Here is a 40,953-nt window from a genome sequence, read left to right as displayed (position 1 = left end):
TAAGCACTTTACCAATACTAACTGAGGCTATAATAGCAATATCTCTAACACCGCAGCCTCTAACTGTCATGAGCCGTATAAGCTCTTCCACTTTAGAGTGACAGCCGTTATAAGTTAATGCATGGTCGCCAATAAACTGACGTTTGCAGTCCTTACATTGATAATTCTGCTTGCCATAGCTTTTTTTGCCATTTTTCTTTAAACTGGGACTGTGACAGTCGGGGCAGCTGATATCTATTTGTGTCTTCATAACCTCAAATATATCATCTTGCTTTGGCTGTCACCCTCCTTTATTTCTTCAGCATACTTTCTGACACACCACCAATTTAGCTTTATATAAGTACAGCACACCCTTTTTAGGCTTGATTTAATAAAGCTAAGCGAACGACTTTGAGAGCTTGCGAACAACGGAGTTGAGTGTTCTTTATTACATCATGCATGACATAATTTATGTATGTCACTTGCTTTCAATATTAATAGTGTCAACTACAATCCAGCCTTTAAACTGGCTTCAATAAATTGATCCAAATCACCATCCAGTACAGCACCCGTATTAAAGGTTTCAACGCCCGTGCGTAAGTCTTTGATACGTGAATCATCCAGTACATAAGAGCGAATTTGACTGCCCCAGCCGACGTCAGATTTATTGTCTTCGACCGCTTGCTGTGATTCCATGCGTTTTTGCATCTCAAGCTCATATAACTTGGCACGCAGCATTTTCATTGCCGTGGCTTTGTTACCATGTTGGCTACGCTCGTTTTGGCAGGTCACCACCACGCCTGTCGGTTCATGAGTAATACGTACCGCAGAATCAGTGGTATTGACGTGCTGACCACCTGCACCTGATGAGCGGTAAGTGTCCGTGCGTAAGTCAGCCGGATTGATATCAATCTCGACATTATCATCGACTTCAGGTGAGACAAATACGGCAGCAAATGACGTATGGCGACCGTTATTACTATCAAATGGGGATTTACGTACGAGGCGATGGACGCCGATTTCGGTACGCAACCAACCAAAAGCATAATCGCCTTTAATCTCAATCGTCGCTGATTTAATGCCAGCAACACCGCCAGATGATACTTCAATCACATCAACTTTAAAGTTATGCGCTTCTGCCCAGCGTGTATACATGCGCAGCAGCATTTCTGCCCAGTCTTGCGCTTCTGTGCCGCCACTGCCCGATTGAATATCTAAATAGCAGTTGTTCGGATCCATCTCACCGCTAAACATGCGGCGGAACTCTAAATCAGCCACGCGCTTCTCAGCATTGTCGAGCTCGGCTTGCACATCAGCAAGCAGTGATTCGTCTTCTGCTTCTTCGGCTAACTCTAGCATCGCAGACGCATCTTCTAAGGTGGTCTCAAGCGACACTACGACGTCGATAACACCGTCAAGCTGGCTTTTTTCTTTATTAATTTTGGTCGCACGCTCTGGATCGTTCCATAGCTCAGGATTTTCTAGCTCTAGGTTGACTTCTTCCAAGCGTTCTTGCTTACCATCGAAGTCAAAGATACCTCCGCAAGTCCTGCCCACGCTCTGATAAATCTTTGATTTGTTCTTGATACGGATTAATTTCCATAAAGGTTCCTGTGTTTTTAAGATAAATAGCCAACGAATCTGGTGCTATTTTAAATGAGATTGAGGTTAAATGGTTGATTATTTCTTATTGCTCATCATTAAAACAGCCTAAATTGACCAATCTTCAACTGCCCAGCGATGGGCTAACGCATGCGCCTGTAGCGCCTCATCGGGTGACACGCAGATAGCCACATCTGCCCATTCGAGCAGCGGAATATCATTCTTGGAATCTGAATAGGCATAAGTCTTATCAAAGGTAATACCAGCCAATTGCTGTTTATTGAGCCACTTATCTAAATGGTAAATCTTCCCTTCTTTAAAATTTGGCTTATCAGTTAACTTGCCCGTATAGCGCTCATTTTGTATCTCAAGTGGGGTCGATAACACATTGGCATCTGCTACACCAAAGCGCTTGGCAATCGCCGAAACCACAAAGTCATTGGTTGCCGAAATAATCACCACATTATGACCTTTTTCGATATGCTGACACAGCACTTCCATCGCTTTTGGGCGAATATGTGGCTCAATTTCACTTTTAATATAGTCTTCTCGCAGCGCATGGAGCTTGTCCATTGGTAAGCTACTCAAGAACTGCGCCACAAATTCATTATATTCCGTCGCATCAAGCGTGCCTTCGATATAATCTTGATAAAACTTCTGATTGGCCGTGCGATACTCAGCTTCATCGACGAGGTTTTGCTTGACGATATACTCGCCCCATAGATAGTCGCTATCGACATCGAGTAAAGTATGGTCTAAATCAAATAACGCCAGTTCTTTTTGCGAGTTCTGTGCTTGTGTCGCTTGCATAGTGGAGCCTTATTATTGTGGTGTAAAATTATAATCTTTGATGTTGATAGTTTCTGAATAGACTTTAATATAAATACTTTTCGAGAACACTACTGTTCACCGAACAAAACTATGGTAAATTATTTGCTTTAGCGTGCCTTTAATCTACTTAATAATAAAAATAGAGAATTTCATGAAAGCGTCTAATGATAAAACCGCTTCGCTTAATAGACCACGACGCCCTGCTCGCTCAATCAGAGAAATCAGACGACGTCAATTAGGTAAGAGCTATCAGTCGCCTTTAGACCGCATACTGTATGCGCTCTTAAATGCACTACTGTACGGTTTTGGCGGCCTACTTATCGACCTTGCCATCGTGGTCATTCGCTCAATAGCCGGTATGGGCAATGGCGATATATTTTGGCTATTTACCCCATTTATGTTAGTGCTTGGCGCGTTAATAGGTTTCATCGTTGGTAAAAGCGCTGGTGCTGAGAGCGTCAATGCTTTAAACATCGACAAAACAGGCAACAACACTTATCTTAGTGACCACTCTATACGCCATGATATATTTCGCGGACTTATCATCGGTATTATTATCTTTGCAATTATTTGGCTGATTATGATGCTTATGGTATAAAACTCGGTGCATTTATCACCATGACGTACAACTATAAAGCGCTATAAAAGACATAAAGAGGATAGGCTATTATCATACTATCCTATTGTTTTGATAAAACCCTTCTTACTGCGCTAACAATTAATCAGGCATCGCTATCTCTGTTAAGCCTGTTTTAAACTGCTGACAACGCTCCGCATAATGCATGGCTGATAGCTTTAACATCGCTGCTTGCTCGTCGGTTAATGTCTTAACCACTTTTGCAGGGGCACCCATCACCAGCGAATTATCTGGAATCTCTTTGCCTTCTGTAACCAAGGCTTTGGCACCAATGATACAGTTTTTACCGATTTTGGCGTTATTTAAAACCACAGCACCAATTCCAATCAAGCTATTATCACCGACTTCACAGCCATGCAGCATCGCTAAATGACCAATCGTCACATAGTTGCCGATTTTAACCTCAATCCCTGCGTCGGTATGAATCACGCTGTTTTCTTGGACGTTACTATAATCACCGATATGGATACGCTCGTTATCGCCACGCAGCACCGCGCCAAACCAAATACTGGCTTGATGACCCAAATATACATCACCCATGACTTGCGCGGAATCTGCCACCCAACCATTAAAAGGTACTGCAAATTCAGGCACCTTATCTAAATATTGATAAATCATAATCTATCCTTAGTCGTTATTTTTTATAAAAATATGTTGTAAAGCCCGATAATCGTAAAGCTTAGGCCGTGTTGAACATTCAAAAATAAAAGCTCTGTTCTGTATAGTCGATACTCGATAAAAACAGATACATTAGGTGATAACGTACGACTGCTATAAATTTTTCTAGCTTGCTGTGCTTACGCCGACAGAGGCTATGAAAAATTCATTCCAGCCCTACTGTGTCGTTTTTACATGGAACTGACTATAGTATAATGCCGCCAATAAACCCTATTTAGGCTCGCCGCCATGATCAGCAAAAAACATTCAGCGATTATATTGTTATCCAGTAGCATCATTGTCGCTACCCCTGCTCATGCAGCCAATAGCTCTGGTATTGAACAAGCAGGAGACATTCTATCCTTTGCCATACCTGCCGTTGCTTACGGTAGCACTTATTATATGGATGATAAAGAGGGTCGACAGCAATTTTACTACTCATTTGCTACCAATGTTGCCGCTACTTATGCCTTAAAGACGATGATTGATAAAGAACGACCTGATGGCAGCGATGATAAATCTTTTCCCTCTGGTCATACCTCAAGGGCTTTTCAAGGTGCTAGCTTTATTCATAAACGCTATGGTTTAGAATATAGCATTCCTGCTTATATTAGTGCAGGCTTTGTTGCCTATAGTCGTGTCGAAGCCGATGAACATGATACGGTTGATGTATTGGCTGGTGCAGCTCTAGGGGTTGCCAGTAGCATGTATTTAACAAAAAGCTATTATGATGATCAACTGCATATCGCCACTAACCTATCTCCAGATTACTACGGCTTATCGGTTCATTATAATTTTTAAAGCTGTTACTGATTTTTATTCGTTCTATAGTTTTTATTCGTTTAGAAATGCTATTAATAACTGAGGCAAATTTTTAATAAATAACAGGTATTATGAATAAATAAGCAAGCTTTAGGTTGTATATGCATTTTATTAGCCTATCTCTAGTTAAGATGCTAGCCCTTAACGCAAAACTCTAGTATAATGCGCAAAATCTGTGCCAAAGCGAGCGGACATGATGCAAGTTACCTATTCACTATCTAGTGGGTTTTGTAGTTTCCATCAATAATGTCTTCTCGCTTTTTTGTGGAAAAATTTTGGCTCTGGCTCTTTTTTTATTGTTATTTAGCAGCAGTTAAATAGAGATAAAAGGCTATTTTAGCGCAAAATTTTCATCATTAAAATCATGGCACTCACTAATAACAGCGGAGGCAACAACCCTTGAATTCATCGACAGAAATACAAGCAATTTTGGCACTAGCAGACGGTACGATTTTTCATGGTTTGAGTATCGGCAGTCTCGGTCATCGTGTCGGTGAGGTGGTTTTTAATACAGCCATGACAGGGTATCAAGAGATTCTCACCGACCCAAGTTACGCACGTCAGCTCGTCACCCTCACCTATCCGCACATCGGTAATACCGGTACCAACGCTGAAGATACTGAATCTGGCAACGGTCATAAAGTCTGGGCTGACGGTCTTATCATCCGCGATGCGACGATGGTCACCTCAAACTTCCGTAACTCAGAATCACTGAGCGATTACCTACAAAATCATAACACGGTCGCTATCGCTGATATCGATACACGTCAGCTGACTCGCTTGCTACGTGATAAAGGGGCGCAAAACGGTTGTATCATGACTGCTTCTAATGGTGAAACGATTAGCAGCGACGATGAGCAACAAGCGATTAAACTGGCGCAAGAATTCGCTGGCATAGAAGGCATGGACTTAGCAAAAGAATGCTGTACACCGACGACGTTTGAGTGGACAGCCGGTAGCTGGGATTTATCAGATACGCTGCTTAACCGTGATATACCTGGCAGCCATGATAGCGGTACGGGCGGCTTCTTTAAACAGCTTGGCAGCCATGTTGAAGCAAAATACAATGTAGTCGCTTATGACTTTGGCAGCAAAACCAACATTCTACGTATGCTAGTAGACCGTGGTTGCCATGTGACAGTGGTACCAGCGCAAACGCCTATTGCTGACGTTATCAAAATGAATCCAGACGGTATCTTCTTATCAAATGGTCCTGGCGACCCTGCTGCTTGTGACTATGCTATCGATGCGGTACGTCATATCATTGAAGAAACGGATATTCCAACCTTTGGTATCTGCTTAGGTCATCAGCTGATTGGTCTTGCCAGCGGCGCAAACACCATCAAAATGAAAACTGGTCATCATGGTGCCAACCATCCAGTACAAGATTTAGCTGCTGGTACGGTTATGATTACCAGTCAAAATCATGGTTTTGCGGTTGATGAAGACACCTTGCCAGACAACGTTAAGTCGACCCATCGCTCGTTGTTTGACGGTACTAACCAAGGTATTGAGCTGACCAATAAGCCTGTCTTTAGCTTCCAAGGTCACCCTGAAGCCAGCCCTGGTCCGCATGATGCCGCGCCACTGTTTGATAAATTTGCAGAGTTGATGGCAGCGGCTAAATAACTTTTAACTATAAGCCATTAGCAAACAGCATATATTCGTTATACAGCTTAGATCACGAACGATGGTTTAAGCTGATCCACGCAAAATAACATTGTTTTATTAAGATATAGCTTTTTAAAATATAGCACTGTTCAAACACAGTTTTATCCGAATTATCAATCAATTAAAACATCATACTAACGAAGGTAGCCCTAACTATGCCAAAACGTACCGACATAAAAAGCATTCTTATCATTGGCGCAGGCCCTATCGTCATCGGTCAAGCGTGTGAATTTGATTATTCAGGTGCCCAAGCCTGTAAAGCGCTAAAAGAAGAAGGTTATCGCGTCATCTTGGTCAACTCAAACCCAGCGACCATCATGACCGACCCTGTCATGGCTGATGCGACATACATCGAGCCGATTACTTGGCAGACGGTTGAGCAAATCATTGCCAAAGAACGTCCTGACGCAATCTTGCCCACCATGGGCGGACAGACGGCGCTAAACTGTGCGCTCGAATTGGACAAGCACGGCGTATTAACCAAATACAACTGCGAGCTGATTGGTGCGACCAAAGATTCAATCGAGATGGCAGAAGACCGCAACTTATTTGATAAAGCCATGAAGCGTATCGGCCTTGAATGTCCGCGCGCTGAAACCGCTGAAACCATGGAAGAAGCGTTTATTACCCAAGAAAAAATGGGCTATCCGTGTATCATTCGTCCGTCATTTACCATGGGCGGTTCCGGCGGCGGTATCGCGTATAACCGTGATGAATTTATCGAAATTTGTGAGCGCGGTTTTGACTTATCGCCAAACCATCAACTCCTTATCGATGAATCATTAATCGGTTGGAAGGAGTATGAAATGGAAGTGGTTCGTGACAAAAACGACAACTGCATCATCATCTGTGCGATTGAGAACTTTGATCCAATGGGCGTGCATACCGGCGACTCTATCACCGTCGCGCCAGCACAAACTTTGACCGACAAAGAATACCAAATCATGCGTAATGCTTCATTAGCAGTACTGCGTGAAATCGGTGTTGAAACAGGCGGCTCAAACGTCCAGTTTGGTATCAACCCTGAGACCGGTCGTATGGTCGTTATCGAGATGAACCCACGCGTTTCACGCTCATCAGCATTGGCATCAAAAGCCACTGGCTTCCCGATTGCCAAAATCGCTGCCAAACTGGCCATTGGGTATACGTTAGATGAATTGCAAAATGACATTACTGGTGGCAAAACGCCAGCCAGCTTCGAGCCTGCGCTTGATTATGTCGTCACTAAAATACCTCGTTTTAACTTTGAAAAATTTCCACAAGCCGATAGTGCATTATCAACACAAATGAAGTCGGTTGGTGAAGTGATGGCGATTGGTCGTAACTTCCAAGAATCCATGCAAAAAGCACTGCGTGGTATGGAAACCGGCAATGATGGTTTTGATGAGCAAATCGACTTATCAAAAGTAAGCATTGAAAAAGCCCGTAGCGAGATTACCAATCGCTTGACCATTCCAACCCCTGAACGCATTTATTATATTGCTGATGCTTTCCGTATTGGTATGAGCGTCGATGAGGTGTTTAACTTAACCAAAATCGACCCATGGTTCTTGGTGCAAATCGAAGATATCGTTAACACTGAAGCAACGGTTAAAGCACTAGGCTTTGGCGGTTTGAACGAGAAAAACTTACGTAGCTTTAAGCGTAAAGGCTTATCTGACCTACGTTTGGCGAAGTTGCTTGGTGTGTCACAAAAGCAGCTACGTAAAAAACGCTGGGACTTAAACGTTTATCCAGTCTATAAGCGTGTCGACACCTGCGCGGCAGAATTTGCCACCAGTACCGCTTATATGTACTCAACGTATGATAGTGAATGTGAAGCCAACCCAACGGATAACAAAAAAATCATGGTTATCGGTGGTGGTCCTAACCGTATCGGTCAAGGTATCGAGTTTGACTATTGCTGTGTCCACGCGGCACTTGCGATGCGCGAAGACGGTTATGAGACCATCATGGTCAACTGTAACCCTGAAACCGTTTCAACCGATTATGACACCTCTGACCGTCTATATTTTGAGCCAATTACGCTTGAAGACGTATTAGAAATTGTGCGTATCGAAAATCCTGATGGGGTGATTGTGCAGTTTGGTGGTCAAACACCATTGAAACTGGCGCGCGCTTTAGAATCTGCTGGGGTCAAAATAATCGGTACTAGCCCTGATGCGATTGACCGCGCAGAAGATCGCGAACGCTTCCAACATATGATTCAACAATTAAACCTTATTCAACCAACCAATGCCTTGGCCACGAGCTTAGAAGACGGCTTGATAAAAGCAAAAGACGTGGGTTATCCATTGGTCGTACGCCCCTCTTATGTACTCGGTGGTCGCGCGATGGAAATTGTCTACAACGAAGACGAGTTAAGACATTATCTGCGCACCGCTGTACAAGCATCAAACGAAGCGCCAGTATTGTTAGATCGTTTCTTAGACGATGCGATCGAAGTCGATGTGGACTGTGTTAGCGACGGTACAGACGTGGTAATTGGCGGTATCATGCAGCATATCGAACAAGCAGGCGTACACTCTGGTGACTCAGCATGCTCATTGCCACCCTACTCGTTGTCTGATGAATTGTGTGACGTCATGCGCGCGCAAACGATTGCCATGGCAAAAGAGCTTGGTGTTGTCGGTCTAATGAACGTGCAATTTGCTGTAAAAGGTGAAACCGTTTATATCCTTGAAGTCAACCCACGCGCTGCACGTACCGTACCGTTTGTGTCTAAATGCATCGGTACATCACTAGCGCAAATCGCCGCGCGTTGTATGGCGGGCACCTCGCTAAAAGATCAAGGCTTTACCACTGAAATCGTACCTGCATTCTATGCGGTCAAAGAAGCGGTATTCCCATTTGCCAAATTCCCAGGTGTTGACCCAATCTTAAGCCCTGAGATGAAATCAACCGGTGAAGTCATGGGCGTTGGTAAAACTTTTGGCGAAGCTTTTTACAAGGCCGTCATCGGTAGTAATGAGCGTCTGCCAGGTTTGCCAACCGAAGGCGAAAACAAAACCATCTTTATCTCAGTACGTGATAGCGATAAAGAGCAAGTGGCGCCTATCGCCCGTCAGCTTATCGACTTTGGCTTTAATATCGTTGCTACTACTGGTACCCAAAAAGTATTGGCAGAAAATGGTATCGAATGTAAGCAAATCAATAAAGTTACCGAAGGTCGCCCACACATCGTTGATGCCTTAAAAAATGGCAAAATCGACATGATTATCAACACCACCGAAGGCAAGCAGGCACAAGAGGATTCTTTCTCTATTCGCCGTAGCGCGCTACAAGGCAAGGTATTCTATGTCACCACCCTAGGCGCGGCGGATGCGGTTTGTAAATCTTACGCGATTGACTTGCCATTTGACGTTTATAAGCTGCAAGATTTGCATGAACAAGCGAAGACTATCGTTTAACTCTATTGACTTGGCTGCATAATTTCAGTAGATTAAGCCTAATCGCTAGGCTAAATTAAAAGCCAATGCGAAACTTGTTATTGATTTTGATATGATAATAATGCTTTAAAAAAACGACACTTTTAAAGAAATAGACCTAAAAAGCATAGTGGCTGAACTGCGACTATGCTTTTTATTACGTAAGGTTAAGTGCACCTCAGCTTAAGCGTCGTACGCTCAAGCATGACTCTACCTTTGCCTATTACGCAGTCTAAACCTTACTCTTTTTATACTTCATACTCATTGCTACAACGCTGACACCATCTCACTATTCGCTAAGAGTAGGAGGTGGTGTGGTGTTATTGGTTTAAGGAAAAAATATGCAACGTTACCCCATGACTCCACAAGGACATGCTGCTTTAGAAACTGAACTCAAACAGTTAAAAAGTGTCGACCGTCCTCGTATCACAGCCGCTATCGCTGAAGCTCGCGAACACGGCGACTTAAAAGAAAATGCTGAATACCATGCTGCCCGTGAACAGCAAGGGTTTTGTGAAGCACGTATCCGCGATATCGAAGCCAAATTAGGCGGTGCTCAAGTCATCGATACTGCGACTTTGCCAAAAGACGGTCGTATCATATTCGGCGTGAGCGTCGTTATCGAAAATATGGACACCGAAGAAGAGAAACAATATAAAATCGTTGGCGACGATGAAGCTGACTTTAAAGCGGGTAAAATCTCTGTCAACTCACCGATTGCCCGTGGTTTAATTGGCAAATTCGAAGGCGATGAAGTACGTATCGAAACCCCAAAAGGCGTGGTCGAATACGAAATTATGAAAGTCATATACGATTAATTTAATTGGATTTTTTAGCTTTTATAGTCAGTAAAATAGTAATTCTTTTAAGAAGTAAATAAAGTAAAGCACACAAAAAATCATTGTTTATAGGACGGCAGTTACACAATGCAGCTGTTCTATTTAATCCGTTTTAGCGCATAATTGTTGAGTTGAAATGGCTAAATAATTAGGCGCATGGCGCATGCTTAGCTATTCATTAAAATAATGACGGATAAATCGGTAATTTTATAGTTTGATAGCATGCTTTGATAAACAGCTTGTATCGTTTGGCTATTTATTACTGTTATCACTATCCCCTCGACCCTCGTTATTTGGCCTGCTCTGTAGTGTCATTTAACGGGGGTTTTGTTTATCTAATACCAAACCCAAAAAGTAAGATTGGCTGTGTCAGACTCGTTTAGTCTACAAGGCGTAGTACTTGAACTCGTTTTCCTTGCCATTCTAATTTTTGTGAATGGTATAAGTATACTTATACCTGCTTTACTGACGGTACCTTTAAAGGACTTTATTATGACCACTACTATGAATCGCTCAACTGGTTTGCAAAAAACAGCCACATTCACGGCAGTATCGGCGATTTTGGCCGGTACAGTACTGGCTCTGTCATCAGCAAATGCCGCTACTGAAGTAGCCATTAATCCGTCTGCTGGCGATAGTACCACCGTGGTTGAACAGTACTCTGACGGCAAAAACACCACTATTAATGCGACGTCTAACGGTATTACCATGCAAGACGGTATGCCTTTTTCGATCACTCAAGTCAGCAATGTGCCGCGTTATGTCGTTCGTCAAGGTACTAACGACAATACAGTCATCTCTCAAGGTAGCACCACTGTCACGAGCGTACCTGTAACAAATAAGGCGACCAATCAAACCAACAGAGTCGATGTGATAGCCGTGCCGACGGCGAGTACAGTAACGCAAGTATTGCCTGTCACGCCTGCTAGCCAATTGCCCGTTATTAATGCTAATGTATCGACGACAACTACTATAGACACCATACAACTCACACCCACCTTTAATATGCCTGATATCGTCAACGCTCAAACCAAAGTGATGAAAATCCTTAAAAACAGCGATGGACGTGAGGTAGCAGTTCCTGCCAACCATATCGCGCCTGGTGATATTATTGAATATCATACGACTTATACCAATACCACCGCGCAGCCTGTGACTGATATTAATGCCATGGTTTCGTTGCCAAATGGCGTGAGATTAGTATCGTTGAATAGCCCGCTACCAACGCTTGCAACCACTGGCGGCGATACATACCAAACCATTCAGCAAGTAGGTAATACAGTGGTTGTCAAAGAGAACTACTCTGGCCTTAAGTGGAACTTGGTTGACCTGAGTCCAAATGCTGCACAGACTGTGGTCATACGCGCCAAAGTGCAATAAATACAGCATAAAATCTTAAAAATCAATAAAAGGTCTTGCGCGCTATTTTTCTAGTGAGCAAGGCCTTTTTTATACGTGCACTTTATTCCTTAACAACCAACCTTTTGCTATAGTGCTTTTAATCCAAAACAAATATCTGGTTGTTGTTTGCATGTATAAACCTTCTTTTCTTTATTCATTGATTTTTATCATTTACGGCTGTCTCTTGAGTTCTACATCTTGGGCTGAAGCCACCGAACCAAAATTTGACGATAGCTTTTATATGTCGAAAATTTGTACTGCATATATGAGTAAAGACGGTCATGAATATTGTGATGATGGTTATATCCTTAAAAGCGAAACGTTAAATGATGGCACCATAATAGAAACTGTAATTATGGATGACATGGGTGGTTACGGCTGGAACCATACTTCGCTCAAAAGAGTCGATAAAGATACTTATCATGTCTATATCGGCTGTGGTAGTTCATGCGGAGCTAATATACTATTTGGTCGTGGGGATAAAAAACAAAATTTTGATCTATACTTTGATTTTGATCTAAAAAGTCGGTGTAGTGTTGAATATGACAATGATCAAAAACTCTGGATTGCCCGTCATTTTTTCTCGGATAAAGAGATGGCTTTACCTTCAACTCATAGCAATAGTGAATCTGCGATTTATCCCAAGTACAATGTTGAGTTTGATAAAAAAGGACGTCTAATTGTCAAAAAACACTTCTCAGAAGAAGTGGTTCAAACCTTGCCTAACCCCTGCTCCTTTAATTAAAAACCTCATAAATAGCACGACAACAGTTGTCGCATAAAATCAATATTTCTCTAATAATTACAGTGACTTGCAAGCCATTTTTCTAAAATAATAGCTTATAAATGAATTGGTAATCTGCGCTTATGGCAACCATAAATTACGAACGACTACAAGGGAAACTCAACATCCCGCTAATATTCATAGTGAGCATGAGCGAGCAGCGCTATCAGCATTTTTGGTAAGGCTACTTTATGATCGTTAACATCAAAGAGGGCAGAAACCAATAACCTAATCCTATCTTTTTATCTTGATGGTTGAGTTTTGACCGCTTTTAACTGACAATAGCAACTTGATATTATTAACTGGTCATCAATGCCACTATGAAAGTTATGCGCTTACTGTCGTCTTTAAAGCATGATGAATCCGAGCGCGGCATTTTTCATCTTGGCCGCGCATTGGTCAAAAATGATCATACTTCAATTATTGTCTCTAGTGCTGATGAAGACAATGAATTGGTCATACGCCTGAAGCGTGATGGCAATAACTACCACCAGTTATATATGAATAAAAAATCCTGGTTGTCTTTATTGCAAGTCGCGGCATTGCGCCGTCTGATTGAAAAATACAATCCTGACATCATTCATGTGCACTCGCGCACGCCTGCATGGATACTACACTTGGCACTACGCCGCGCACGTGTCAAACGTATGCCAAAACTGATCTCGACCATGTATGGCTTTTACCCCATCAATAAATACTCGCAAGCCCTGCTCGATGTCGATACGATTATCACAGTCTCTGATAGTGTGACCAACTATCTAAAAAAAGGACTGCGCCGCGAAGAGCTTGAGCCTAAAGTGATTAAGCGCATCTACCGTGGCATCGATACCCGCCGCTATCCTTATCGGCACAATCCTTCTGTTTATTGGCTGCGGCATACCTTTGCTGAATACCCTGAGCTTGAGCATAAAAAGTGGCTGGTATTTCCAACCATTATTGGCAATGAATACGGTCAAGAATGGTTGATTGATATTTTGGGTAACTTGCAAGAGCAATTCCCTAATATCCACGTCATTATTATGGATGAGGATTATAGAGATGGTGATGTGGCGCATGAAGACTTCCGTCAACGCACCAATACACTGGGCTTGGCTGAGCGTATTACCTATGTGGGCAGCAAACGCAACGACATGCGCGAGTGGTTGTCAGCAGCCAATATCGTGATGGCACTTGCCAACGAACCCGAACCTATCGGCATCAATGCCCTGCAAGCCATTCACTTGGGAACGCCAGTAATTGGTTGGGACCAAGCGGCGTTTAGTGAAATTCTACAACCGCTCTACCCGCAAGGATTGGTAAAAAAATACAATGCCAAAGCGCTATGTAAATCAGTGAGAAATCAGCTAGAAAGCGTGACACGCCCTGAGATAACCACTCAATTTACTATGCGTGAGATGATTGAAGAAACGCTTGCTGTGTACCAAGGTTTGTATGATTTGTCATTAGCAGAAGAACAAACAGCCACGGATGTTCTAGCGGAAAAAAGAATCAAAAAGAGCCTTAAACCAACCATCCAACCTTTTGATAAGCCTTCTGATCGTCTGGTTCATAAAGAACCTATTAAACCGATTGTTCTTAGTAAAAAAAAGACGGTTGACAAAGATAAGCCTACGCCAGCGACTAAAACTTTAGAGCCCAAACCTATTGAGGCTAAAAAATCACTGCTGAAACATGGCGACTCGTTAGTAACAAAAGATAAAAATCTTGAAGAATAGCTTTCAATATTACTTTTCACTGACTATATAAAAAAGCCTAACGTCCAACGCTAGACTTTTTTATTAACTTAGTTTCATATGCCATTTTAAAATAAACGGTTATTTTTTAGGCTAAAACAGCTTAACTAATATCAGAACACCAGTATTTAGTTACAACATATTCTTCAATACCATATTTTGAGCCTTCACGACCAAAGCCCGACTGTTTTACCCCGCCAAAAGGCGCTACTTCTGTAGAGATTAAACCTGTGTTATGGCCGACAATGCCGTACTCAAGACCTTCCGTCACGCGCCATGAGCGGGCATAATCGTTACTATAGAAGTAAGCGGCAAGACCATAGATAGTGTCATTGGCTTTACGAATCACTTCTTCTTCGTCTGAGAAGATAAATATCGTTGCGATAGGGCCAAATATTTCTTCGCTGGCAATCTCCATGTCGGTACTCAAATCCGTAATGACCGTCGGGTTAAAACTCAGTGCCGAGGCAGGATTTGTATCGCCACCAGTGACAATTTTTGCGCCTTTATCAAGTGCATCGTTTAATAGTGCTTGAACCTTTTCTAGGCCATCTTTATTGATAAGCGGTCCAATATCGACACCTTCCTCCATGCCATTACCGACTTTGAGCTCAGTTACTTTTTTGACAAAAATTTCTAAAAATTTATCTTTGATGCTATCTTGGACATAGACTCGGTTGGCACAGACACAGGTTTGACCCGCATTACGGTACTTAGAAGCGATTAAGCCTTCAGCCGCCTTTTCCAAATCAGCGTCATCAAAGACAATAAATGGTGCGTTACCACCAAGCTCTAATGACAGTTTTTTGACAGTTGGTGCACATTGCGCCATTAATGTACGCCCCACTTCCGTCGAGCCAGTAAAGGAGAGTTTTTGGATTCGGACGTCACTGGTTAAAATATCACCGATGACTGATGATTTCCCAGTCACGACCTGAATGACACCTGCTGGAATGCCGGCTTGCTCTGCTAATACACCCAATGCCAAGGCAGAAAATGGTGTTTCGGAGGCAGGCTTGATAATCATAGTACAGCCTGATGCGAGTGCAGGCGCAGCTTTACGTGTAATCATCGCTGCTGGAAAGTTCCAAGGAGTAATCGCCGCACAAACACCAATTGGCTGCTTTAAAATGACATGGCGCAGTTGCGATTTATTAGCAGGAATGGTGTCGCCATAAACGCGTTTGCCTTCCTCGCTAAACCAACGAATAAAGCTATTGGCATAGCCAATTTCGCCGCGTGACTCAGTCAAAGGCTTTCCTTGTTCAGCAGTCATAATAATCGCTAAATCTTCTTTATTGGCATCGATGAGGTCTGCCCACTTTTGTAGCAGCTCGCTACGCTCTTGTGCCGTTTTTGCCGCCCAAGCTGTCTGCGCATCATGAGAATACGCAACCGCTTCATTGACATCCTCTTTGCTCAGGCTTGGTACAGTACCAATAACCTCCCCAGTAAAGGGATTGCTGACCTCGATAGTGGCACTGTTGTTGCCATTATCATTATCACTGGCTTCGTGCCAGCCATCCTTAATAAAACACTGCTGTTTGAGTAAACTTGGGTTCGATAGTTTTAATGTATTTTTAGACATAAAACGCTCCTTGGCGTTGATCTTATTTATAGTTATTGGTGAAATATTGGTAAAGCAATTATCAATCACAACCATTATTATAGGAAGCATCAGACGCCATTCGCAACCCTCACTAACACTTCTCTCACCATTTTAAAATGAGGACACGCCCTAGTGACACTCCAGATAAACTCGACCTAAAAACTATGAAAACGCTTGAATGCCAGTCTGTGCACGGCCTAAGATAAGCGCATGAATATCATGTGTACCTTCATAAGTGTTCACCGCTTCTAAATTCATCACATGGCGAATGACGTGATATTCGTCAGAGATACCATTACCACCATGCATATCACGGGCCACGCGAGCAATATCAAGCGCCTTACCACAGTTATTACGCTTAATCAGCGAAATCATCTCAGGTGTGGCTTGGTTATCATCCATTAAACGACCGACACGCAGCGCAGCTTGGAGACCTAAGCTAATCTCTGTTTGCATATCGGCAAGTTTTAACTGCACCAACTGTGTTGCCGCGAGCGGACGGTCAAACTGAATACGCTCAAGGGTATATTGACGAGCTGCTTTCCAGCAGAATTCAGCCGCACCCATCGAACCCCAGGCGATACCATAACGGGCTTTATTTAGACAGCCAAACGGGCCTTTTAGACCGCGTATATCTGGGAAAGCATTGGTTTCAGGTACGAACACTTTATCCATCACAATCTCACCAGTAACGGATGCACGTAGCGAGAACTTACCTTCAATCTTTGGCGCTGACAGCCCTTTCATACCTTTGTCTAAGATAAAACCTCGTATCTTACCTTCGTCATCTTTCGCCCATATGACAAACACATCAGCAATCGGACTATTGGTAATCCACATTTTATTACCCGTCAGCTCATAGCCGCCATCGACTGCGCGCGCACGCGTCAACATCGATGAGGGGTCTGAACCTGAGTCTGGCTCGGTCAAACCAAAACAGCCAACATATTCGCCAGTCGCAAGTTTAGGGAGATATTTTTCTTTCTGTTCTTCAGTGCCATACGCCCAAATCGGATGCATGACCAAGCTTGACTGCACACTCATCGCTGAGCGATAACCTGAATCTACCGCTTCTATTTCCTTAGCAACCAAACCATAAGCAACGCTAGATAGACCCGCGCAGCCATAGCCATCAATCGTCATGCCAAGCAAACCCATCTCACCCATCTGCCGCATGATATTGCGATCAAAATGCTCATGACGGTTGGCACTGATAATGTTCGGCATCAACTCTTTTTGAAAAAACTGACGGGCGCTATCCGCTACCATACGCTCTTCTTCGGTGAGCTGGTCACGTAGTAAAAAAGGATCTTCCCAATCAAAACGTACGCTGGTAGAATTTGCCATATGTTTCTCCTTGATTTGTTAGACTACTCTCTATACTAGAAGTTTCTGCTATTATTTCGATACAGACACGCCCTAGTATAGAGAGTAAAAGGCTGTCCGCAAAATTAGAACCGTTAATGATAACGTCATATCCTAACTCGTACAGTATTAGTATTTACTACAACTAAATAATGATGGTAATGAGCGACTCAATCAGTTAATGATTACCACTGATGTTACCACTTTTCATAAATGAATCTCTATGACGCCCACTCACAAAACAATATTAGAAAATGAGAGTCAAATAAAAAAGGCGTACCAGCAATATTGTCAAAGCAAAATAAATAATGATTAAAAATAACAGGAAACCAAAATGAAACTCGCAGAAGCCCTACTGACCCGTAGCGACATGCAAAAAAAGCTCGCCCAGCTCAAAGGGCGTATTCGCAGCAACGTTAAAGTTCAAGAAGGCGATACGCCAAGCGAAGATCCAAATGCGCTGATGATCGATGCTAGCCAAATCATTACTGAGTTGGCCGTTTTGATTGAGCGTATTCATCGTACCAATGCCATCGCTAAGACAGATAAAGATCAATCGATGCTGATGTTATTGGTCGAGCGTGATACGTTAAAGATGCGCCATAAGCTTTTGAATGAAGCGATTGAGGCAACTGACACTGAGAGTGACCGTTACAGCCATCGTGAAATTAAATGGAATATTATGGTCTCAGTTGCAGGGTTACAAAAACAAGCCGACGACATCGCAATGAAACTTCGCAAAATTAACATTGTTATTCAAGCCAATAACTGGCAAATTGACCTTGTGGAATAACGATAAACCCATAATGTTAGTATTTTCTATGTACTTACTCTAAGTGCATAGACGACCCCTTTGGGGCCGACTGGGCGAGTGTCAGACCCCAAACTTACACAGCAGGGGGTTGAAAATATACTGTAGTGTCGACTACGCGTTGCGGGCAGACGCTTTTTTTACACCTCATGCCCCTACACGTCACTGGTCACAAAGCACTATTTAAACCTTACCACCAGACACTGACAGTCGGTTTCAATTTTATTTTTAATATCGTCTACCATACGCATTCCTGCAAAGCCAGCTTTCGAAAGATAAATGGCTGCGTTGGTTATCCGTGAGCGTAAGAACCCCTTCGTTACAAAACCTACATTAGCATACCGTTACTCAATTATCTCTAAGCCGTGATATTATAAGCGTACAATATGCGCGTTAATTATAAGTTAAGATAAAACCAGTCGTCCTCTATATCAATGCTTGAGGCACGCTGCTTTTTCTATCATTAATAATTATCGCGTTTTTTGATTTTTATATTTCTACTTTATTATATATTTCTACTTTCTATGTTTTATAGTTGAGCGATACTATGCCCCAATCTCGTACCAATCTAAACCCTAAGCCCACACTTGACGCTCCTTACCTCGTCGGTCTATTACTGCGCTATAGTACCTTTGGCGCTGCTATATTGATATTTTTGGCAGGGCTGCTATTGATGAAGTGGTGGTTGATTATCACGGGTGGTATTGGAGTCGCACTTGGTATTTATGACTTAATTCAATCAAAGCATGCGATCTTAAAAAACTACCCCGTTGCTGGACATATTCGCTACGTGCTGGAAGACTTCCGTCCTGAAATTCGTCAATATTTGTTAGAAAACGACAAAGAACAGGTACCATTTTCACGCCAGCAGCGCGCGCTGGTCTATCAACGTGCCAAAAATGTCAGTGACACCAATGCCTTTGGTACGCTAGATAATTTATATGCGCATGGCAAAGAATGGTTTTTACAATCGGCCGTCAGTCAGCCTTTAGAGAATAAAGACTTTCGTATCATGGTTGGTGGCGAGCAGTGTCAGCAGCCGCATGATATGTCGGTATTTAATATCTCAGCAATGAGCTTTGGTAGTTTATCTGCCAATGCCATTATGGCACTTAACCAAGGTGCTAAATTAGGCGGCTTTACTCATGATACCGGTGAAGGGGCTATCAGTCCTTACCACCGCAAGTTTGGTGGCGATTTGATTTGGGAGCTGGGTACGGGTTATTTTGGTTGCCGCGACGAACACGGTAATTTTGACCCGCAGTCTTTTGCCGAAAAAGCCGTCGATCCGCAAGTGAAAATGATTGAGATTAAACTCTCACAAGGCGCTAAACCTGGTCAAGGCGGTGTGCTACCGTCAGAAAAAATAACGGTAGAGATTGCGGAAACGCGTCAAGTGCCACTCGGGCAGGATTGCGTTTCGCCCTCTTCGCATACCGCTTTTAGTACGCCGCGTGAGTTGGTCGCTTTTTGGCAGCAGCTGCGTGAATTATCAGAGGGTAAACCGGTTGGTTTTAAACTCTGTATCGGTCAACCTTGGCAGTTTATGGCGATTGTCAAAGCCATGATAGAGACTGATAACTACCCTGACTTTATTGTTATTGATGGCGCGGAAGGCGGTACTGGTGCAGCGCCAGTTGAGTTTATGGATAACGTCGGCATGCCGATGGTCGAAGGATTTATGTTGGTTCACAACACCTTAGTCGGTGCAGGCATTCGTGACAAGATTAAGCTTGGCGTCAGCGGTAAAATCGTTTCTGGTTTTGATATCGCTCGTATGATTGCCTTAGGTGCTGACTGGTGTAACTCGGCACGTGGCTTTATGTTTGCAGTTGGCTGTATTCAGTCGCGCTCATGTCATACCAATACTTGCCCAACTGGGGTTGCTACCCAAGACCCTTATCGTCAAAAAGCCTTAGATGTACCCAGTAAGGCAGAACGGGTTGCAAGTTTTCATAAAAACACGCTCAAATCACTGGCCAGTATCGTCGGAGCAGCTGGGTTATTACACCCTAGTCAATTGCAGCCGTATCATATTGCTCGTCGTCTAGACGATGGACAAATAAAACTTCTCTCCAAATTCTTCTATTTTGCCGATAATGAAGCACTACTCAATAGTAACGCCCGCGCAGACGTATTCAATCAAATGTGGGTCATGGCAAACCCTGATAGTTTCTTAGCCAACAACGATGCCTTAATTGCTTATAATAAAGACTCGCGTGATAAAGGCAAAGAAACCAGTGCGCCAACGGAGCAAGGTCTGGGGAGTTTCGCAAATATTACTGACGGTGGACGATTAATCGGTAATGTTAATAACACTTTTCGCGAGATTCCCTCTATAGACGACTAAGTATGAATGAGTCATTCAAACAGAGAAGCTCCAACGCCATAACAAAGACAAGCCATCGATGCTAAATTCTATGATGCTAAGCTCTATTTTCACATTACCTTCTTCTTTACTGACAGTAGCGCTGCTCGCTTTAAGCATCAGCGCCTGCCAGCCAGCAGATGACTTAAACAAAGATGCGATTATCAGTGATACAGAAAACTGGTCTTGCCAATCGCATGCCTCACCATTTACTTATAGCGCGTGCAGTATTAAGGCTCAGGCGCTGATGGGTGATCGTTACTCGTTGCAACTATTTTGGCAACCAGCCGATAGTACGAAGCCGTTCCTAACTTTTGATAAGTTATTGACGACCATGCCCAAAGATCAGACGCTAAATTTTGCCATGAATGCTGGCATGTATAACGAGAGTTACGCGCCTATTGGTTATACCATCATCGAAGGCGAAGAGATTCGTGCGTTAAATCTCAAAGAAGGTGGCGGCAATTTTCATCTATTGCCCAATGGGGTAATGTGGTGGGATAAATCTGGCGACGTCAAAATCACCGAAAGCGACGCCTTAAATGAGCAGCTTAAAAATGGTAAAGCGCAGCCTTGGTATGCAACTCAATCAGGACCTATGCTGGTTATTAATAACGAGATTCATCCGCAGTTTAATCCTGATAGCACCTCTATTAAACCGCGCAATGGTACCGGTGTTTGTAGTGATGGCAGCGTACAGTTTGTCAATAGTGAAGAGCCTGTGACCTTTTATCAGTTTGCCGAGCTTTTTAAGGATGACTTAAACTGTCCAAATGCTTTATTTTTAGATGGCGGGATTGCTTCAGCATTATATGCGCCTAGTATTGATAAACATGATAAAAAAGAGATGGGTGTGATGATTGGGCTGGTTGATTTGAATCAATAGCATCACTCTCAATCTATCTTAATATTACCCTAAACCCTTTACCCACATCCCTTTTACCAATTCGTGCTGTAACTCGTAAAACATATAGCAGCTTATTACAACCTCTTGGTTACGGCACTTAGCGCCGATACTATTGGATCAAGATATTTATAACGTGCTTGGTGCATGAGTGTTGATGTTTCTATGCTCACAGTTTGTTCTCGTTCCATAACTGTGAATAATGCTTGCGCTGCTTGCTTACCAGACGTTGCTGCTTGCTCCATGGTGGGTATTTTCCAGCGTCCAGTAACCGAGACAATCTCGCCTGCCACCACAACATTATTCCACTGCGTAGTGGTTTCAATCAGCTCATCATCAGCATTGCGCACATAGATTTGCGCCAAATCCACCCAGCGCTTTCCATTATCTTGCAAGATACCCATCTCAGCGGTCTCAATATCAGTATACGGCTGCCAATTATCGGTATACAGCAAATTAACCGGATCAATCACGCCGCCTTGCGCGATAGCTTGACGCTGCTCTGCATCGGTAATACCCAGCTGGTATAGAATCTCTTCTTTGGCCTCTGCAGGTGTACACTCCATAAAACGCTTGCCAAATAGCGACCCTCTATTAAACGGTGAGCTACAAGTTGCCGATAGATTATAGTCAAAGCTATCAGGGAACTCGACGTCTTGCCAAAAGCCGCCACGGTGCTGGATTTGAAAGACAATATTCCACGGCGCATCAAAGCATAAGTTATAAGACTTACCCAAGAACGGCTCAAAAACAGCGGGTATTTCGGCTAAAGGAAACTGGCTGCCAAAGGACCATTCATCGTTAAAAGGCTTCTTAACCTGTGGTAATAGTCCCATTTTCCATAATACTTCGTGCGGCAGCGCCATCACGGCAGCATCATAGTGCTGTTGTGGCAAACCGTCTGTGGTGCCATTATCACCACCAATATCGACACTAATCTGTCCATCATCATGATGGTGCATATTGAGTACACGCGCTTGAGTGACGATGGTTACCCCGCGCGCTTTTAGCTTCTCTACTAGCGCCTCGATTACCTCGGAAGTCGGACGATTAAAGCAATACGATTTAGACGTCTCGCCTTCTGGCAGTACGGGTGCTTCGGTCATCGGTAAAAACATCAATACAAAGCTGTCCATAATATCGACGGCTTTACTGTGCATTCTGGCACCAGTCAAGATGCCAAACCAATTGGTAATAAATTGCTTAGTATGGGCATCAAAATCATCAATACCGATGACCTCACCTGCTGTTTTAAACGCCATCGCGGCGCGCTCTTCATCACTGGCATTGACATGATGAACAATGCGTTGTACCAGTTGTAGCATGTTCTTTTTATTTAAGTCAAAGGTTTCAATCATCGCCTCAATCGTCTGCAAATCTATCGCCGCACGTCTATCGATTGCGACGCGTTTGCCTTTTTGTTCATCTTTTTGTCCACTATTATCATTGTGATTATCACTGTCTTCAACGTTACCGTGACCACTTTGATAAAACTGATAATCTTCAACCGCTGTCAGCATATGCAACAGACCAGCGCGATCAAAGATATTAAATAAAGAGAAATAGGTAGAGCTTAGCGCGCGAATGGAATGCTCTTCAAAGCGTTGCTCATCAGAATTAAAGTAGCCAATCATTTTGCCACCACATGTGGCGCTTGATTCTACAATGGTAATATCGATATTTGGGTCTTCGGACAGCTCAAACGCCGCACTTAACCCTGAAATACCACCACCAGCGACGAGTACTTTTTTCTTAGAATGCCTATTTTCAGCGAGCGTTTTAATGGGTGTTTTAACGGGCGGATTATTATTGTTAGAGGTCATTATTTGGGGATTTGAGTCAGCCATGGTGTTTCCTTGTTATTATGCTAATTTTTATAATGTTTTTTTTATGATTAATTTAGAGTCTATTAAATATTCCAGTTTCAAATATGTTTAATCTCAAGTGCACTATAAAAGAATAAGGCAAAGTTATGTCATAACTTTGCCTTATGTGTTCATCTATTGTTGTATATCGTTTTAACTTTATTAGCCAGCTTTCAGCTCTAGACTCATTTTAGGACCAAACGGTTCATAATGCACGCTATCGACACCATGATCCAATGCCATCAAGCCATCAATCATACTGTCCATAAACATCATCGAGCCACAAACATAGATATCAGCAGGCTTAGGTAGATTGGCCAGCCATGCCTCATCAAGGATTTGCCCTTCGTCAAAATAGAAAATATGTTTTTCTACGTTTTCTGCTTTTTCTAACAGCTTATCAACTTGCTCATTAAAGGCATGATGCTGTTCATTTTGACAGGCATAAACCCAAGTGATAGGGCGCTTTGGATTGGCAGTCACTTGCGTCTCTAGCATGGCTAGAATAGGTGTCACCCCTACGCCCGCACTCATCAATACCAGTGGAATGTCGTTTTGTTTTACCAAGTCCTGATTTAACACAAAGTCACCAGCAGGCGCAGATAGTGAAATAGTATCACCAACGGTTAGGTTGTCATGTAAATGGTTAGAGACTAAACCGTTGTGCTCATTGCGGTTGTCGCGTCTTACCGCGAACTGAATACCTTTTTCGGTACTGGCTGAGTATAAAGAATAATGACGCAGTGCAGTATGGCTACTATCTTTTGGATCTGTTTTTACGGTGATATATTGACCAGCGGTTAAATTCAATTTGCTTAGATCAACTGAACTACCCTCTGCTGGAACGACGGTAAAAGCAGCAATATCAGTCGCGGCTTCATATTTTTCGGTAATGGTAAATGGCGCAAAACCTTGCCACATCTCTGCTTCATACATGCCGTGTTCTATCTGGATAAATACCGAGGCAATCTCGTCATATGCTTCAGTCCAAGCATCAATGATATCGTCGTTAGCAGCTTCGCCTAGCACTTCCTTTATCGCACCAATTAGATGGTGACCAACGATGGGATAGTGCTCAGGTAGGATTTGTAACGCTCTATGTTTGTGGCTAATCTGCGTGACTTGTGGCAATAAAGTCGCCAATTTATCCAAATGCTTAGCGGCTGCTAGTACCGTCGTCGCTAATGCGGTTTGTTGACGGCCCAATTTTTGATTGGTTTCGTTGAATATGTCCAACAATTCAGGATGCTCGTTGAACATGTTTTTATAAAATACGGTGGTAATTGCCGTTCCATGCTCCTCGAGTACGGGAACGGTTGATTTTACGATTTCTAATGTTTTTGGTGAAGCCATGTTATCTCTCTCAGTGGATTACTATAAGGATTAATTAAAAGGATTAAAAATGAAAGGTTTACACTAGCAACAATGACTGGGTTTAAACAGCTGTCGAACTCTCGTGGTCAAACACTGTAATCAAACTTTTTTAGCCCATCCAATCGGAATATCACTATAAGATTCATTTAGGATGAATGTTATCATATTTAACGGGGCATACCAATGCCCTATCGTTATAAATTTGATTTATTTAGACCAAAAAAGGCAGCGGCCATGAAAACATCGCCGCTGCCTTAACAGAACATTCAATCAGCTTGACTGATAAATTAGTTTGAATATAAATGCATCATTATAAAATTACCGCGCCATATAATTGGTCATCTCTTCCACACCGTGCAGCGTCATGGGATACATTTTATTATCGAATAAATTTTTAATCTCAATGATGGTTTGAGTATATTGCCAATAGGCAGGATTTTCAGGGTTGAGCCAAGCAACTTTATCAAAATGTGCTAATACCCTTTTTAACCAGACAATACCTGCTTCGTTATTCATATACTCCACACTGCCGCCGACCGTCATCAGCTCATAAGGCGACATCGAGGCATCGCCGACAAATATGACCCGATACTCGCGGCCATACTTATTAAGTAGCTCAAAGGTTGGCATCGGCGCGCTATGGCGACGGTCATTGTCTTTCCACACATAATCATACAGACAATTATGAAAGTAAAAGAACTCTAAGGTTTTAAATTCATTTTTAGCGGCAGAAAATAGCTTTTCTAACGCTTCGACATGGATATCCATACTACCGCCGACATCAAATAGCATCAGCACTTTGACACGGTTACGGCGCTCAGCCTGCATATGAATATCAAGCACACCTTTTTTAGCGGTGCGTTTAATGGTTTCATGAATATCAAGCTCATCAGCGCTACCTGTGCGTGCAAACTGACGAAGATTGCGCAATGCCATTTGAATTTGACGCGTACCAAGTTGACTGTCGTCATCGAGGTTGCGGTATTTACGCTGCTCCCAAACTTTGGCGGCGCTGCGTTTACGCGACTCACCGCCGACCCGTACACCTTCTGGATGATCGCCATAGGCCCCAAACGGTGACGTACCACCCGTACCGACCCACTTACTGCCGCCCTGATGACGCTCTTTTTGTTCTTTGAGGCGTTCTTCTAAGGCTTTCATCAACTCTTCAAGCGAGCCGTACTTTTTAAGCAATCGACGCTGCTCATCGGTCAGATTTTTGGGATCTAATTTTAAATCGAGCCACTCTTTAGGGACATCAGTCAGCTTGGATAATAATTCATCCATATCGAGACTGTCGACACCTTCAAAATAATCTGCCATGGCGCGGTCGAACTTATCAAAATGGCGCTCGTCTTTGACCATGCACAGTCGAATCAGCCGATACATGTCTTCGCGGCTGGCAAAGGTAGGCAGCTCTGGACTCTCAGGGTGTGGCTGCATCATCAGGCCTTGATCTAACGCGGCATTGAGGTCGAGCAACTCACGCGTACTGACGGGCACGCCGTAAGTACGCAAGGTGTAGAACAGTTTAATAAACATAGGGTACGCACCACTTATTGGCTAATATGGTTATAATTTGGGCGTTGGCATGGGTTGTTGTCAAAACATCACTAGAAATCTATACGCTTAACGACGCATCATATTGGCAAAACGCTGCAATAAACTGACATCCGCTTCGTTTTTAAGTAGCGCACCGTATAATGGCGGGATGGATTTTTCGCCGCGCAAGTTTTCTTCTAGCTCCGCTTGTGCCATATCATCAGCAAGCAATAACGTTAACCAATCGACCAACTCTGAGGTTGATGGCGGTTTTTTAAGCCCTTGAATATTACGCAATTTATAAAAGATATCGAGTGCATCATTGACCAGTTTTTCTTGGATATCAGGGAAATGCACCTCAATAATTTGGCGCATGGTTTCCTCTTCTGGGAAATCAATATAATGGAAAAAGCAACGACGCAAAAACGCATCTGGTAGCTCTTTTTCATTGTTCGAGGTGATAATCACTACAGGACGCTGCTCGGCGGTGATGGTCTCACCCGTCTCGTAGACATAAAAAGACATCTTATCAAGCTCGTGTAGTAAATCATTTGGGAACTCGATATCGGCTTTATCAATCTCATCAATCAATAGCACGCTACGCTCTTTACTGGTAAAGGCATCCCACAATTTACCCGGCTTGATATAATTGCCAATCTCATAGACCTTATCATCACCCAGTTGCGAATCACGCAGACGCGACACCGCATCATACTCATACAGACCCTGTTCCGCTTTGGTGGTCGATTTGACATGCCACGTAATCAGTGGCATGCCTAAACTTTCGGCGACTTCTTCTGCCAGTAACGTTTTGCCTGTACCTGGCTCACCTTTAATGAGTAACGGTTTTTGTAAGGTCATGGCAGCGTTGACTGCCAACTGCAAATCGTCAGTGGCAATATAGCTTTGCGTGCCGGTAAAAGTTTTTTTGGTTTTATCGGTCGTGGTGGTCGTCATAATTCAATCTCAATTATTGTTATACATTAGGGGTTTTAAGCGTGTAAAAGGTTCAGAAGCAGTCGATACAAGAAAAACAATCATTTAGGTTAGCACAGCGGCGCATATTGCCAAAATACTCATGCGTTCGCAATTACTCAGACCTAGGGTCTGCCATCAACGGGCGCACTGATAGATTCATAGTCAGTGAGAAGTAATATCGCTACATCACGTACTGCAGGTACCGTTTTTTCTTGCTTGCTGTGCCTACGCAGACAGAGGCTACAAAAAAACTATACCAGCAGTATCGTAGCGTTTTTAAAGTATTTTAACTATAGTGGTCTCAAAATGACTAACGAGCACAGTGATCAATAAACACACATAAAAAAAGACACGCTAATGGTGTCTTTTACTTTACTTATGACTTAAGAAAAAACTTAACTATTTTTATCAGCATTTTTAAAATGAGGACACGCCCTAGCGTTTATCAGTTTTTTTTGTACCGCGTTTCTTAGCTAAAACACTATCTATTTTCGAGTTACCTTTTTTTAAGCTGACTGCTGCTTCAGGTTTAGCCGATAAAGGCTTACTACTAGACGGCTCAACTAAACTCGACTTGTTATCTAAATCAGCTGGCTCAGTTGCAGTAGCATCTGCTGACAAATAACTTCCTGTCGTCAGCTGCATTGTCGCTTGCGTATCTTCTGCTGTGCGGCTGCGTGCTTTATCCAAGCTTGATTCAAACGCACCGCGAATCAGCTGCCAAACAAAGCCGACAAACAAGCCCACGACCAATACCACCATTATGGGCAGCATATTGGCAACGGCACCGGTGAAGTCTTTCATCATAACGGCATAAACCACGCTAATACTAGCCGGTGCAATCACGCTTGGGTCACCAAGTGCACTACCTGGAGCCAATAAAATCGCAAACAACATCATCCAGCTCATGCCGCCCAGCGGACGTGGCAATACACGAGCGACCAGCACCCATAGTACTAGCACTACAATAGCACCACCAAGATAAGCATACATGGGCAAATCGGCGGGCGGAACGTCTTTTACCATCTGACTCCACCAAATCGCAATCTCACCAAGAATATCGCTGATGGTTTCCAGTGGTAAGCTTTTTATAATACCTTTTAACCAGTCCATACGTGTTTAGTTACCTAGATTTATAACCGATGCGACACTACGTGTTTAGCGGTATATGGTACGTGCTGTCATATAGTGAATTCACTTTGAAAACGATACAGTACTATTGGTTATCAAAACTATTGGCTATAAAATTTTTGCCGACTCTGCTACACCTGCGAACAGCAAGCAAAGAAAATTTATAGCAATAGCACACTACGACAACCGTATCGCTTTTGTTTTGAACCGACTATACTAAAATAAGACCGACTACATTATCGACACCAACTGTGTTATCGATATAAGCACTGAAGATATAAGAGGTCGCTAGTTTATCACGATTTTCTCATAAAATGCAGGCGGCCATCTACCAAACTTTTAAACCCATGCCCTAGTTGTAAATACTATCCTGAGCTTCACGAGCGCGCAGTTCTGCTTGGCGGCGCATGACATCTTGCGGTGGCAGTTGCACAAAATACCCTTGCGATTGTAGCTTTGCTAACACCTCTTCTTTATCAACACGGGCAAGGGTCGGTGTGGTTGCCAAATCTAAATGCATGACAAACTTACTACGACCTAAGCCTGCACGAAAATCTTTGGGCAGCACACCAAGCCAATCCTGAATCTCTTCGGTATCATCAGGATAATCAGGGCGCGCAATATAAATATACATATCATCATGTTTGGGAAACTTATAAATATCACAATGCATAAAAACCACCTATCAAAAACTATCCCCATAGATTAGCATATTTTAAACCCATACCAGTAGCGTCTTTACGTTCAGGTATGGTAAATCTCCTTCGATAATTACGGGCTATATAACCGTCACAAAAACCATAGAAGTACTTATCTTCCTGATATTTTGGGCAATTATGCTGATAAAACTCCGTACTTTCCAAGTTTATGCATTTTAATCGATTTGATGGCTTGTAAAAACAGCCTGAACCTTTCATAATAAAAGCGTTTTTCAGGAGAGAGTCTTTAGCAAACACCTCGTAATGCACTATATTGTTCATACGATATGACTTATTGCTGATTGACCACCGAAGGCGCATACACCCTGCCAATCGCTCAGGTAACAGGACTGAAAAACACATGTCATTATTGTTTAGCAGTACGCCATCGATGGTGCATTGCCTACACATATAAGGCATAACAAATCTGGAGAGCGGTAAGGACGGACGACGCCCTACCCACCGAAGGGGAGAAAATACGACATCAAATGATGCTTCGTGTTGAAAATCTCAGGTTACAGGACAGATAGGGCTTTTGCTTAAACTGACGTTCAGCGTCTGTTTGGCTGACGGCTTTATATTTTTTCTGTGCTACCCTTGGTTGCAATGTTTGCACCCTGCAATATTGCTGCTCGCCACTATGATCATGAACATCAGCCTTTGTACTTAAATTAAGTACAAAGGCTGATGTTCACATAAGGATTTGTTATGACTGATACCCACACCCAAGCTCCCAAACGCACTCCCCTTTACCAGTCTCACGTCGATAGTGAAGGCAAACTGGTGGACTTTTCTGGTTGGGAGCTGCCGATTCATTACGGCTCACAAATCGAAGAGCACGAAGCTGTACGTAACGATGCAGGGATGTTTGATGTCTCTCATATGGTTATCGTTGATGTTAAAGGTAGCGATGCCAAAGCATGGCTACAAAAGCTATTGGCCAACGACGTTGCTAAATTAAAAACTGTCGGTAAAGCCCTATATTCACCTATGTTGAATGACATGGGCGGTATCATCGACGATTTAATCGTTTATTTATCAAATAGCGAAGAAACTGAATATCGCATCGTCTCTAACGCGGCGACCCGTGATAAAGACATGGCACAGTTTGAAAAAGTAGCCAAAGACTTTGATGTTACCTTAACGGAACGTAATGATTTGGCAATGCTTGCTGTCCAAGGACCAAAAGCCGTTGAGAAACTGGCGAAAATCAAACCTAGCTGGGCAGACACCCTAGCAGGCCTTAAGCCTTTCGTTGGTGCCGATTTAACCGATATCGAAGGGTCAGATTGGTTCGTCGCTCGCACTGGTTATACTGGTGAAGATGGCGTTGAAGTGATTATGCATGCCGATGAAGCACCTGCCTTCTTTGAACAGTTAAAAGCCAATGGTGTCAAACCTGCTGGTCTTGGCGCACGTGATACCTTGCGTATGGAAGCCGGCATGAACCTTTATGGTCATGACATGAATGAAGAGACCAGCCCTTACGAATCGAATATGGGCTGGACACTGGCGCTAAAAGACGAGCGAGATTTTGTGGGTCGTGAGGCGCTTGTAAGCAAACGCAAACAGTCAAAAGATGACAATACAGCGATGAAGCAAGTGGGTCTACTACTGACCACACGCGGTGTGTTACGTGAAGGTATGACTGTGACCATCAATCAAGGCACAGACAACGAGCAAACAGGGGTTATCACCAGTGGCACATTCTCCCCTAGCCTCAAAAACTCGATTGCTATCGCTCGCGTTCCTACCAGCTTGTCAGAAGAGGATAGCGTGCAAGTTGATCTGCGCGGCAAAGGTAAGTTCGTCGATGTACGCGTCCTGAAATTACCATTTGTCCGTAATGGCAAGCAGCAGTTTGACTCGTAGCCGTTATAAATTCTATTATTAGCTTGCATTATTTTTGTTAATTAACCTCTATCACTTAGGAGAGAGACCATGAGTAACATCCCAGCAGAATTAAAATACATCGCCAGCCACGAGTGGCTACGCCTAGAGGACGACGGTACAATTACTGTTGGTATCACTGACCATGCTCAAGAATTATTGGGTGACGTGGTATTTGTTGAATTACCAGATGTTGGTGACGTCATCACTCTTGATGACGAAATCTCAGTGGTTGAATCTGTTAAAGCCGCTTCTGACGTCTATGCTCCAATCTCAGGCGAAGTCGTTGCCATCAACGAAGCACTAGAAGACGACCCTGAAATCATCAACTCTGACCCATATGGCGAAGGTTGGTTCTTTAGAATGAAGCCTGAAAACATGGCTGACTATGAAGCATTACTGACTGCTGACGAGTACGAAAATGAGCTGTAATATCTGCTACACGCTTCACTCTACAAGCGATATTAAGCTTAAATCTCGCTACTTATAACAAAGCAAGCAGGTTTCATTATTGTAGGTACCGGCGTCAGTCGGTATCTATCCTCTTTGGCTTAAAGCGATTTTCTTTAAAAATCAGCGTTAAAAAACAATCATCGTCCAATTGATTATCCCCAATTGCTAGCTAGTTTATTCGTATTACTCATTTGACATATTTCTTAAATATGCCGCAACAATGAGCCAAATTGAGCACTCAACTCCCAGTATGGATCCTAATATGAACGCCAATACCGATAATAAAGACAGCATTGCTACGCCTACTCATACTCCGCAGCGACAAGCGTTTTGTGAGGTCGTAGAGTCACGCCGATCAGTACGCCGTTTTACCGACACGCCGATACCCGATGACGTATTATCCGACTGTTTGCGTTTGGCCATGTTAGCTCCAAACTCTAGCAACCTACAGCCGTGGGAGTTTTATGTTATCGATAATGTGGATAGTCGTAAGCGCGCGGTCAAAAACTGCATGAACCAAAACGCCGCAAAAACATCCGCACGCTTAATCGCTGTGGTTGCTCGTACCGACGTTTGGCATGATCACGCCCAGCAAGTTCTACGTGAATTCCCTGATACACCGGTGCCAAAAAAGGTAAAAGACTACTACAACAAAGTCGTCGCGTTGGACTTTTTACGTGGGCCTGCCAACATTGTATCCGTCGCTAAATGGGGTGCAACTCAAGTGGTCAGACGCGTCAAAGGTCCTATCAAATCGCCTTATTATACCTTTGAAGATACCAAAAACTGGGCAACCAATAATACCTCGTTAGCCGCTGGAAATCTAATGCTGGCATTGCGAGCGTATGGCTTTGATAGCTGTCCGATGGGTGGTTTCGACGAACCTGCCATGAAGCGCTTGTTAGAGCTAGGCGATGATCATCATATCGTTATGATGATTGGTGCTGGCGAGCGTGCTGATAATGGTATCTATAATACCCAGTTCCGCTTTGAGCAAAATCAATTTGTACATTATGTATAGTTAGTTGAACCACTACTTTTATTATAGAACGCTCCTTTTCACTCTTTTCCAAGGATTGTCATGACTATCTCTCAAAACCCGACGTTTGATACCTTTCAAGGCTTATTCAACGAAGCCGAATTTGTCTATCGTCATTTAGGCTCTAATGAAACCAAGCAAGCGGATCTACTCAGTGCGGTTGGTTATAAAGATATGGCAAGCTTTATCAATGATACGGTGCCTGAACCTGTACGCCTGCACAAAGAATTGGACTTGCCAGCCGCGATGAGTGAACACGCTGCGCTCGCCAGATTGCGCGTGATGGCTGATGACATCACCGTTAATAAAAGCTATATCGGCCAAGGTTACTCACCTGTACGCATGCCTGCTGTTATTCAGCGCAACGTCCTTGAAAATCCAGGCTGGTATACTGCTTACACCCCTTATCAAGCAGAAATTGCCCAAGGTCGTCTAGAAGCGCTACTTAACTTCCAACAAGTTTGTATTGATTTGACGGGTCTTGAGATGGCTGGTGCTTCATTGCTTGATGAAGCAACCGCTGCCGCTGAAGCGATGTCAATGTCTAAGCGCGTGAGCAAAAGCAAATCAACAAAATTTTTCGTCGATGATCGCATCTATCCACAAACACTTGATGTTATCAATACCCGCGCCAAGTACTTTGGTTGGGAAGTGGTGGTTGGTGATTTTGAAACGGCCAAGTCTGGCGATTATTTTGGGGCATTATTCCAATACGTCGGTGTCGAAGGCGATGTTAAAGACTTAACAGACGTCATCGCGGCTGTGAAGGAAAATAAAACCTATGTGAGCGTCGTCAGTGACATCATGAGCTTGGTACTGCTAAAATCACCAGCAGATATGGGTGCAGACGTGGCTTTGGGTAGCACGCAGCGTTTTGGTATCCCAATGGGCTTTGGTGGTCCACATGCCGCCTACTTCGCTTTTTCAGATAAAGCCAAACGCTCAGCGCCTGGTCGTATCATCGGTGTCTCAAAAGACGCGCAAGGCAATACTGCTCTACGTATGGCACTACAAACCCGTGAGCAACATATCCGCCGCGAAAAAGCCAACTCAAACATCTGTACCTCACAAGTATTGCTGGCCAACTTAGCGGGTATGTATGCCGTCTACCATGGTCCAAATGGTGTTAAGCGTATTGCCACGCGTATCCATGCGTTTGCTACTGCCTTTGCTGATGTCATTAAAGGCGCTAACGATAGCAATTTGAACGTGGCACATGATCAATTCTTTGATACCGTCGTGGTTGATTGCGGTTCAGAAAAACTGGCCACTCAAATTTTTGAAAATGCAGACAATGTTGGCTACAACTTATGGCGTCTTGGCGACAGCAAACTTGCCGTTTCTTTTAGTGAGACCAGTGACGAACAGGACTTTAAAGTACTAACCCAGCTATTCGTTAGTAAGTCGCACGACCTACCAAAAGACGCGCGCGTCTCTCTTGATAGCACTCACTTGCGTACTGACGATATCTTAACGCATCCAGTATTCAACTCGCATCACACCGAACACGAAATGCTACGTTATTTAAAATCGCTCGAAGACAAAGATTTGGCGATGAACCGTAGCATGATTTCACTCGGTAGCTGTACCATGAAATTGAATGCCACCAGTGAGATGTTACCGATTACATGGCCTGAATTTGCCAATGTGCATCCGTTTGCACCGCGCGATCAAGTAACTGGTTATGTGGCGATGATTGATAGCCTACAAGACCAACTCAAAGCCATCACAGGTTTTGATGATGTGTCTATGCAGCCAAACTCTGGCGCCTCAGGTGAGTATGCAGGTCTACTTGCTATCCGTCGTTATCACGAATCACTGGGCGAGACCGATCGTGACGTTTGCTTGATTCCAATGTCAGCGCACGGCACCAACCCTGCTACGGCCATTATGATGGGTATGAAAGTAGTCGTGGTCAAAACCGATGACAATGGTAACGTAGATATCGATGACTTAACGGCGAAATGTGAAGAGCATAGCGCGAAGCTGGGCGCATTGATGATTACTTATCCATCGACGCATGGTGTTTTTGAAGAAGGTATCCGTGATATTTGTGACCTTATTCATAAACATGGTGCCCAAGTCTATATGGATGGCGCCAATATGAACGCTCAGGTCGGCATGATGCAGCCTGCAGACGTTGGCGCAGACGTACTACACATGAACTTGCACAAAACTTTCTGTATTCCACACGGCGGCGGCGGTCCAGGCATGGGTCCTATCGGTATGAAGGCACATTTAGCACCATATATGGCCAACCATACTTTAAGCCCTGTACACAATGCGCAAAAAGACTGCTCAGCGGTATCGGCAGCCCCTTATGGCTCAGCAAGTATTTTGCCAATCTCATGGATGTATATTGCCATGATGGGACGTGATGGTTTATTAAAAGCCACTGAATTGGCACTATTAAATGCCAACTATGTTGCTGCGGAATTAAAAGACCACTACCCGGTGTTATATGCTGGCAAAAACGGCCGCGTGGCCCACGAATGCATCATCGATATTCGTCCATTAAAAGAAGAAACAGGCGTCACAGAAAGTGATATCGCCAAGCGCTTGATGGATTATGGCTTCCACTCACCTACTATGAGCTTCCCAGTTGCGGGCACCTTGATGATTGAGCCGACCGAGTCTGAATCTAAAGAAGAGCTAGACCGCTTTATCAGTGCGCTAAAATCTATCAAAGCAGAGGCCTTAAAAGCCAAAGCTGGCGAAGATAACTGGACGCCAGAAAACAACCCATTGGTCAATGCCCCGCATACCGCGGCGATGATTACTGATGGTGAATGGACGTATCCATACAGCCGTGAGACAGCGGCGTTCCCACTGCCTTACATCCGTAACAATAAGTTCTGGCCAAGTGTGGCACGTGTCGATGACGCTTATGGTGATAAAAACCTCATGTGTTCTTGCCCAAGTATCGAAAACTATATGTAATCATCATTGTCGATAAACATTCATTATCATGATATAAAAAACCTCCAAATCAGCTGATTTGGAGGTTTTTATTTTGGCTGTCTTTTCAGCAGCATCTCAACAGGTAACACTCTTAATACTTAAGTCACTGCTATTTAAATCATTAAGAACAACCTACTATAGTAGTACAGATATATATCCACTTAATTTACTAAAATAACATCTATTCAATCACTGCCTTGGAACCAAACATGCAACAAAAAAACCACGTTATTCTGATTCATGGTCTGCATCAAACGGCTTGGATTATGCGTCCGCTGGCCAAATGCTTGCAAGCAGCAGGGTTTGATACCCATCAATTTGGCTATCGCAGTATGCGTGATGGCATCAAGACCAATAGCGCACATCTAAATAGCTGGCTAGAAGAAAACCACCATCCAGACCAGCCGATAGATTTGGTCGGTCATAGTTTGGGTGGGTTAATTATTCGTGATTTTATCACTGAATATCCGAAATGGCAGATTGGACGCTGCGTGACACTCGGAACGCCGCATATAGGCAGTGTCTGTGCTGATTATATTTGGCGCTTGACCCCAGCTGTTGTGGGCCGCTCCTACGTCGATGCACTAGATGGTACGGTAGCACCATTACCTGAGCATATTACTCTGGGCGTGATTGCGGGGAATCACCCCAAGGGTTTAGGGCAATTTTTTTTACAGTATCATAACCGCAAACTACGTAAGGCAGATAACATACCATCAGCAGAACACCTGCTACACGATGGCACGGTATATGTAGAAGAAACTAAAATAAAGGCAGCCACTGATCACATTATTTTACCAGTCTCGCATACTGGGATGCTGGTCGATAAAACAGTGGCCAAGCAAACGGCTCACTTTTTACAACATGGACAGTTTCGACGTTAATATAGTCAGATTTCTATTGAAAACTCACTATATATTATTTTAAACGTTAATCCCCATACCTTGTTGTAGCTCGATTTTATGGGCTGTGATAACAGGAATCAAGGTATGCATAACCCAGTCGTTGCGCCAGCCTTTTAAGCCCTCTGGCAGCTCGCTTAAGTCTTTATCAAATGCAATAATTTCATAAAGCTGCCCCAGCCATTTTTTACGCATCAATACGTTGGCAGGTACGCCAATAACTTCTGCTTGCTCATCGATCGCTTGTTGCACGGCTTTTGATAGGATTTTGTTTTTCGAACGATACGGTGGTAATAAACAAGCTGGATGTTCAGCAGGGTGAAGGTTTTTGGCATCTTTTATGACCTTGAGCAATTCTTCACCATACAGTCGCAACATACTACGGTGCATCGTGGTTTTATGTGCCAGCTCACGCATGTTATTTGGTTTTTCAGTGATGATTTCGCGTACCGCTTGTTTTTTAATCACAAAAGTACGTGGCTGATTAGTGGCACGTGCCAGCGCCTCTCGCCATGTCGCCACCGCTTGTAGTATTGCCATTTGCTCAGAAGTATAACGATAATCTGCCATCGTAAGATACATTGCGTCGTCTTCAACATGCTGAGCATCATATAAATCACTGGCATAAAGCTGGCAGTCTGCCCATACATAGTCGTACAAACCTTGCTTTTTTAGCTCGTACTCAAGACTTAAATAGAGTGCTGGCAAAAAACGCACATCGTCTATCGCGTACTGTTCTTGTTCGTCTGAAAGCGGACGCTTTAGCCAATCTGACTGGCTTTGTTCTTTATCGATATGCATGTCCAATTGGTCATCAAGCGCTTGCTGATAGCCCATTTGCAACTGCCCTGTCAAATAAGACAGAGCGATTTGGGTATCAAAAATATTGGTCAATGGCGGACAACCGGACAACAGGTAAAAAATACCCAAATCTTCGCCGCATGCATGCCAAATGGCCACATCCACTTCACTGAGTGCTTGCCATAGTTCAGCCAGTTGCAACTGCGGTGCATCTAATAGATACACATGATCGCCAGTATTCAGCTGCACCAGCGCCAAACGTGGATAATAAGTATCGCGCTTGATAAACTCGGTATCTAATGCCACACGCCCGCAAGTGGCTAATGCCGCAATCACTTCATCCAAACTACTTTGCTCACGCACCCAAGTGACAGCAACCTCATCGGCGCTATCTAGTAGTGTATCGATATCTGGTTCTGCCGGCAACGCCACTGATGCCATAGCATGATTGACTGAGTGCGTTGATGCATCATCAGCAACCGCAGGACTATTTTGAGGAATTGAATCGGTGGAAGCATTTGAAGCAATGTTTGACACGGGCAGATACCTGCATAAATAAGAGAAAATAAAACGCTAAACCGCGTCTTAATAAAATGAGAGACGAAAATAATAATGATAAAACACTACTAAAACAATTATAACAATCCCATAAAAAAATGGGCAAGACTTGGCTTTTATAAGCAAGTTATAACAAAGCTATAAAAAGGAGCGGTTTTGCATGGCTTGCCCAAGGGTCATACTATCGAGGTATTCAAGCTCACCACCCATCGGCACACCTTGTGCTAAGCGCGTCACTTTATTGACATGACGATTGACCGCTTCACTGATAAAGTGTGCGGTAGTTTGCCCTTCGACGGTGGTACCCGTTGCCAGTATCAACTCTTCAACGGGCTCTTGCTTCACTCGCCAAACCAGCTGATCGATATTTAAGTCGTCGGCACTAATCCCATCAATCGGTGATAAATGGCCACCTAAGACAAAATAGCGTCCACGGTAACCCGCAGTTTGTTCAATAGCCATGACGTCTGCTGCGGTTTCAACCACGCATAATAACCTATCATCACGCCTTGGATCTTGACACAGCGGGCAGACAGCGTCATCGCTAAAGCTATGGCAACGCTGGCATTCAACGATATCACGCATCGCTTCATCAAGCGCTTGCGCGAGCGCCATGCCCTGAGGGCGCTTTTTACTTAGCAGATGAAGCGCCATCCGTTGGGCGCTCTTTTGTCCCACACCCGGCAAAATACGCAGCTGTTTGACCAGCTGATCAAATTTGGCTGTCAGCAAAGTGTCTTCCTTTATTTAACTTAATTTAAAAAACAGTAGCTATAAAAATGGGGTCGTATCGTGTTGATAACAACCCCATTCATTAGATCTTACAGTCAGATAACATACAGTCAACTAAATATAAAACCAGCTGTATATCAATGCCAAAAGTTCAAGATAACGAGAAAGACGAGTGCTAGTTTTATCTTCGTAGGTCTAACGAGTCTGACCAGTCTGAATAGCTAAGCGTTAACTTATTTTTGGGACAGATATTATGGCAGATATTAGAACATACCTTGCATACCTGGTGGCAGACCCATACCCGAGGTAGCACCAGCCATCGTTTCTTCATAAAGCTCGTCTGCCTGGCGCACAGCATCATTGATAGCGGCTGCGATTAAATCTTCGATCATGTCAGGCTCATCTTCCAATAAGCTTGGATCGATAGTCAAACGCTTGACCACATGGCGACCTGTCATAGTCACTTTGACCAGACCACTGCCCGCTTCGGCTTGCACTTCTTTATTGCCCAGCTCTTTTTTGGCATTTTCGACGTTTGTTTCGACTTTCTTTTGCATCGTTTGGGCTTGTTGCATTAATGCTTGAATATTCATAACTGCCTCTTTGTCTTTATAATGGTAAGTGGTGTTTGACAACGTAAAATGTATGCGTTGGTAGTGATTATACCGTTATCTTTACAAACTGTCTAAACCGCGCGCCAAATCTTTAATGATATCCTCTACATCTTCCAAACCGACCGATAGACGGATAAGCCCATCTTTAACGCCTGCCTCAGCTCGCGCTTCAGGCGTCAGGCGAAAGTGAGTGGTGGTCGCAGGATGAGTAACCGTGGTTTTGGCATCACCCAAATTATTGGTGATAGAAACCATTTGCGTCGAATCAATCACATGCCAAGCAGCGGCTTTTGAATCAAGACTGGCAGACGATTTCACTTCAAAACCCATGATAGCACCATAACCCCCTTTCATATGATGCTGGCGGGTAGCAAGATTATGAGAAGGATGGTCGCTCAACCCTGAGAAATGCACCGTACTGACCTTGGGATGATTGACCAAAAACTCCGCCACTTGATTGGCATTTTGACAATGCGCTTGCATACGTAACTTGAGCGTTTCTAGCCCCTTGGTGAAGACCCAAGCATTAAAGGGGCTCATACTGATGCCACCTGAGCGGACAACGGTAAATGCCTCTTGCATCAGCTTGTCACTGCCGACCAACGCACCGCCTAATACTCGCCCTTGCCCGTCTAAATACTTGGTCGCAGAGTGAATCACTACATCTGCACCCAAATCAAGCGGACGCTGCAAGGCTGGCGTAGCAAAGCAATTATCGACTACCAGTAGTATGTCATTGGCTTTACACAGCTCGCTTAGATAACCGATGTCACAAATCTGCGCCAACGGATTGCTGGGGCTTTCGCAATAAATCACTTTGGTATTGGGCTGAACTGCATTTGCCCATGCCTCATTATCGAAGCAATCAACATAACTGACCTCAACGTCAAATTTGGCCATGTAATTGTTAAACAGACCGATAGATGAGCCAAATAGCTGATTGGCTGCAAGCAGATGGTCGCCTGCTTTTAGATACGCCAAACACATGGTCAAAATCGCACCCATACCCGAAGCTGTCGCCACCGCGCGTGCACCATTTTCAAGGGCAGCTAAGCGACGCTCAAAGGTGCGTACACTGGGATTGGTATGACGCGAGTAGACGTTGCCCGTTTTGGTGCCATCAAAATGCGCTGCGGCATCAGCCGCCGAATGGTAAACATAAGAGCTGGTGGTAAAAATAGGCTCTGAATGCTCACCTTCATCAGTACGATGCTGTCCTGCCCGTACGGCGATGGTTTGCATGCCATAATCAAGCCCTAAATCTAGGGCATCGTTGCGCCAGTTTGGATCTAAACTGCTATCTTCTTGCACTTGCGACTTACTCATAACTAATCCATTACCGTTAATTTTAACTGCATTAAAAATATTTTTATTTCTTTTTACCAATAATTAATTTAGGGAATTGAATGCTGTCTTAGATTAACACATGAAGTGCAATACCAAATGTGAGGTGAAAAAAAGACCTAGATGCGCTAGCATCAAAGTTTTTATCCACCGACCAAAGTGAGATTGCAACCATGAACTATACACATCTAAGCCTAGGTGAACGATACCAGATTTATGCCCTTAAAGGGGCAAAACATAGTATTAAATTTATAGCTGACACATTAGGAAGAAGTCCTAGCACCATATCAAGAGAGCTTAGGCGTAATAAAGGCCTGCGCGGTTACCGAGCAAAGAATGCTAATAACAAGGCTTGTGACAGACGCTCTAACAATGCTTTCACTATCATCGCTGATGTATGGGATTGGGTCACAGACAAGCTAAAAGACAGCTGGAGTCCTGAACAAATAGCCGGAGTTCATGGTGGTATTAGTCACATGAGCATCTATCGCTATATCTGGAGGGACAAGAGACAAGGCGGCACGTTATGGCAGTGTCTCAGACGCAAAGCCAAACCTTACCGTAAGCGACTAACAGCTGAGACCCGAGGCCGTATCAACGACAGAGTCTCGATTCATGAGCGCCCTTGTA

Annotated in this window: 33 protein-coding genes and 2 riboswitches; of the genes, 17 read left to right on the top strand and 16 right to left on the bottom strand. The window is 43.7% G+C overall.

Annotated features, from left to right (window positions below; genetic code table 11):
• The 3 genes from EI162_RS04580 to EI162_RS04570 form a co-directional block, all read right to left on the bottom strand.
• A partial coding sequence (locus tag EI162_RS04580) for an IS1 family transposase (protein WP_192523249.1) occupies nucleotides 1–250 on the bottom strand: 250 nt, incomplete at its 3' end.
• Nucleotides 251–486: 236 nt separating this feature from the next.
• A protein-coding gene (prfB, locus tag EI162_RS04575; protein WP_192523248.1) for a peptide chain release factor 2 occupies nucleotides 487–1,582 on the bottom strand; the annotation gives its coding sequence in 2 pieces (ribosomal slippage) (nucleotides 487–1,509 and nucleotides 1,511–1,582; 1,095 coding nt in all).
• Nucleotides 1,583–1,689: 107 nt separating this feature from the next.
• A complete protein-coding gene (locus EI162_RS04570) occupies nucleotides 1,690–2,391 on the bottom strand; it encodes an HAD family hydrolase (protein ID WP_192523247.1) in 702 nt (233 codons plus the stop codon).
• Between the two features lie 172 nt (nucleotides 2,392–2,563).
• On the opposite strand from EI162_RS04570, the gene EI162_RS04565 reads away from it, so the two are divergent.
• A complete protein-coding gene (locus EI162_RS04565; protein ID WP_192523246.1) occupies nucleotides 2,564–3,010 on the top strand; it encodes a hypothetical protein in 447 nt (148 codons plus the stop codon).
• A 120-nt stretch (nucleotides 3,011–3,130) separates the two neighbouring features.
• On the opposite strand, the gene EI162_RS04560 is transcribed toward EI162_RS04565, so the two are convergent.
• Nucleotides 3,131–3,667 carry a gamma carbonic anhydrase family protein gene (locus tag EI162_RS04560; RefSeq protein WP_192523245.1) on the bottom strand — a complete coding sequence of 179 codons (537 nt, stop codon included), beginning with the start codon at nucleotides 3,665–3,667 and terminating at the stop codon, nucleotides 3,131–3,133.
• 288 nt (nucleotides 3,668–3,955) lie between these two features.
• Between EI162_RS04560 and EI162_RS04555 the strand changes: the two genes are divergently transcribed.
• The 7 genes from EI162_RS04555 (at nucleotide 3,956) to EI162_RS04525 (ending at nucleotide 14,366) form a co-directional block, all read left to right on the top strand.
• A complete protein-coding gene (locus tag EI162_RS04555; protein WP_192523244.1) occupies nucleotides 3,956–4,507 on the top strand; it encodes a phosphatase PAP2 family protein in 552 nt (183 codons plus the stop codon).
• A gap of 420 nt (nucleotides 4,508–4,927) precedes the next feature.
• Nucleotides 4,928–6,157: a glutamine-hydrolyzing carbamoyl-phosphate synthase small subunit gene (carA, locus tag EI162_RS04550; RefSeq protein ID WP_192523243.1), complete on the top strand. Its 1,230-nt coding sequence runs from the start codon at nucleotides 4,928–4,930 to the stop codon at nucleotides 6,155–6,157.
• Between the two features lie 197 nt (nucleotides 6,158–6,354).
• Nucleotides 6,355–9,609 carry a carbamoyl-phosphate synthase large subunit gene (gene carB / locus EI162_RS04545; RefSeq protein WP_192523242.1) on the top strand — a complete coding sequence of 1,085 codons (3,255 nt, stop codon included), beginning with the start codon at nucleotides 6,355–6,357 and terminating at the stop codon, nucleotides 9,607–9,609.
• 359 nt (nucleotides 9,610–9,968) lie between these two features.
• Nucleotides 9,969–10,445, top strand: coding sequence for a transcription elongation factor GreA (greA, locus tag EI162_RS04540; RefSeq protein WP_192523241.1), 477 nt, complete (start codon nucleotides 9,969–9,971; stop codon nucleotides 10,443–10,445).
• Nucleotides 10,446–10,958: 513 nt separating this feature from the next.
• On the top strand, nucleotides 10,959–11,846 hold the full coding sequence (locus EI162_RS04535; protein WP_192523240.1) for a hypothetical protein: 888 nt from the start codon (nucleotides 10,959–10,961) through the stop codon (nucleotides 11,844–11,846).
• A 205-nt stretch (nucleotides 11,847–12,051) separates the two neighbouring features.
• Nucleotides 12,052–12,612, top strand: a complete 561-nt coding sequence (locus EI162_RS04530) for a hypothetical protein (protein WP_192523239.1) — start codon at nucleotides 12,052–12,054, stop codon at nucleotides 12,610–12,612.
• Between the two features lie 359 nt (nucleotides 12,613–12,971).
• The gene (locus EI162_RS04525) at nucleotides 12,972–14,366 is read left to right on the top strand and encodes a glycosyltransferase (RefSeq protein ID WP_225735248.1); all 1,395 of its coding nucleotides are present in this window, start codon (nucleotides 12,972–12,974) and stop codon (nucleotides 14,364–14,366) included.
• Nucleotides 14,367–14,487: 121 nt separating this feature from the next.
• On the opposite strand, the gene EI162_RS04520 is transcribed toward EI162_RS04525, so the two are convergent.
• Complete coding sequence (locus EI162_RS04520; RefSeq protein WP_192523238.1) at nucleotides 14,488–15,972, bottom strand: NAD-dependent succinate-semialdehyde dehydrogenase; 1,485 nt, start codon at nucleotides 15,970–15,972, stop codon at nucleotides 14,488–14,490.
• Between the two features lie 183 nt (nucleotides 15,973–16,155).
• A complete protein-coding gene (locus EI162_RS04515) occupies nucleotides 16,156–17,340 on the bottom strand; it encodes an acyl-CoA dehydrogenase (RefSeq protein WP_192523237.1) in 1,185 nt (394 codons plus the stop codon).
• Nucleotides 17,341–17,692: 352 nt separating this feature from the next.
• On the opposite strand from EI162_RS04515, the gene EI162_RS04510 reads away from it, so the two are divergent.
• The 3 genes from EI162_RS04510 (at nucleotide 17,693) to EI162_RS04500 (ending at nucleotide 21,423) form a co-directional block, all read left to right on the top strand.
• Nucleotides 17,693–18,151, top strand: a complete 459-nt coding sequence (locus tag EI162_RS04510; RefSeq protein ID WP_192523236.1) for a DIP1984 family protein — start codon at nucleotides 17,693–17,695, stop codon at nucleotides 18,149–18,151.
• 565 nt (nucleotides 18,152–18,716) lie between these two features.
• Nucleotides 18,717–20,519 carry an FMN-binding glutamate synthase family protein gene (locus EI162_RS04505; RefSeq protein ID WP_192523235.1) on the top strand — a complete coding sequence of 601 codons (1,803 nt, stop codon included), beginning with the start codon at nucleotides 18,717–18,719 and terminating at the stop codon, nucleotides 20,517–20,519.
• A gap of 58 nt (nucleotides 20,520–20,577) precedes the next feature.
• A complete protein-coding gene (locus EI162_RS04500; protein WP_192523234.1) occupies nucleotides 20,578–21,423 on the top strand; it encodes a phosphodiester glycosidase family protein in 846 nt (281 codons plus the stop codon).
• 95 nt (nucleotides 21,424–21,518) lie between these two features.
• On the opposite strand, the gene EI162_RS04495 is transcribed toward EI162_RS04500, so the two are convergent.
• The 6 genes from EI162_RS04495 to EI162_RS04470 form a co-directional block, all read right to left on the bottom strand.
• Nucleotides 21,519–23,288 (bottom strand): FAD-dependent oxidoreductase, encoded by a 1,770-nt coding sequence (locus EI162_RS04495; protein ID WP_192523233.1) that lies wholly within the window; start codon nucleotides 23,286–23,288, stop codon nucleotides 21,519–21,521.
• Between the two features lie 180 nt (nucleotides 23,289–23,468).
• Nucleotides 23,469–24,659, bottom strand: coding sequence for a globin domain-containing protein (locus EI162_RS04490; protein ID WP_192523232.1), 1,191 nt, complete (start codon nucleotides 24,657–24,659; stop codon nucleotides 23,469–23,471).
• A 339-nt stretch (nucleotides 24,660–24,998) separates the two neighbouring features.
• Nucleotides 24,999–26,222, bottom strand: coding sequence for a vWA domain-containing protein (locus EI162_RS04485; RefSeq protein ID WP_192523231.1), 1,224 nt, complete (start codon nucleotides 26,220–26,222; stop codon nucleotides 24,999–25,001).
• Nucleotides 26,223–26,309: 87 nt separating this feature from the next.
• Nucleotides 26,310–27,179, bottom strand: coding sequence for an AAA family ATPase (locus EI162_RS04480; protein WP_192523230.1), 870 nt, complete (start codon nucleotides 27,177–27,179; stop codon nucleotides 26,310–26,312).
• A 456-nt stretch (nucleotides 27,180–27,635) separates the two neighbouring features.
• A complete protein-coding gene (locus tag EI162_RS04475) occupies nucleotides 27,636–28,313 on the bottom strand; it encodes a hypothetical protein (protein WP_192523229.1) in 678 nt (225 codons plus the stop codon).
• 370 nt (nucleotides 28,314–28,683) lie between these two features.
• A complete protein-coding gene (locus EI162_RS04470) occupies nucleotides 28,684–29,004 on the bottom strand; it encodes a YcgL domain-containing protein (RefSeq protein ID WP_192523228.1) in 321 nt (106 codons plus the stop codon).
• Nucleotides 29,005–29,253: 249 nt separating this feature from the next.
• Nucleotides 29,254–29,392, top strand: a riboswitch (glycine riboswitch).
• A 54-nt stretch (nucleotides 29,393–29,446) separates the two neighbouring features.
• A riboswitch (glycine riboswitch) is annotated at nucleotides 29,447–29,565 on the top strand.
• Between the two features lie 172 nt (nucleotides 29,566–29,737).
• On the opposite strand from EI162_RS04470, the gene gcvT reads away from it, so the two are divergent.
• From gcvT to EI162_RS04445, 5 genes are all read left to right on the top strand, one after another.
• Nucleotides 29,738–30,901, top strand: a complete 1,164-nt coding sequence (gene gcvT, locus EI162_RS04465) for a glycine cleavage system aminomethyltransferase GcvT (protein ID WP_192523227.1) — start codon at nucleotides 29,738–29,740, stop codon at nucleotides 30,899–30,901.
• 69 nt (nucleotides 30,902–30,970) lie between these two features.
• Nucleotides 30,971–31,351, top strand: coding sequence for a glycine cleavage system protein GcvH (gcvH, locus tag EI162_RS04460; RefSeq protein ID WP_192523226.1), 381 nt, complete (start codon nucleotides 30,971–30,973; stop codon nucleotides 31,349–31,351).
• Between the two features lie 283 nt (nucleotides 31,352–31,634).
• On the top strand, nucleotides 31,635–32,393 hold the full coding sequence (locus EI162_RS04455; RefSeq protein WP_192523251.1) for a nitroreductase family protein: 759 nt from the start codon (nucleotides 31,635–31,637) through the stop codon (nucleotides 32,391–32,393).
• Between the two features lie 60 nt (nucleotides 32,394–32,453).
• On the top strand, nucleotides 32,454–35,351 hold the full coding sequence (gcvP, locus tag EI162_RS04450) for an aminomethyl-transferring glycine dehydrogenase (RefSeq protein WP_192523225.1): 2,898 nt from the start codon (nucleotides 32,454–32,456) through the stop codon (nucleotides 35,349–35,351).
• A gap of 230 nt (nucleotides 35,352–35,581) precedes the next feature.
• Nucleotides 35,582–36,256, top strand: coding sequence for a lipase family alpha/beta hydrolase (locus tag EI162_RS04445; protein WP_192523224.1), 675 nt, complete (start codon nucleotides 35,582–35,584; stop codon nucleotides 36,254–36,256).
• A gap of 39 nt (nucleotides 36,257–36,295) precedes the next feature.
• Here the strand turns inward: EI162_RS04445 and EI162_RS04440 are convergent, their stop codons facing one another.
• The 4 genes from EI162_RS04440 to EI162_RS04425 form a co-directional block, all read right to left on the bottom strand.
• Nucleotides 36,296–37,612, bottom strand: a complete 1,317-nt coding sequence (locus EI162_RS04440; RefSeq protein WP_413038376.1) for a ribonuclease D — start codon at nucleotides 37,610–37,612, stop codon at nucleotides 36,296–36,298.
• A 159-nt stretch (nucleotides 37,613–37,771) separates the two neighbouring features.
• On the bottom strand, nucleotides 37,772–38,365 hold the full coding sequence (recR, locus tag EI162_RS04435) for a recombination mediator RecR (protein ID WP_192523223.1): 594 nt from the start codon (nucleotides 38,363–38,365) through the stop codon (nucleotides 37,772–37,774).
• A 263-nt stretch (nucleotides 38,366–38,628) separates the two neighbouring features.
• Nucleotides 38,629–38,958, bottom strand: a complete 330-nt coding sequence (locus tag EI162_RS04430) for a YbaB/EbfC family nucleoid-associated protein (protein WP_192523222.1) — start codon at nucleotides 38,956–38,958, stop codon at nucleotides 38,629–38,631.
• A gap of 81 nt (nucleotides 38,959–39,039) precedes the next feature.
• A complete protein-coding gene (locus tag EI162_RS04425) occupies nucleotides 39,040–40,305 on the bottom strand; it encodes an O-succinylhomoserine sulfhydrylase (RefSeq protein ID WP_192523221.1) in 1,266 nt (421 codons plus the stop codon).
• Between the two features lie 191 nt (nucleotides 40,306–40,496).
• Between EI162_RS04425 and EI162_RS04420 the strand changes: the two genes are divergently transcribed.
• Nucleotides 40,497–40,953: IS30 family transposase (locus EI162_RS04420; RefSeq protein WP_192523220.1), on the top strand; the 457-nt coding region annotated here is incomplete at its 3' end.

Origin of the sequence: Psychrobacter sp. FME6, from assembly GCF_014861365.1 — a bacterium.
Lineage (GTDB): Bacteria > Pseudomonadota > Gammaproteobacteria > Pseudomonadales > Moraxellaceae > Psychrobacter.
Note: the sequence above shows the minus strand (reverse complement) of the source record. Positions and strands in the feature narration are given on the sequence as shown.

Coding starts and splice junctions, on each gene's coding strand:
- EI162_RS04570 (WP_192523247.1), bottom strand. CDS start 2,391: ATGCAAGCGACACAAGCACAGAACTCGCAAAAAGAACTGGCGTTATTT.
- EI162_RS04565 (WP_192523246.1), top strand. CDS start 2,564: ATGAAAGCGTCTAATGATAAAACCGCTTCGCTTAATAGACCACGACGC.
- EI162_RS04560 (WP_192523245.1), bottom strand. CDS start 3,667: ATGATTTATCAATATTTAGATAAGGTGCCTGAATTTGCAGTACCTTTT.
- EI162_RS04555 (WP_192523244.1), top strand. CDS start 3,956: ATGATCAGCAAAAAACATTCAGCGATTATATTGTTATCCAGTAGCATC.
- carB (WP_192523242.1), top strand. CDS start 6,355: ATGCCAAAACGTACCGACATAAAAAGCATTCTTATCATTGGCGCAGGC.
- greA (WP_192523241.1), top strand. CDS start 9,969: ATGCAACGTTACCCCATGACTCCACAAGGACATGCTGCTTTAGAAACT.
- EI162_RS04535 (WP_192523240.1), top strand. CDS start 10,959: ATGACCACTACTATGAATCGCTCAACTGGTTTGCAAAAAACAGCCACA.
- EI162_RS04525 (WP_225735248.1), top strand. CDS start 12,972: ATGAAAGTTATGCGCTTACTGTCGTCTTTAAAGCATGATGAATCCGAG.
- EI162_RS04520 (WP_192523238.1), bottom strand. CDS start 15,972: ATGTCTAAAAATACATTAAAACTATCGAACCCAAGTTTACTCAAACAG.
- EI162_RS04515 (WP_192523237.1), bottom strand. CDS start 17,340: ATGGCAAATTCTACCAGCGTACGTTTTGATTGGGAAGATCCTTTTTTA.
- EI162_RS04510 (WP_192523236.1), top strand. CDS start 17,693: ATGAAACTCGCAGAAGCCCTACTGACCCGTAGCGACATGCAAAAAAAG.
- EI162_RS04505 (WP_192523235.1), top strand. CDS start 18,717: ATGCCCCAATCTCGTACCAATCTAAACCCTAAGCCCACACTTGACGCT.
- EI162_RS04500 (WP_192523234.1), top strand. CDS start 20,578: ATGCTAAATTCTATGATGCTAAGCTCTATTTTCACATTACCTTCTTCT.
- EI162_RS04495 (WP_192523233.1), bottom strand. CDS start 23,288: ATGGCTGACTCAAATCCCCAAATAATGACCTCTAACAATAATAATCCG.
- EI162_RS04490 (WP_192523232.1), bottom strand. CDS start 24,659: ATGGCTTCACCAAAAACATTAGAAATCGTAAAATCAACCGTTCCCGTA.
- EI162_RS04485 (WP_192523231.1), bottom strand. CDS start 26,222: ATGTTTATTAAACTGTTCTACACCTTGCGTACTTACGGCGTGCCCGTC.
- EI162_RS04480 (WP_192523230.1), bottom strand. CDS start 27,179: ATGACGACCACCACGACCGATAAAACCAAAAAAACTTTTACCGGCACG.
- EI162_RS04475 (WP_192523229.1), bottom strand. CDS start 28,313: ATGGACTGGTTAAAAGGTATTATAAAAAGCTTACCACTGGAAACCATC.
- EI162_RS04470 (WP_192523228.1), bottom strand. CDS start 29,004: ATGCATTGTGATATTTATAAGTTTCCCAAACATGATGATATGTATATT.
- gcvT (WP_192523227.1), top strand. CDS start 29,738: ATGACTGATACCCACACCCAAGCTCCCAAACGCACTCCCCTTTACCAG.
- gcvH (WP_192523226.1), top strand. CDS start 30,971: ATGAGTAACATCCCAGCAGAATTAAAATACATCGCCAGCCACGAGTGG.
- EI162_RS04455 (WP_192523251.1), top strand. CDS start 31,635: ATGAACGCCAATACCGATAATAAAGACAGCATTGCTACGCCTACTCAT.
- gcvP (WP_192523225.1), top strand. CDS start 32,454: ATGACTATCTCTCAAAACCCGACGTTTGATACCTTTCAAGGCTTATTC.
- EI162_RS04445 (WP_192523224.1), top strand. CDS start 35,582: ATGCAACAAAAAAACCACGTTATTCTGATTCATGGTCTGCATCAAACG.
- EI162_RS04430 (WP_192523222.1), bottom strand. CDS start 38,958: ATGAATATTCAAGCATTAATGCAACAAGCCCAAACGATGCAAAAGAAA.
- EI162_RS04425 (WP_192523221.1), bottom strand. CDS start 40,305: ATGAGTAAGTCGCAAGTGCAAGAAGATAGCAGTTTAGATCCAAACTGG.